The organism is Paenibacillus sp. EB106-06-01-XG199 (assembly GCF_058791575.1).
On record NZ_JBYTDQ010000007.1, the window covers coordinates 57672 to 103489 of the forward strand.

The window sequence follows — 45818 nt, forward strand, 5'->3', positions numbered from 1 at the left end:
CCGTGCACGGGAATAGTAACCAAGACCCTCCCAGCATTTCAGCACATCCTCCTCCGGTGCGTCGGCAAGCGATTCCACCGTAGGAAACCGCTCAATGAAGCGGTTGAAATACGGAATAACCGTATCGACTCTCGTCTGCTGCAGCATAATTTCCGAAATCCAGATATAATACGGATTGCGATGGCGCCGCCAAGGCAAATCACGTTTCTGCCCATGGTACCATTCCAGCAAATTACGGCTAAAAAACAACTTAGTATCTTGCTGCGCCTGCTCCTGTTGTTCATGCGTTGTCATCATTTATTCTCCTTGATTCTTTATATTCACTTCACACAGGCATCAGTGGAGCTACGGCCTGTCAGTTCATTCAAGTCCCATACTATAAGCTCCAGCCTTCCTTGCCGCTCAAACCGTCCGTTCCATTACCGCAAAGGTCGAAGCCAGCTCACGGCTGTGGGTAATGGTAAGATGAATAAGGTACTCCCGGCCTTTCAGCCGGAGCCGTTCCCAGGCCTCCTCCGAGAGTGTAACGATCGGTTTGCCATATACATCCGGCAGGATCTGAATATCCTGAAACCCCACTTCCCGGCCGATGCCGCAGCCCAGCGCTTTCACAACCGCCTCCTTGGCCGCGAACCGCCCGGCTATGAACTCCGCAGCGTTACCGCCCCGCCGCTCCAGAAGCTCAAGCTCTGCCTCTGTAAGGATGCGCCGGATAAACTTCGCTCCAGATCCTTTATTCATTAATGCTTCAATCCGCTGGATTTCCAGCACATCATGCCCGATCCCGTATATCAAAATCCCACGCTCCTTATGGACGTGCAGTCATAAACCGCTTCAATCTGATAGCTATCCTTAATAGCTTTGTTAATGGTATGATCTTCATATACATTATCCGTAAATCATATAGATTATAGTTGTCCCGGATTCTTTCTGCTATCTTAAAAGAAAAAACTGCTGAAGTCTATTCTGCTGCTTCCCTCATCATGAATCTTAACCACAGAATCTCAATTCTACATTAAGAAGACATAATAATCTCTGAAAGCTATAGAGAGGGGAATCGACCATGAACCGCAATTTTCAGTTGCCTGCCGGAGAAGATGCCGTCCTGCGCTGCTCACATTTTCCAGCTCAAGGCAAAGCCAATAGTTTGATTGTTATTGCCCACGGGTACAAGGGCTTTAAGGATTGGGGAATGTTCCCCTACCTAGCAGCCGCGCTCAGCCAGGAGCATGAAGTGATCTCCTTCAATTTCTCCCATGCGGGAATCGGTGAGGATCTGCAGAATTTCACCGAGCTTGAGAAGTTCGCCCGCAATACCTATAACCGCGAGATCAAAGACATGGAGATTCTGCTCTCCTATCTCAGCCAGCATCATAAATTTGGCAGCCTGCCCTTATTCCTGCTGGGTCACAGCCGCGGCGGCGGCGATTGTCTGCTTTACGCACTGGACCACCCGGAGGAGATTGCCGGAGTCATCTCCTGGAACGGAATCACCGATCTGGATTTATTCACAGATGAACAAAAACGCGAAATGAAACAAAGCGGCCGGACTCATGTACTCAATGGCCGCACGGGTCAGCAAATGCCGCTCGATGCCGTCATTATTGAAGATCTGGAGCGGCAGGCCGAGCGTTACAATCTTCTGGAGCGAATGAAGACCGCCGCTTTTCCCGTTGTCCTTGTTCAAGGGACCCAGGATAGCGAACGGCTGCGCCGCGGCTCGGAGCAATTGGTCAACCTCCGGCCCGATATAGAGCGGGTGCAAATTCCGGAGGGAAATCATACCTTTGGCAGTGTTCATCCTTTTGCCGGTACCACTCCGCAGCTGGAACAGGCGATCGACGCTACCCGCCAATTCATCCGCAGCGTACTGGCCGGATAACCGCCATATCATATAGTACTACACACAAAACCGCCGGAAAGTCTGAGTATGCACACAGATTCTCCGGCGGTTTTTTGTATAAAATTCTCCTTCTAGATGCCCGGTATTACATTGCGCTTGTGCGCCGTTCTCCGGTAATAAGCTTCCAGTTTCCCGGCAACCTCAGTGCTGACCTGTTTGCCCTCCAGATAGTCGCTGTTGTCATCATACGTAATACCCAGCTCGGTTTCATCCGTCTGTCCGGGCCAGAGGCCGGCCGTCGGTGCTTTGGTCACGATATCCGCTGGTACTCCCAGATAGGCTGCAAGCTGGCGTACCTGGCGCTTGTTCAGCGAGCTCAGCGGTGTAATATCGACTGCGCCATCGCCCCATTTGGTGTAAAAGCCGGTAATGGCCTCGGAAGCATGATCCGTTCCCACTACCAGCAGATTATTCTCGAAGGAGAGTGCGTACTGCATAACCATGCGGGTTCTCGCCTTCACATTGCCTTTGCCCTGATGTGTAATGTGACGGTGCTGGCCCAGCGCTTTCAGGCTGTGTTCAACCTCAAGTGCGATCTCATTTACAGCTTCCTCAATATTGGTCTCAACCTTATGTGTCAGTTCAAAAGCTTCAGCCACCGCGTAGCTGTGCTCGATATCCTCCTGAACACCGTAAGGCTGGAATACGCCAAGGGTGATGTACTCCTTGCCTTCTTCTGCGGTCAGCTCATCGGTTGCCCGTTTGCACAGGCCTGTTGCCACCGCACTGTCGACTCCGCCGCTGATCGCAATGAGCAGCCCTTTTGCTCCTGCCTGCCGTACATATGCTTTCAGGAAATCGACACGCCTCCGTACCTCTGCCTCTTCATCAATGGCCGGCTTTACGCCGAGGGCAGCAATAATCTCTTCTTGCAAGCTCACAAACCACACCCCGTTTCATCACTTTGAATGGTTCATCCCAAGTTCAACATAATTTATAGCATGAAGCATATAAGTTCTTATGTTTTGAAAAAATCCCGCAGCAGCCGGATTGCCGGCCACCGCGAGATCCTATGAATTAACCGCTATTACTGGCACAAACGGTTGAATACTTCCTTCAATTCAGCAGCAATTTCGGCAGCTGAACGGTCTTCTACCCCATGACGCTCAATAAAATGCACAAGCTCCCCATCCTTCATCAAAGCGATAGATGGTGAAGAAGGAGGATATGGAGCGAAGTATTCACGTGCTTTAGCAGTGGCTTCCTTCTCCTGTCCGGCGAACACGGTGAACAGATGATCCGGCAGAATTTCGTTCTGCAAAGCTTGGGCTACACCAGGACGGCATTGGCCGGCTGCACAGCCGCATACAGAATTGACGACAACGAGCGACGTCCCCTTTGCGGTTGGAAGAGTGGTTTCCACCTCTTCTGGAGTCAACAACTCCTGGAACCCGATACTTGTCAGGTCATCACGCATAGGCTGAATTGAATCTCTCATATATTGATTAAATGACATGGACATTCCTCTGCACTCTCCTTTGCCTTGTAAAGTGTTTGGTCAGGCTGCATTACAGCAGCACTTACTAACTTTATTATACATGCATACTCTGTGAAAGCAAGGAGGGCCCTGCTGCTGCAGCGGAGCCCATCGTCTGTGACTTGTGCCTCTATCAAGGGATGTTCACTTCAGCAGCCTAGTCGTTGCTGCACTTTCTTCCTTCTCAAAAGGAAAGGATACGGTGAACACTGTGCCCACGCCCTCCTGCGATTCAACCGCGATCTTTCCGTTATGCCGCTCGGCAATGCTCAGACAAAGCGATAACCCGAGCCCGGTTCCATGATTTTTTGTTGTGAAAAAGGGGACAAATAAATTCTCAATCTGGCTTGTTGAAATTCCGCCTCCAGTGTCCTTAATCATCAGCTCAACTCTATCCTCATTCACACGTGTCTCCAAGGTCAACACCCCCTTCGGGTCCATGGCCTCCATCCCGTTGCGGGCCAGATTAAGGACGAGCTGCTTAATCTCCCTGACATTCAGCATCAGCAGAGGCAATGACGGGTTTAGCCGGAGTTCAATGCTCTGGCCCCGGAGATTGGCATCTGCCCAGATCAAAGGACTCAGCTCTTCTACTATAAGATGAAGCTGCACCATTTCTTTATCCGATACACGGGTCTGTGCCAGGGACAGAAAGTCATTGATGATAGCGTTGGCCCGGTCTAGCTCATCCATCACGATCTGGTAGTATGAATCCAGCTCGCCCGGACTCTTCTCTCTCATAAGCTGGAGAAATCCGCGTACGACTGCCATGGGATTGCGGATCTCGTGCGTGATGCCTGCAGCCATCTGTCCAACCAGCGTTAGCCGCTCTACATTATCAAGCTCGCTGCGAAGCTTCGCCTCCTCGGTCAGATCCTGAACGATCATCACAACGCCGCCAGGAATTCCGGAATCCCGCAGCAGAGGCTCTGTATAAATTTGATATGTACTCGTTGCACATGTAATTTTGGCATTGGTGCGCTGTTTGCTGCGGACGATGTCCTCCAGCCGGGAATAGGTCTGCTCGTCAATATATTTTCTGAAAAGCTGGCCTGCAGGTTGGGACATTATAGTCTCCCTTGTCAGTTCAGGATAATGGCGATGAATCAGCTTGAGCATAAATTCGTTAAGTTCTGTCACATACCCGCTGTCATCCATCGACATAATATTCAGCTGTACTGCATCGGTAATCTGCTGAAGCTTCTCTGATTCCAGCTTGAATTTCTCAGAGATCCCCTTCATCTGCTCCTTATATTGAAGCTTATCCCAAGCGGTTTCGATACAAAATATAAATAATCCGCCGAGCATGATAGTAATAAACAGATATACCGTGATCAGCAAGGTATCTGCCGAAAGGGTTTCATATGTATTCTTGCCGTACATTTTGGGTACGAGCACAATAAAGAGCATGCTGGGGGCTAAAACAGCCCATAACCTGCCTATCTTCTGGACAATCTTTGCTTTCTTAAACGGCCGGACAAAGGCAAACAATAGCGGATACATAAGAACCCCAGTATTAATTACCCATTTGTCTATTCCATGTGATACCGAAAACAGAGCCGTGCAGAGCATAAAAAAAGCAGCCAGGCTTATCCCGGAGCGGAAATTCCCATATAATATACCGATATAAGCGGGTAATATAGCCAAATTCAAATAAACAACCCCGAATAATGTTGTTGAGAAAATGGTGCAAAGGGTAATGCTAATGGCACAGCAAATCATCAGCAAAGCCTGATCATCCGGGAATTGCCGATTTCTGCGTATAATGTGGCTTTGATCCAGCCACCATTGAAATAGAAATATAAAGGAACTGGCAGATAAGATTTGCAATAAAATATCCTTTACCGCATCTAAAATTGCAATCACTCCCCAAGTTGGACAAATTACCCTTTCCACTTAGATTAAAGCACAGCCGGGCTTTTCTGACAACGATAATCACAAGCCGGTTCCACAGGTCTGGCTACACCGCGGCCGGAATGGTATGATGCCGTTAGTAGAATACCGAAAATGCTGAAATTCGCTATACCTTAAGCATGTAAAGGAGCAGATTCATGAGCAACTATGATGTAATCGTCATTGGGGGCGGCCCCTCCGGGCTGATGGCCAGCGTGGCCGCTGCGGAGCACGGCGCCTCCGTATTACTGATTGATAAAGGGGCTAAGCTGGGCCGGAAGCTGGGAATCTCGGGCGGCGGGCGCTGCAATGTAACCAACGTCAAGGAAACCTCCGAGCTTATTGCCCATATCCCGGGCAACGGCCGCTTTTTATACAGCGCATTTGATCATTTTAATAATCGGGATATTGTCGATTTCTTTGAAAATTTGGGCATCGCCCTGAAAGAGGAAGACAACGGGCGGATGTTTCCCGTGTCGGACAAGGCCTCCAGCGTCGTTTCCGCTCTAATCGGCAAAGTTCGCAGCCTGGGTGTGCAGATTATGACAGATAGCCCGGTGCAGGAGGTCCTGTACGGAGACGGTAAAGTAGAAGGAATCCGCCTGAAATCAGGCAAGGGGGTTGCGGCTGGCGCTGTCGTAATCGCCACGGGAGGCAAATCAGTGCCTCAGACCGGTTCAACCGGCGACGGCTATCCTTGGGCGATCACCGCCGGACATACAATTACGGAGCTGTTCCCGACGGAAGTGCCCATTATTTCTAGGGAGGAATGGATCAAGTCAGGGGAACTTCAGGGGTTGTCCCTGCGGGATGTGACGCTGAGCGTCTGGAATCCCAAAGGCAAGAGGGTGATCTCCCACCGGGGAGATATGATCTTCACTCATTTCGGGCTGTCCGGCCCGATTGCGCTGCGGTGCAGCCAGTTCCTGCGCCAGATCCAGCGTAAATCCGGAACGGACACAGTTGAGCTGTCCATTGACCTTTTTCCCGACCATCACCCGCAGGAGGTGGAGTCCCAGCTGCAGAACAAGCTGGAATTGGAGCCTAAGAAGGCCATCCGCAATTCCTTGAAAGGTTTGATTCCGGAGCGCCTCATTCCGCTGCTGCTGGCCAAAGCCGGGGTGGACGGAGACATCACCGGCCATCATCTTCCCAAAAGCGCCTTGCAAGCGCTGGCCGCCCTTCTGAAACGGATGCCGGTCTATGTTCACGGCACCCGGTCTCTGGCTGAAGCTTTTGTTACCGGCGGAGGTGTCAATCTGAAGGAAATCGATCCCAAGACGATGGAGTCTAAGCTTATGCAGGGACTTTATTTCTGCGGTGAGGTGCTGGATATTCACGGCTATACCGGCGGCTACAATATTACCGCTGCTTTCTCCACAGGTTACACAGCGGGCAAACATGCAGCTGGACAGCATTAGAAGCAAGGGGGCATCCACCGTCTAGGACTACAAAGCCCGCCCAAATAGCGTCCCCTCTAATTAAAAACAGCGTTACTTGCGTAAATCGGCAAGTAACGCTGTTTTGTATTTAGCGGGTCTGCGGCAGCTATCTCTGAAACCGCATTGTGCTGAACATTCTGGCAATGAAAGCCCCGGTTAAATAACCGAGTGGAATAAACAGCAGCAGCCCCCACCATCCATACAAAGGAATGCACACCACACCAGAACAGATTGCTGTATATGGAACTAGCAGAATCGGTATTGCTGCGGAACCGGCATCGGCTTTCTGAGCTTTGGTAAAGGGCAGGATCCCGATATAGTCGTCCCCTGCAAACAATAACCAGAAAGAAGTCAGCCAGTAGGCCATTAATAACGCCAGAATAATGAGCAACCCCCATTTCAAAACCCCTGGAACGATAAAAATAGCTATCATAGAAACGCCCGTGAACGCAAAATAGAGCTTCAGGTGTGCCGGATTGCGCACAAGTGCTTTAATGCCAGCCGCCGCGAAGCGGCTCTCCGGCTGCTTCGAAGCCAGGAGCGGCTCGGATTTGCGGAAAATCCAAGGTTTATAGCGTGTGGGACGCGGTTTATCAAGCACGCCCCGCAGCAATAAACCGGCAATTCTCATCCGCTGCTTGTAGTCTTCCCGCACATCGCTCATAAAGGTTGCGTGCAGCCGTAAGCGGAAGCGTATCGCCCATACAACCACAGCACCATATACGGCGGCAGCGGCCAGCAGCAACAGAGGCTGGCTGTCCCAATAAATAGCAGCCCTGACATAAGCGGCACAGGGGACGGTCACGGCCGGAATGAGCCACAGCCAGCGGCGGAAGCCCTGGCGCTGCACCTTAACGAGGTGTCCCAGCAGTTTGACGCACCAGCTGCAGGTTATGGTCATTGCAAGAAGCGATGCGGCAGCTGCCCCGCTGAGTCCATACCCCCGGACGATGAAGGGCAGCAGAATAGCAAATACCGCTGCCATCTTGAGGGCAGTTACGGTAAGACTATACAGAAGCCCCCGCAGCATAATGCTTCTGATCCAGTTTTGCCGCTGCCTGAGAAACAACGAATCCCCTTCCTGGAGCAGCAGCACCATACCTCCGGTAGCAATTAGAGCCGCCAGCAGCAGCGGAAGCAGCATAAAGGGGGTCGCGGTCGTCCATGTTGGCATTTCCCCGCTCCAGAACCCGAAATAGAACCGTCCGCCCAGCAGGCCGCCGGGAATAACTAGGTAGAGCAGGACCGTCCAGTCGGCCGCCGTACGGATAATCGCCGATTGCTCACGCCAATGGGAGATCAGGCGCCGCCGGAACAGCTGCGGAGCCGTAGGAAACGCATACCCGGCTTTTTTGCCGGAGGTTTTAGGGTTAAGAACAGCCTGTTCCTGACTGCTCATGTCAATTCGTCGAAGCAATCAAACAACGACCCCTCCGGCAATCCGGCAATGTCGCGGATTTCCTCCAAAGTGCCTGTTGCTGTTACTTCCCCGCTGGAGATCAGCACGAAGCTATCGCAGATTTTCTCCGCAGTATCCAGTACATGCGTGGACATCAGAACGCCCGCACCGCGCTTCCGCTCGGCCTCCAGGAGACGCAGGAAATCCTTCGTGGCACGGGGGTCAAGCCCGATAAACGGCTCGTCCACAATGTAGACGTCAGGCTGGACCAGGAAGCCAAGCATCAGCATCATCTTTTGCTTCATACCTTTGGAGAAGCCTGCAGGCAGGTCATCCCGCACATTTCCCATACCAAACTGCACCAGAAGCTTCTCGGCGGTGGCCACAAAAGTCTCGTAGCTCAAACCGTAGGCAGCGGCTGCCAAATCGAGATGCTCCCACAGTGTCAGGTCCTCGTAAAATACCGGCTGTTCCGGCACGTATGCATACGATTGACTCTCTCCGCCGATAACCACTTTAGCCTTGGCATATTTCAACAAGCCGAGCAGCGTCTTGATGGTAGTGCTTTTCCCTGCTCCGTTTGGTCCGATCAATCCCAGCAGCTGGCCGCGCCGCACCTGGAAAGAAATATCTGAAATCCGTTTGTCGCCCGCTTCGTAACCGGCTTCCTCAATGGAAACATCGAGCACGATATCTTCCTCTTCCCATTCGCCCTCAGCTTTGAACCCCTCTGCAGAATCATCTTCAAACTCTGTCTCTTTCATACGGCTTCCATCTCCTAAGTATCAATTCACAAGTGTCCCGGCTGCTTTTACCGTTCTTTTTTATCCATTATACGGACAAATGGGAAGAATCATCAAACATTACTTCCCCGAAGTGCAGAAAGAGACTTCTCCGGCTTAAGGAAAGACCCCCAGATTGCACCAGATTGCACTATGATCAGGCAACACTTCCCATGCTAATCTTTGCTTCTTTGTAATTTATAGTAAGGGAAGCCAAAGGTTTGTTCATCAATCCCCGGGAGTAAATCTCCACCGCGCCAGAGGCTGAAAATGCCCTCCCACCGGAGATGTACACCAAAAAAACCAATTCAATATGCACCTTTTGCGTGCTCTAAAAAAATTGTTTGATTTTTAATAATTAAAAGTGTGCTCATTGTGACAAATCACATGTTCTTGATCCATTGTTTGACGTATTGTAAAGCTATATCAAGTCATTGCACAGCTAAACCGTGCAATTCAAGCCGTGATTTAGTACCGTACGGGGCAACCCGTACGATTAACGATAGAGGGTGGAGAAGCATGATACAATCCTATGAACGCGATACTCAACTGACATTGCATTTGTACCGGGTTTTTGCCAAGTCTTTCAAGAGCATCAACGAGCATGCCGTTACCGGAAGCAAGATTGAAGGTTTCAATCCTACTGCTTTTGCTGTTATGGAGGTCCTCTACTATAAGGGGCCGCAACCCATTCAGCAGATCGGTGCCAAACTGCTCTTACAGAGCGGCAATGTTACTTACGTGATCGACAAGCTTGAGGAACGCGGCTACCTGCAGCGTAAGCCTTGCGCAAACGACCGCCGGGTTATTTTCGCCGAGCTGACTTCGGAAGGCGAACATCTGATGAACGAAATGTATCCGAAGTATTCGGAGCGCCTGCACCTCGCTTTCAGTGGCCTGAGTGATGAAGAAAAGGAACAAATGATTACTCTTTTGAAGAAGATGGGTCTCCAGGCTGAGAAACTCTCCCCGCTCCCGCGCAAATAGGGTTCGGGTCAACAAGATTGTGAATCTATTCACTTCTTAGAATAGCTCCAGAACAAGTAGAAACGGCTGAGCCGTCCTGTTAAGGATGACTCAGCCGTTTCTAGTTTGTTGCAGCAATAGATGGGTTCTGACACAAGTGTTATTCACTAAGCCTTCTTAAGCGCCGGATTCTCCTCCGCAATGGAAGGAACGCCACTCCGCAGACCTGAAGAAATAATCAGGGACAAGACTGCGAATACCGCCATTACAATAAAAAGTGAATGCAGGCCGCCTTCCAGCGCACCATGCAGACTGCTCAAGGCCTCCCCGGTCAGTGTGCTGCCGCCATGCGGATTAAGTAGTGTATTGATGTCATCCCCTGTAACTGCACTGCCGGGCTGCTCCGCCAGCCGTCTGTCAATCGTAAGGTTCAGCCAGGAACCGAAAATTGCCACCCCAACCGTCTGCCCGAGTGAACGGGTAAACGTATTAAGTGCCGTTGAGGCCCCGCGCTGCTCATGCTCCACAGAGGACTGGGCGATAATGGTAAAGACGGTAGAGGCATAGCCAAACCCGACTCCGCAGAACAGCATAAGACATAGAAGCAGCAATTGTGAGGAATCCCCGTTCATAAACGCAAGGCCGATGGCCCCTATGGAAATCAGCGCCAGACCAAGCATGCCCGTCCGGCGGGAGCCGGAGCGCAGGATCATCCGTCCTCCGGCAATGGAGCCCAGCATCCAGCCTACAGACATCGGAGCGAGCAGCAGGCCTGAGAGGGCAGCACTTTTTCCGAACACTCCTTGTACCCACAGCGGTACATAGGTGGACAAGCCAATGATCAAGGTACTGACCAGCAGATTGGCCCCGGTGGATACAGCAATATTACGAACAGAGAACAGCGTGAGCGGCAGCATCGGTTCAGGAGCACGGCGCTCCACAAACAGAAATACTATCAGCAGCAGAATTGCCGCCCCCAATATCGCCAGCAGGAGCGGAGACGTCCAGGGCAGATTCTGCCCTCCTGTCGTCAGTCCGAAGAGCAGAGCCCCCATCCCTGCCGCGAACAGCAGCACACCGGCTACATCAATCTTCGTCTTGCGTCTTACCCGTTCTTCCTTCAGATAGCGGGAAATAAATATAATAGATAACAGGCCAAAAGGCAGATTAAACACAAACACCCAGCGCCAGCTTAAGTAATCTACAACATAGCCGCCGAGCAGCGGTCCAACCAGAGAGGAGATCCCCCATACCGAACTCAGCAGCCCCTGTGTCTTTGCCCGTTCTTTAATGCTGTAGATGTCACCGATTATCGTAAAGGTCATCGGAATCAGTGCTCCCGCTCCGATTCCTTGGATGCCGCGGAATATAATAAGCTGTTCCATGCTCTGCGATATGCCGCACAGCAGCGAGCCAAGCAAGAATACCACAGCTCCACCGATGAATACAGGCTTGCGGCCAATCAGATCGCTCAGCTTGCCAAATATCGGGGTCGTGACCGCCATGGCCAGCAGATAGGCGGTAAATATCCAGCTCAGCCACTGCATCCCCTGAAAATCCCCAACAATCGCCGGTCCGGCAGGCCCGGTTACTGTCCCTTCAATTGCAGCCAAAAATGTAGCCAGCAGCACCCCTATCAAAATAAGCTTGCGTTCTGTTTCTCCTGGAGACTTCAATGAATCCAAATCCTCTCACTATATATTAGCGTCTAGCCTCACTGCGCAGCAGCGCATACAGAATAACGTCCTGAAAGCCTGAGGACGTATGACGGTATTCCCGCAACAGCCCTTCCTCCCGGAAGCCCAGTGCTGAAAACAGCCTCTGCGCCCGGACATTGTCCGGATGGCATAATACTTCAATCCGGTTCAGCCCCATGGTGCCGAAGCCGAAATCCATTACAAGCTCCAGCGCTTCCTGCATATATCCCTGCCCCCAATGGGACGGTGACAGCTCACAGCCGATTTCCCCCCGGTACGCTCCCGGCAGCTGCCAGTAGTTATAGCCGCAGCTGCCGATTACGTCACCCTCCGGTCCTATGATGCTCCAGCGCAGACTCGCTTCTTCCCGCGCCATCTGCCGCAGTAATCCAATTAGATGCTCTGCATCAGCAGCCGAAGACAGAGGGGGCATGTCCAGCCAGAGCGCCACCTCAGGATGACACCAGAGGTCATATAATGCGGCGGCATGATCTTCGGTCATAACACGCAATTCCACTCTTTCTCCGCTCAAAGCCGGTACCATCCCATTGCACACGTACAACGCTCTCGTCCCCTTCCAACCTTATAAGTATACAACATATGTAAGGATGTCCTGAATAGAAACATAAATTTCACACACATAGAAACGGTACTGTCCTTAACCGGGACGGTACCGTTTCAGTGAGAAACCGTTTGAAAAACGCCTTTATCAGGGCGGCTTGGTCCCACCCTGATGCAGACGTTTGTTTTTGTGCATAAGGTTCGCTCATGCCGTTGTATAGTGGAAATGGGCATAATCTTCAGGATTAACCTGAGGCCCCTGCTGCCTTGACCGGCTTAAGCACCTCGGTGCAGAGAACCTGAAGCTTTTCCTGGATCGCCTTGAATTCTTCAATCCCCGTCCCGGTAATGCTGAATCCCTCGCCATGGGCAGTCAGGAAGTTCTCCTGAGAGAGCCGCTCCAGTTCCTGCTTCACTTCACGTTCCGCCACCCGGTATCCCAGATTCTCGAGTTCCGGCTGCATTTCTGATACTGTAAGGTCCCTCTCATGTGCAAAATAAAGCATATGAATCCCTACGAACAAGTTCTGTACATCGGCGCGCATATTCCACTCCTTCCGGCCAAAAGCCTCCAGTTTTAGTAAATTCAATCACTGCTTATTCTTATAAAAGCATTACCCTAGTGATGGCTTGTGGAAACACGAGGGACTGTTACGGTAAGGGGGTAAGCTCTGCAATCTGCATAAATCCGGTAATGCTTGACGTATTGAACGTTGCTGTACTATGTTGTTAGTTACAGTTATGGATTCATACTGACTCAAGGTACAGGAAGGTGATGCTTCATGTTTCAGGCTATGCCCTACGACGGAACGCGCAGCGAGCGTTTTGAAGCGGTTCTATCCCAGCTGGGAGCGCTGATGGAAGGGGAGCCAAATGCCGTTGCCAATCTGGCGAATGCCTCGGCACTGCTTAAGTTCTCTCTACCGGATACCAATTGGGCCGGTTTCTATTTATTTGACGGCAAGGAGCTTGTGCTTGGGCCCTTTCAGGGACTGCCTGCCTGTATCCGCATTCCACTGGGCCGCGGAGTATGCGGAACGGCCGCAAGCGAGCGCCGGACACTCGTCGTGGATGATGTGCATGCCTTCCCGGGACATATTGCCTGCGATGCCGCTTCGAACAGCGAAATCGTCGTGCCGCTGATTAAGGAGGACCGGCTGCTGGGTGTGCTGGATATCGACAGCCCGCTCAAGCACCGCTTCGATGATGAGGAACGCCGCTTCCTGGAGCGGTTCGCGGCTATGGTTTCGGACGTAATCTAATTTTCCCGGCTGCATGTAAAAGGCCGCCACATTCGCAGGAGTACCTGCGTTTGTGACGGCCTTTTTGCTGTTGATCGTTTTTATGCTGAGGACAACGCCCGATTACTGCCGGACCGGACTAATATTCCAGATTTCAGAGGCGTAGCGGCTGATCGTGTTGTCACTGGAAAATTTGCCGGAATGGCCGATATTGATAATCGACTTTTTCAGCCATTCCTTCTGGTTGCGGTAGGCGAGATCGATTTTGACATGAGTCTCCACATAGCTGGCAAAATCCTTAAGCACAAAAAATTCATCATTATTGTCGAGCAATGACTGATAGAGCGAATCGAACTCCTGGGTATGGCAGCAGATTGGACCCGGTGTGATGAGCTGATCCAGCACTTCCTTGACTCGTCCATCGCCATTATAGATATCACGGGAATGATAGCCTCCATACTGGTAGTAATCAAGCACCTGCTCTGCCCGCAGTCCGAACAGGAACATGTTGTTGTCACCCAGCATTTCGTGCATTTCCACGTTGGCCCCGTCCATCGTGCCGATGGTCAGCGCACCGTTCATCATAAACTTCATGTTGCCCGTGCCGGAAGCCTCCTTGCTTGCTGTAGAGATTTGTTCGCTTACGTCAGCTGCGGGAATAATCTTCTCCGCCAAAGAGACCGAATAATTCTCCAGGAAAAAGATGCGGATCTTGCCTTTGATATCCGGATCCTTGTTGACGACATCAGCCACTGTATTAATCAGTTTAATAATCCGTTTGGCCAAATGATAGCTGGGTGCAGCCTTGGCCCCGAATATAAAGGTGCGCGGCACCATGTCCATAGATGGATTATCTTTAAGCTGATTGTACATATGCATAATATGCAGAATGTTCAGCAGCTGGCGTTTGTAGGCATGTAGCCGTTTGACCTGTACATCGAAGATGGAATCCGGGTCTACCTGCACCCCATGCTTCTTGCCGATGTATTCCGCCAGGCGCTGCTTGTTACGGCGTTTGATGCCAGCCACCTGTTCCTGGAATGAAGCATCCTCACAATATTTAATTAGCCCGATCATCTCCTGAGGATGGTGAATCCAGCGTGTACCAATGGAATCATTGATCAATCCGGCCAGCTCGGGATTGGCATGCAGCAGCCAGCGGCGGTGTGTGATGCCGTTCGTCTTATTATTGAAGCGGTGCGGATACATCTCATTGAACAGCCGCATCTCGCGTTTCTGCAAAATCTCTGTATGCAGCGCGGCCACTCCATTCACGCTATGGCTGGCTACTATCGCCAGATGGGCCATCCGCACCTGATCATCATGAATAATTGCCATCTGGTTGATCCGGTCCTGATCGCCGGGATATTTGCTCATCAGCTCACCGCAGAACCGGGCATTGATTTCCTCAATAATGAGGAAAATACGCGGCAGCAGCTCCCGGACCATCCCCATCGGCCATTTCTCCAGTGCCTCGCTGAGAATGGTATGGTTGGTATAGGACACCATCCGGGTCGTCATGCTCCAGGCCTGATTCCAGCCGATGCTGTGTTCATCCATCAGAATCCGCATCAATTCGGGGATAACCAGTGTTGGATGCGTATCATTGATGTGCAGAGCCACTTTGTCCGGGAGCAGTTCAATCGGCAGGCCCGTCTTGCTGTACGTCCGCAGAATGCTCTGCAGACCTGCGCTGCACAAGAAATACTGCTGCTTCAGACGGAGCAGCTTGCCTTCATACTGTGAATCATCCGGGTACAGGAATTCAGAAATTGATTCCACTGAACGTTTGTATTCCAGAAACTTGTGATAATCCGTTCCAGCCAGGGAGCCGGTTATTCTCGAGGACGGGTTGATCGATTCGGCACTCCAGTTCCGCAGTGTATTCACATGCTTGCGGTCCGCCCCAATAATCGGAATATCATAAGGAACCGCCCGCACCGCTTCATAATCCTTATGCTCGAAGGCCAGCTCACCGTTCTCCTCACGGGTCTCCACATGTCCCCAGAACCGTACTTCCACCTGCTTGTCTTCCCGGCGCAATTCCCACACATTATCGTTCTGCAGCCAATAATCGGGCAGCTCCACCTGATATCCGTCAACAATCTTTTGCTCAAACAGGCCGTATTTATAACGGATGCCGCAGCCATGCCCTGCATACTGCAGGGAGGCCAGCGAATCCATGAAGCAGGCGGCCAAACGCCCCAGACCTCCGTTGCCGAGGCCTGCATCTGCTTCTTCCTCTTCAATATCCTGAAGACAAAAGCCCAGTTCTGCAAGTCCTTCGCGTACTACCTCCAGTACGCCCATGTTGAGCAGATTATTGCCCAGAAGCCTGCCAATCAGAAATTCCATGGAAAAATAGTAAACCTGCTTTTCCTTATCAGCCTTAAATTTCTGGTTGGTATCCGCCCAGTTTTTACCTGCATTCTCACGGATCATATTGCCGATGATGTTATACACATCAGCATTCGAAGCTTCTTCAAGTGGCTTGCCCAATTTCCTGATGAGTGCCTCGCGGAACGCTTGTTTAAAGGTTTCTTTATCGTTGAACAACAGCGGGTTCCTCCTGACAGATCCTTATTTTGTGAATGGCGTATTTATGAAAACTCAGGATCAGCTGAACTGGGTGCTGCCCGGTGTTCAACTGATCCTGAGGTTAAATTTTGCTGCTCTTGGCTATAACAAATGGACGTTTGTTATCTCCGACCAGAATCCGGTCTCTGCTTAAGTGTACATCTTTATCCATAATGACATTTTCAATCACGGCATTTTCTTCAATTACACATTTCTGCATGATGACAGAATTGATGATTCTGGCCCCTTCTTTGATCTGCACGCCCCGGAAGATCACGCTGTTCTCCACGGTTCCGGCAATGATACAGCCGTTGGCCACCAGCGAGTTGCTAACCTCTGCGCTGTCCAGATAACGGGTTGGCGCTTCATATTTAATCTTGGTCTGCACCGGATTCTCCTTGAACAGGCTGAAATAATTATCCTGGCGGAGCAGCTCCAGACTATTTTTGTAATAGCTTTCCAGCGAATTGATCACCGCATGGTAACCTTTGTACTCGTAGGCGGAAATTTTGAATTTGTGCCGGTTCTTCTGGATCACATCGCGGAAGAAGAAGCTTTCGCCATGGGCGATGCAATGTTCTACCTGCTCCAGGAACATTTTTTTCTCCATGATGAAGATATCCAGATACACATTGTGATGGTCCTTCTCATGATGAATATTCGTAACCGCATTCTCTTCGTCTACCTCAACACGCAGGCAGGGATCATGCTCAGGCTGCAGCTGGTCTATCGTTTTGTAGACAAGTGTTACATCCGCGCCCTTCTCCAGATGGTACTGGAATACCTCCTGGAAATCCACAGTGTTGATATGCTGACTGCCGGAGAACACAATATATTTGGCCGAGGCCCGTTTGAAGAAATCCAGATTGTTATGATAATGCTGTAAATCCCCAAGCGAGGTGTCTGTCGGATCATTCCAGTCAGGCGGCAGAATAAACAGTCCTCCATGCTTGCGGTTCATATCCCAGGACTTGCCGTCGCCGAGATGATCCATCAGCGAACGGTATTTACGGCGGACAAACAGTCCAACGCTTTCCAGCTCTGCCCGCATCATATTGGAAAGAACGAAATCGATCAGCCGGTAGCGGCTGGCAAAAGGCACGGCAGCACCGCAGCGGAAATAGGTCAACTCATTTAATTTATCCAGTTCATGATCAAGATTGATTACACCCATAAGCTTTTTCATCCCGGTTCACCGTCCTCTAATGGTTATATGGTTTTGGCTGCAACTGATTTACGTTTCTTGCTCCGATTATCGATCAGCAGGATTTCGTCCTCATTCTCCCGATCGACTCCGATCTCCATATAATCCTCGATTACCGTATTTTCGCTGATGATAGCCTTATGGATCCGTACATTCTTGCCGATCTTAACCTTGGGCATAATGACGGAGTCGGTAATGACACTGCCTTCTCCCACTTCCACGCCGTAAAAGAGCACCGAATGCTTCACCTCTCCGTACACGATGCAGCCCTCATTAATAATGCAGCTCGATACCTTTGCTCCTGGAGCTACATATTGTGCCGGCTGATTCGGATTGCGGGTAAAAATGCGCCAATTGGGATCATTCAGATTCAGCGGCGGATGATCACTTAACAAATCCATATTGGCCTCCCACAGGCTGGCCACTGTACCTACATCTCTCCAGTAGCCTTCAAATGGATAGGCAAAAAGGGATTTATCGTCCTCCAGCATCAGAGGAATAATATCTTTGCCGAAATCATGGGAGGAGTCTGCATTCTCCCCGTCTTCCAGCAGATGCTTGCGGAGGACCTCCCATTTAAAAATATAAACGCCCATCGACGCCAGCGTGCTCTTCGGCTTCACCGGCTTCTCGTCAAACTCATAAATCTTCAAATCTTCATCTGTGTTAAGAATGCCAAAGCGGCTGGCCTCCTCGAGCGGAACATCAATGACCGAGATGGTGCAGTCAGCATTTCTAGATTTGTGATATTGCAGCATAGCATTGTAATCCATTTTGTAAATATGGTCGCCGGAAAGTATAAGCACATGTTCCGGATCAAATTGATCAACAAATTTCAGATTGCGGTAAATTGCATCAGCCGTTCCCCGGTACCAGCTGCTTCCATTCTCCCGTTCATGCGGCGGCAATACAAATACACCGCCATCCTTACGGTTCAAATCCCAGTCACTGCCTACCCCAATGTATGAATGCAGTACAAGCGGCTCATATTGAGTAAGCACACCAACTGTATCAATACCAGAATTGGAGCAATTGCTTAAGGGGAAGTCGATGATTCTGTAAGTTCCCCCAAAATAAACAGCGGGCTTGGCAAGCGTTTTGGTCAATCCCTTCAACCTTTTCCCTTGGCCTCCCGCCAATAGCATGGCTACCATTTCTTTTTTCTTCATGGAAGAGCCTCCTTGACATATGGGTAGTAAAGCATGTAATAAATAAGGTTGAATGAAGTTTGGTGGTACGAAAATAGACCCAAGATAGAATTCAAAAAGAAGTGAACCAGCAAGAAGTAAAATGAAAGAAATGTGCTTGATAGGAAATTTGGATAAGGTTAACAAACGGGGGGGACACCTGATATCGGGACATTGCCGGATTCGTGAGAAAAGCACTCCAAAATACCGGGTTTCTATCCTTATTGTAAAGTGTTCTAGCGTCGCCGTCAAAACCCTTTATTGAGTTCCAAAAACCTTAAATTGTAATTACATTCCTTATTAATAACATTTATATTTCTTATAATTAGATTAACCAGAATGATTAACCATGAACTAAAAATTCTATTCTGATATTGAACTTAAGCAGACGCTTCTTTCAGCAAACGTTCAACGTGATGTGTCATAATGAACTATCTTTTACTGTAAACGGAGGTACTACTCATGAAAGCTGCCCAAGGCGTGCGACTACTGCTCGTAGATGACGAGCCTCATATCCTGCAGTTTCTGGAACTGGGTCTGATGAACGAAGGATTTGAAGTAATGACTGCACCTGACGGTGTCAGCGCGATCGCAATTGCTGCCGATTTCAAACCGCATGTGGCCATTCTGGATGTGATGATGCCGGGCATGGACGGCTTTGAGGTCTGCCGTTACCTGCGTTCAGAAGAAGCGGAGATTGCGGTCATCATGCTGACTGCAAAAGACGAAGTGGACGACCGGGTCAAGGGCCTGTCTATCGGGGCTGACGACTATATGGTCAAGCCGTTCAGCTTCGACGAGCTGCTGGCCCGGATCCAGGCCCGGCTGCGCAATCAGTTCCCGGGATTGCTTGGGGAAGTGCGCTGCGGCCCCTTCCGGATTGACGGCCGCCGCAAGGAAATCCGCCACAAGGAAGAGGTTCTGGAGCTATCCCCTACCGAATATGAGCTGCTGCAATACCTGGTCATCAATCATGGCCTTGTACTAAGCAAGCCGATGATTCTGGATAAGGTATGGGGATATGATTTTGGCGGAGAGGAAAATATCGTAGAGGTCTATATCCGTTCCCTCCGCGAGAAGCTTGGCGATAAAGAGCATAAGATTATCCGCACGCTGCGCGGCGCAGGATACCGCGTGGACCTGGTATGATTACCCGCCTCTCGGGCTTCATCAGCAGGCTCCCGTCTCCGCGTTCCCTGCGCAAGCAGCTGCTGGCCATCTCGCTCATCATTTTGTCCGTGCTGCTGCTGCTGATCGGTGTGCTGCAGTATGTGCTGATGCGGAACTTCATCTACACCAACCGGGCGGAATCCATGGAAACGCAGCTGCGGTCCGTGCCGCGTGAGTTCTATTTTACGTTTCTCAATTCCGGGAACAGTACTCCGGCCGACTTGAGTATTTCAGGCGCTTCAGACCCTTCTTGGACAACAGACCCACCAGAGATGGTTAAACCGGAACTGCCTGGTGCTAGCCCCGCCACGAACGGAGCACCCGGGGTGAACCAGAATACCAGCCCGGACGGGCAGCGGATGGGCGGTGACAGGCGTCCTCTCCTGCTGGATGCCCATACAACTATCGCCATCTACAGCCCGGACGGCACCTTCAAGGATTTCCAGGAGGATACTCTTTCCGATTCTGCCGCTCCAAGAATGACGAACAAAGAATATGATGAGCTGCTCAAACATACTACGGATAAACAAACGGGAGAATACCGGCTGATAACCGCTAAAGATGGCAGTGAGCACCTGGCCGTGTTCATGAATCTGCGCAAGCCGGGTGCACCCAAAATGCTGCTGCAAATGAGCGTGGCCACCGGCCCGCTGAGAGATGTAATTATGCAGCAGCTGATGATCTTCGCCGGCTTGGCGGTAATTGCTTTGCTGGCCGGGCTGTTCCTGTATTTGCCTGCACTGCGCAAAACACTGGTTCCCTTATCCAATATGGGCGAAGCCGCGCAAATCATCGACGCAGGCAATTTGGACGTACGTTTCCCCGTCAACCAGGGACAGACAGAAATCGACAAGCTGTCCCAGTCCTTCAACGGGATGCTGGAGCGTCTGGAAATTTCGTTTCATAATGAACGTGAAGCCAAGGAACAGATGCGCCGTTTCGCCGCCGATGCTTCCCATGAGCTGCGGACTCCTCTCACTTCGATTCATGGCTTCCTGGAGGTATTGCTGCGGGGAGCTGCGGATAATAAAGACCAGCTTTACGGCGCACTGAACAGCATGCACGGTGAATCCAAACGGATTAATAAGCTGGTCGAAGACTTGCTCCTGCTGGCCCGTATGGACGGCGCGCCTCAGCTAAGGGTCAAGAACCTGCTGCTGGGTGAAGTCATCGATGAGATGCAGCCGCATCTCCTGGTGCTGGCCGGAAACCGCAAGGTCACCTTCGATATTTCTTACGGCATCCGTGGCCTGTATGATCCCGACAAAATCAAACAGGTCATTCTCAACTTGTTCCACAATGCCGTGCAGCATACAGATGCCGACAAGGGGACGATCCATATCTCCCTGCACGCCCGGGACACCGAAGCAACGCTGACTGTCAGGGACAACGGCTCCGGCATCTCTGCTGATCATCTCCCCCATGTGTTCGACCGCTTCTACCGCAGCGATTCCTCGCGCACGCGCAAATACGGCGGTTCGGGCCTTGGATTGTCGATTACAAAGTCTATTGTGGATGCACATAACGGGAATATCAGCGTGGAGAGTACTCTCGGTGAAGGCACTGTCTTTAAAGTCTCTCTTTCATGCTTGCTGAATTAGCTTATGTAGTGTAATTAACGTTATAATAGTGTGTGAAAAGGATGCTATGCTCACAAAACTTAAGCCTATGCTTTCGAAGTAAGTTTTGTACGAAGCCGGTTCAAGGATGTTATGCTCACAAAACTTTTAGGAGGTCGAATTCATGTACGAAATCGCCGTGATCGGAGCCGGACCAGCCGGTGCCAGTGCAGCCCTGTTCGCCGCCAAAGCGGGCAAAAAAACGCTGCTGATTGACAATGACAAAGGAATGACCCGCAGAGGGTGGTATGAGAATTTTTATGGAATCTCCGAAATCGGCGGTCCCGACCTCGTGGAAACCGGACACAAGCAAGCCGTCAAATTCGGGGCGGAATTAGTGGCTGATCAAGCGGTGAGTCTTACCGCTGGCAGTGAGGCTTTTGTCATTGAAAGCGAGAGCGGTGCCACTTATGAAGCGAAACATGTGATTCTGGCTACAGGCGTCCTGACCGATTTGGCTGCCAAAGCCGGTGTGGAAACCAAGGATGGCACGGAGCCAAGAATCAAGACCGTGATAGCCGTGAACGCCGAAGGCAAAACAAATGTCGAAGGCATCTGGGCCGCCGGAACCGTTGCCGGAGTAAGCGTGCACGCTATTATTACCGCAGGTGACGGCGCGAAGGTCGCCATTAATGTCATCAGTGAATTGAACGGTGCAAGATATGTCGATCACGATCTGCTGAAGGCATAATTATATTCATACGAGAGGGACTCCGGGCGGATACTTCGCTTCAAGAGTCCCTCTCTTAGCTGGATTGGGGTCAGCCGTGATTGCTTTGTTGGCCTTTTTCATCCGATAATTGCAGTTTATACAGCTATTTCTGCACGTTTAGCGGCCTACGAAGAGGTAGTTGCACTCTGTACATTTATTTTCACGAAATTCCACTGAACCGCCACGGTTCACAATTTTTAATTGTACTCAATACACTTATACTCTAGAATCGGCCCTTAACGCACCAAATAGCTGTAGTAATTACAACTACGTTCACTCAAGCGTTCAAATAATAATCTCCATGCGGATCACCTGCCCGTTCTCTGCACTGCGGCGTGATAGCGGGGGGAACAACCCACTTTTGAAAGCAAATTTAAGGGATGCTCTTTAGCAGCAAAGGGCGCACGTGACAACTCTAAATTTGTAATATGTACAGTTTCGATTGGCGGGCCTGCACAAAAGGCTGCTCCAAATTAGGGATGGCTGTACGCCAATCATTATCCGGAACAGCCTATTAAGTTTACACGAGGTCTGCCTGATATTTGCCCCGGCTTCAGCATCAAAGGATGCGGCTGCTTCTGCCTGCTGCCTCACTCCCCAATACAGCCTGAGCTTCCTCACTGCTCTCCAGGCTGCCGAGCAGCTTTCGTAAATACGGCAAAAGCTGCGGCCGCAACTCTTCACGCTGCAGCCCTATTTCCATGGTGGCCTGAATGTACCCGAACTTGTCGCCAATATCATAACGTTTGCCCTGCAGATCTAAGGCTAACAGCCCTTCATTCCGGCACACTTCATGCAAAGCATCCGTCAGTTGATATTCACCGCCAGCTCCGCGCTCAAGTCTAGCCAGCACCGAAAAGATCGAAGGCTGCAAAATGTACCGGCCCATAATCGCATATTCCGAAGGCGCGGCCTGCGGCACAGGCTTCTCCACCAGTCCGCTTACGGCATGCACACCGTCTATGGAACCTCCTGAAGCAATGATCCCGTATTTGCTGACTTCCTGCCTTGGCACCCGCTGAACACCGACAATCGTCTTCTCCGCCTGCTCATACAGCTTCATCATCTGCGAGAGTGCCAGGGGCTCGGACACCATAATGTCATCACCGAGCAGCACCGCGAACGGCTCATCTCCGATAAATTGCTCTGCACAATGAATGGCATGACCCAGCCCCAGCGGTTCTTTTTGCCGGATGTAATGAATGCTTGCCAGCTCGCTGATTCCCTGCACCTCGCGGAGCAGGTCCAGTTTTCCTTTCTCCAGCAAGGTCTGCTCCAGCTCCACCGATTTGTCAAAATGATCCTCAATCGATTTTTTGTTACGGCCGGTTACGATAATAATACTCTCAATACCGGAGCGGACCGCTTCCTCTACGATGTATTGAATCGCCGGCTTATCCACAATGGGCAGCATTTCCTTCGGCTGGGCCTTGGTAGCCGGCAGGAAGCGCGTGCCCAGACCGGCGGCGGGTATCACAGCTTTTCTGATTTTCACGTTGGATCGCTCCCTTCGTTATTTGTTAAGAGGAGCCATTCTGCGCTCCCGCACATCCTGCTGCTTTTTGCCGCCATAGCACTCCTGGACGATATAGAGTGGACGGCCCTTGGACTCATCATAAATCCGGCCGACATATTCACCGAGAATGCCCAGCATAATAAGAACGAATCCGTTAAAGGTCAAAGTAATCCCGATCATCGACGCCCAGCCCTTAACGGCCTCGTCCGTAAAGAGCACCAGGTACAGCACATACATAAGGTAGAGAAACCCGGAAGCGGACAGCAACGCTCCCAAGTATCCCGCCAGCTTCAGCGGTTTGTAGGAAAAGGATGTGATGCCGTCCAGAGACAGCTTGAGCATCCGCTTGAGGGGGTATTTGGTTTCTCCCGCCAGCCGTTCATCGCGTTCATATTCAATCGCCTTTTGACGAAAGCCCACCCAGCTGACGAGGCCGCGTACAAAACGGTTTTTCTCCGGCAGACGTTTCAGCTCATCGCAGACCTTGCGGTCAATGAGCCGGAAATCTCCGGTATCCACCGGGATCGAGATGTCCGTTGAGTAGCGCAGCACTCTGTAAAAGGCGCTTGCCGTCCACTTTTTGAACAAGGACTCGCCGCGGCGTTTGATGCGCTTGGCGTATACAACCTCATAACCTTGCTTCCATTCTGTGATCATGTCCAGAATCAGCTCCGGCGGGTCCTGCAAATCGGCGTCGATAATGACCACCGCATCGCCCAGTGCATAATCCATACCCGCGGTTATCGCGATCTGATGCCCGAAATTCCGCGAAAGGTCGATCAGCTTCACACTTTCATCCCAGTAGCTGTATTCTTCAATCATTTGCGCACAGTTGTCAGTACTGCCGTCATTGACGAAGAGCAGTTCATACGGCTCACCTGTCGTTCCCATCACTTTTTTGATCCGGCGGTATGTCTCCTGAATCACTGCCTCTTCATTAAACATCGGTATAATTATGGAATAGCGCACGTTGTAGCCCATGAGCAGCTCCTCCTCAAATTGTAGTGATGAAGCGCGCCGGACAAATAATGCGGCGCGCTTCACGTATATCCGGCAAACAGAACTAGTTCAGGGTGATCTCGTACAAGGTTCCGCCATTGCTGCCTGTTACTGTACCTTGCCAATCGGCTGACGGCACCTCTGTACCGTTCTCGGTAATCCATCTAGTGATATCGGAATTGCCGCCGCGTCCGCCGCCCATACCGCCGCTGGTAACGAGGAAGTATTTCACTTTGCCGCTCTCTACCAGGGCCTTCAGGGTGTCGGTCGTATAAGGCACATCCGAACTGTTGAACCCGTTCAGGATCACAACCGATTCACCTTCGTCGATAATGTAAGGGCCTGCCGTTCCGTAATCCATAGCGGCGAACAAATACTCCTCGCCGGTATTATGCTCCTTCAGGTAGGTCAGCAGAGTCTCGTTCACACCGGCGGTACTGTTTCTGCCGCCTCCAGCTCCAGCTCCACCTGGGCCCATGCCTCCGCGGCTTTCACTGCTGTCAGGTCCTGCTGCCGGGGTCATGCTGTTCAAGCCATAGGTGATCGGTGTAAATGCCCAATAAAGCGGACCGATCAACAGTACGAGCAGACCGGCGATGGCTGCAGCTTGGGCAAATGGCCTTCTGTTATCTTTAACTATTCGAAGAATCAAGAGCAGAAGGGCGGCAATCATTCCTGCTGCCAGAACCCCAATCGCCCAGCCCTTGCCGATGGTGTCGTCATAAGGATGAATAATGTACCATTCAAAAACCGCTGTTGTGAGAACTGCCGGCGGCAGCAGCCAGGAAAGCCAGGTTGAACGTTCCTTGTAATAGCTCCAGAGCTGGGACCAGCCTGCTCCAGCCAGCGTAGCAATCGGCGGTGCCATCATAATCAGGTAATATTGATGGAAGAATCCGGCGATGCTAAAGAATCCCATGACCGGCACCAGCCAAGCCAGCCAGAACAGTGCTTCCCTATGCTTCTGCGTGAAGTTTGTTCTGCGCAGGCTGGCAAAGATACCGATGCACCCGAACAATACGAAATGGCAGTAGCCAACTGGCTTGACCAGACAGAGCGGACTGGAACAGCCGCAGGGGACCAGCTGTCCCCGTATTGAACATTCCGCCACCTCCGCCGTTCATGCCGCCGCGATTGCCTTGGTCCCCGTCGCCGCCGAACTGCCGTCCTCCATCATCCGTTCGACTTCCCGGTGCCTGCCCTGGCATTCCTCCATCCTCGGAGGATTGGCCTCCGGTGGCTGAGCCGTCGGTTTGGCCCGGAGCTGTTCCCCGGCCGTCAATTTGTTCGCCGTCAGCTCCATTCATCGCCGGCATCTCACCATTTAACGCCGGCATCCCACCGTTCATTGCCGGCATCTCACCGTTCATCCCAGGCATCCCACCGTTCATTGCCGGCATCTCACCGCCACTGCCGAACATTCCGCCGCCAGTACTGCGGTCGCCGGTTAAACGGGATACCCCGTTATATCCAAAGGCCAGATTTAATACAGAGTTGGTACCGCTGCTGCCCATATAGGGCCGTTTACTCGCTGGAATGGAATCGACAATGACGGCCCAGGAGAGTGAAACCGCCAGAAGTACTGCGGTGCAGGCTGCCAAAACCCCGGTTTTTTTCTTCCAGTTCACTTTGCCGGCCAGAATATAAAAGAGATAAAATGCCGGTAAAACCATATATGCCTGCAGCATCTTCTCATTGAAGGCAACTCCAATTAGCCCAAATGCAGCGAGAAGACTGCCGATTCTATTCGTCTTTGTTCCTTTGAACAAAAACCATGCTGCCAGCAGCAGCGTGAACACCAGCATGGCATCAATATTGTTCGTCCGGCTGACAGCAGCGGCTACCGGCGTGGAAGCCATGGCCAGTGCCGCCAACCGTGCTGCGGTTCTGCCGAAGGTTGGCTTGACCATCAGGTATACGAGAAGCACTGACCCTACACCGCCAAGTGCCTGAGGCAGGATGACGCTCCAGCCATGCAGCCCGAAGATCAGGGCGCTGACCGTCTGAATCCAGAATGTAACCGGCGGCTTATCCACCGTTACTGAACCTGCTGAGTCAAGCGATGCGAAGAAGAAATTGTGAAAGCTCTGCATCATGCTGCCCACCGCAGTGGTATAGTACGTATTTACATATTGATCATTCCAGATTCCATAGCCGTACAGAAACGCTGCAAGCAGCAAGATGCACAGCAGCACAACATCTGAACCCAGCTTCTTAAGCAGTCTCATCTTTCTCCACTCCCATTCCTCTATAACTCAATCATTCCGGCAGTGCTCTGCCCCCCGGCCCAATCTTTGATTAGCTGTATTATTGCATCCGTACCTTAACTCATAATGAAATGTGGCTGAATGTTTGCTGAAAGCCAGGAGAGCGGCATAGCCTTCCTAATAACGCAGGCTTCCGGGTGCTGGCTGTACTTGGTATCGCGCCGAAGGATTCTTTTCTGCGAGTAATACAAAAAAAGCCCCGGAATCCAGGGCTTCGTCTAAAGACTGCTATGTACATAAATGCAGCAGATTGCATAAACCGCAAAACCATAATTACGTGATTTGTATTCTAAACCGAACGTCCTAATGCAGCCAGCTTGTTTACCGTATTCCAATTGCGGGCAGTAATAGGCGTCCCGAGAAGCTTGTCCAGCTGAACCTTAAACAGCGGCGATTGGCTCACACTCACCTCATACAGCGTGTACATCTCCTTGCCTGTTACCCGCACCTTATCCGCTCCATCCTCGTAGGGACGCAGCTTCTCCAGTGCCTCTGCCGTAGGTTCATCAGCCAGAAAGGAGACATACAGCCGCTTGAACTCGTCAGCTTCCGTAAGCTGAAATGGGTTGCCCGCAATCGCTGCTTCCAGCTCTTCCAGACTGCGGATAATTACGGATACGCCAAAACCAAAGGTCTCCCGGATCTGCTCTCCGATCACTGCAGCAAGCTGGTGGCCTGACCCTTCCGCGCTTTCAAATACAACATTGCCGCTCTGGATATAGGTGCGGACATGCTCAAAGTGCAGTGCCTGGAACATGCTTTTCAAATCCTGCATTTTAATGATTTTGTTGCCGCCGACATTAATGCCGCGCAGCAGCGCAATATATGTAGTCATAGCACACCTCTTCCCATAGGTAATTCAAATGGCCGAACTCTTGCTCAGACGTTTACGGATTTCCCGGACAAGCTGCTCCTTCTCCTGCACAGGAACACCCTCAACAAGGCGCGCCGCCGCTACGGGCAGAATCCAACCGTCTATTGCGGCATAGGATTGCCCCGATAATGCGAGGTATTCCCGGATATATCCTTTGGTAAGCCTTTGTCTCATAAAACCTATAACGAATTTAGCCATCTGGGAGGCTCCTGGTGGCATAGCGCCCATACTGAAGAGAAGCACCGAACGCGCCGCATCACCGGCAGGATTCCCCATGATACCGGTCATCCAGTCGATGATCCAGGCTTGTTCATTGATAAGCACATTGTCGGGGTGAAAGTCTCCATGGCACAGCTTATTCCCCTCTGGAAGTCCTTCCAGGTGGTCCAGCACCGCCGACTTCTCCTCCATGGTGAGCATGGGTGCTGCAATAATGCTTTTTCTCAGCTCCGCCTTTTGCCGGCCAAAGTCTTCTGTTCCCTCCAACTGATGCAGGTTATTATGCAGTCTAGCCATCTGCTTGGCATATTTGCCAAGCTGCCAGGGCTGTCCGCTGATCATCCCCAGCAGGGAACGGCCCTGAATTTGCTGAAATACGATTCCTTTACGTCCGTCAATCCCGACAAGCTCCAGCGGCTCAGGAGTGCAGAAACCCTGTTCAAATACATATTTACTGACCAGATATTCCCGTTCCACATACGGCTCCGGGATGTCCCCGTTGTAGAGTTTAATGATTCTTCCTTCGCCATGCTCCCACACCTCTGCCGTGCGCCCTTTTCCAACCTGCTTCCCCTGCATCTTATGTTACGCCTCCCGTTTATTCCAAATGGATACGTTCAAAATGCTCTACGGCCGGGAATGGGCTGTAATAATGGTGCAGCAGCGCCTTCCATTGCTGATATTGCCCGGATTCCCTGAAGCCGACGGTGTGGTCCTCAAGCTTGCGCCATTTGACCAGCAGCAGATATTTGTGGTCATCCTCCAGACAGTGCTGCAGCTCATGCCCCAAATAGCCTTCTATAGAAGCAATTAACGGAGACGCCTCCTTAAAGCTTGCTTCAAATTGACTTGTCATTCCCGGTTTCACCTGAAGCATTGCCGCTTCTAGTATCATTCGATCCACTCCTTGAGATAGATTAGATGGCTATTCAATGCTACAATGCATCGCGGAAAAATTCATGATAGAAATTAATAATCACCAGAAGCACCGCCAGTGACTCATTGACGCTGCCTACCTCCAGCGCATGATTGGCATCGTCGATCCTGTATACCCTGATGTTCTGCAGTCCGGTGATCTCAGCGGAATGCTGTTCATTGAACAGCGGATCGCTGCCGCCGTAGATCATGCTGCCCCGGCTCTGCTTTATCCAGGGGATGGAGTCTACAAGCGGTGTCAAATAAAGATGGGAGGTTTTCTGCTGGACACCCATTTCAGCCGCCACTCTTCCGGCTATGACCGTACCCATGCTTTTACTGATGAACAGCAGCTGTTCATATTCGGGAAGTGCAGGAAGCGCAGCAATCGCCGCCTTGCATTCCTCTATAACGATATCCATGTCTTCGCGCTTAAAGTCCGCCCGTGCACTCTGATAGCCGTACTCCAGCAGCAGCAGATCACAGCCATGTTCCCGGGCCACCTTGGCCGCATAATCGAGCAGCGAGCGCTCCACGGAATAATCCTTCCCCGGAAAGACGACAGCCAGTGCCTTCGCTTCGCCTTGGGCCACATATTTATGTCTGACTTCCCTGCCCCAATGTGAGGACATAACGATACGTGATACACTCATAATGCCTTCTCCTTCCCGTTATCCGTCATCAGCCGTTCTAAACGGATTTGAAATATTTAAAGAAATCAATCGTTTCCTGAAGATCAGCCTCGTCCTGATAAATGTCCATCATCCTGCCGAGTTCAAGCGCAAAATCAACATACCCGTTGGGCTTAGCCGTAAGAATATTCCCGTCCCTGATTACATTGACCTCGTCTGATGTTCCCGCGTCGGGCAATCCTTTGGCATTCTCCGCAGCTTCCCTGCCCTCCTGATTGTCCACATAGGATCTGCCTTCCAGAACCCCGGCAGCTTTCAGCACCGTAACCCCGCCGCAAATACCCGCGACCGTTTTACCTGCAGCGTTCATGCTGCGGATCAAGGCAAGCAGACTCTCATTCGCAGCAAGCTCTCCCACTTCACCCCCAGGGATAACCAGCAGATCTATAGCGTTCACATCCATATTCCCGAGTACCGCTGACGGATTAATAGAGAAGCCCTCACAGGAAATAACGGGCATACTGTTCAGCCCCAAGGTGTGGACCTCGCTCTGTGTCTTCATAAAATAAGCAGCCAAAACTACCTCAAACTGAACAAAGCTGTTATATACAAGTACATATGTATTCATCGTTAAGCTAACAGCCCCTTCCACCTTTACGGTCGCAAACATCCTATTCTCTATGACTATCATTATAGCTATCTTCCCTGCAGCTGGGAAATCGCAAAAAAAACCGGCCCGGGAGGAGACGGATTTCAAGCTTTTCAGATCCGGCACTACGGCTGCGGGACTGTCTGCTTGCGGCTCGCTTTTCTGGACATAAACTCGGCAATAGTCCATAAGAATAGCGGAATGACCACCTGAAACGGCAGGGCATAAATTTTGTAGATGTGGTAGGCAAAGTATTGCATTTGAAGAATATCCTTGTAGATAAAGACAGACATATAGACCATGATCAGGCCCATCTGCATCACAACGGAACGGTAGCTCTTCAGCTTAAACACTTTAGCTACTCCATTACTGGCTACATACAGACACAAACTCGTTTTAATGAACAGCGCAGTTACAAAAGTAATGGAGGAGGAGCCTTCGATTCTGGTGAGAAAATCCCCCACATTAATTCTGCTCACCGCGACATAAGAGGGGAAATACAGGCTGGATAAAATCTCGGGACCCAGCACCAGCAAATTCCGCAAGGTAACGAAGAGCATAATGATTCCTGCAATCAGCAGGCTGCTGAGCAGCACACGAAACGCTGAACCTTTCTTCGGGAGCACACTAAACGCGCCGAGAAAAATTACAATTTCGCCAAACGGAAAGGTAAAGGAGCCTAATGCATCTGTAAAGACAGGTCCCCAGCCGCTTTCCAGCAGCGGTTTCAAATAATGGAACTCATACTTGGGAATGGAAAGCAGCTGCGCTAAGGCAGTCGCCATTATTGTAAACAGCAGCAGAAATTTGGCGCTTCTCCCAAGCACCTCAAGTCCCGCGTTCACCACCCAAATGCAGAGGAGGCCGATGATCAGCATCGGCGCTAACATTGGTGTCGAGGTTAAGGCAACCGTCTTGCTGAACTCCCCGAAATTCCGCAGCACAAGCGATCCCAAATGCAAGGAATACCAGATATACAGGCAGGAGAACAACCTCCCGAGAATAGGGCCGAACACCGCATGCAGCATGTCATACAGATCCTTGCCCGGGAAAAGCTTATGGAGCCTCGCGTAGAGAAGCATAAGCGGAACCGCCAGCACAATGGCAATAATCAGCCCGATCCAGCTGCTGTTGCCGGATTGCCCCGAGACTCCCATGAACAGCGAACTGCCGATAATAAACAGGATCGCTATGCTGATCGACTGTCCCGCCGGAACGATTTCTTTGCTCATGTCTTCCCCCTCCTTTCAGGAGTGCATTCTAGAACAGCTTTTTAATCAAATAAACGATCGGCTCTGAGGGACTGGGAATTTCCCAATGCATCGACAAGGCAAAAGCAAGGGAGAAGGAGATCAGGCACAGCGCGGAACAAACGTAAAAATCCCGCTTCTTCCCTTGCTTGAGCAGACCATAGGGGTCAACAAACACGACAAAGGCATACATAAGCACTACATAAATGACCATGCTAATCCCCCAGCTTAATCGCCCGCGTTGTTTTGGCAGTGCTCTGAATGATCACCTTGGAGCTGACGTCCACATCCAGATTGACAAATTCATCCGGCCATTGCTCGCGGAGCCTAGTCCAGGTCTTGGGCAGATGCTCATGAACAGCTTCGCCAAAGCCAAAGATATCGGCATGGTATTCCTTCTGCGCCTTATGGATTAAGGAGAGTATCTCCTTTTGCAAATCCTCGCCTGCGCGTTTTTCAATAGCCGCTATGTTCTCGTTGCTGGATAAACCCGCTGCAGTCATTACTTCATCCAGCCCGGTATGCGTCACTGTATCGATCTGTATATGAACTTTACCATCTATCATTATTGGCCTCACTTTCGTCCTGCTTGATAAAATTTCAAGGGAATAAGCGGGAGTCCCCTGCGCATTATTCACCTCCAGTACACCACCTTTTATATCATTTTTGGCGAAAAGCATGCTTTTTGTCTCTTTCCCGTTCAGTTTCCCGACCATTTTATCCTTTACAAATACTGCAGTTCCATCCACACGCTCATTTTTCCGCCCGTTCTTCTCATTGATATACACCAGCGGTGCGACGGCACTATACCCTGAGGTCTCAAGCTTGTCGATGAAATCCCAGATTTCCACAACCGGAGCGCTGCTGACATACTTTTCATCACGCATCATCTGTGCCAGTTCAAAGGACATAATCGCTTCTGTTGTACTGTTCTGGTTAATTACATCCCGTGCATTTTTCTGTTCGGATACAAAAATAAAGACATCGGACCGGGTCTCTGTATCCCTGCTGTACCAGTCTATCGCTTTGATCAAGCCTTCCCGCGCAACTTCTTCACTGAAAATAATCACCTTGGCGTGACTCCATAACAGCTTCTTGCCAGTCGTCGATATCATATCGCGGGCAATTTCAAATATAGTATTTCCTGTGAAACTAAGCGTCTTGAAGCCTGCCTGATTCTGCTGAAGCCCACCCTGGGTGTCCACCATTTCCACTGTCATCTGCAGCTTGCCGTCCGCCTTGTTCTTGTCGATGGCAACACCGGCTACGATGGACATATCATCAATTTCGGTATAATTCCAGCAGCCCGGCATGACAAGCAGGAGCATTGCAGAGAGCAGCGCTAACAGCATTTTTTGTCCCCTGTTCATAAACGCTTAACCGATTTCTTGGGTGGCTTCCGCTTCATGTTGCGCGCCCCGATGATTGCCGGACGCAAATACATGTCCCACCAGGGTGCACGGATGGCGGTGTCCTTGATATCCTGCGGCCGGATCGAGCCCACCCCGAGCATATAGGGAACTCCGAAGGAGCGCAGGCTCATCAAATGGATGACCAAACCGAGCAAGCCGAAGAAATAGCCGTAGATTCCAAAAAGGAAACTCATCAGCAGCAAAAGGACCCGGACTACGATTAACGGTCCGGTGAGCCGGGGATTCAGCAGGGTGGTAATCCCCGTAAGGCCCACAACAATGACCATCGGGGCACTGACGATCCGCGCATCCACCGCTGCCTGGCCCAGCACCAGCGCGCCTACAATGCTGACCGCCTGGCCAATGGAATTGGGAATCCGCGCCCCCGCTTCACGCAGAATCTCAAAGATGGTCAGCATAAGAATTGCCTCAACTATTGTGGGAAAGGGTACTGATAATCGTGCGGTGGCAATGCTTAGCAGCAGCAATGTAGGAACCATCTCCTGGCTGTAAGTAACAAGTGCGACATAAAGCGCAGGAATACTGATGGACATGAAGGCTCCCATCACTCTGAGCAAACGGTTGAACGTAGAAAACATATAACCGATATAATAATCCTCACTGGCCTGAAAATTCTCTACAAAAACATAGGGCAGCGTCAGGGCAAACGGACTTCCTTCAATCAGCAGGGCAATTCTGCCCTCCATGATCTTGCCCACCACCGAATCCGGCCGTTCTGTACTGCCGATCATCTCAAAAGGCGAATACGGTTCATCACGAATCAGCTCGGCCAGATAGCCGGTATCCAGCAAATGGTCGAGCTGCACCCCCGCAAGCCTTACATGCAGCTCCTTGAGAATATCCGGTGAAGCAAGGCTTTCCATATAGCAGATACAGACCTGGGTTTTAGAACGGGTACCAATGTCGGTAAATACAAACTTCAAATCGGAATTCTGCACTCTGCGGCGGATCAGGGTCAGGTTGGTCATCAGCGATTCATTGAAGCCTTCCCTTGGGCCCCGGACCGCTTTGTCGGTCGTAGGTTCTTCAATAGCGCGGGTCTGCCAGCCTTGGGCATTAATATTCAGCGCACCGGCGTATCCGTCCAGCAGAAATACCGTTTTCCCTCCGACTATCGCCCCTATTAATTCATCCAAATCTGTAGAAACCATGATGTCACTGATATTTATAATCTGAAGGCGGATTAGTTCCATAAGCTCTGCCGGGGTTCCCAGATCCTTGTCCGGGAATTGATGAGTCATCAGCGGTTTGGTAATTCCATTCTGAATCAAATCCCGGTCGGTCATCCCATCCACATAAATCAGACCACAGCGGATCCGCGTGTTATTTGTATTCTCAATAATCCGCACTCTCAGTGTCCCGTCGTTGCTGAAGATACGCCGGAATAGAGCCACCGTCTCATCCAATGAGGGACTGAGCGGCTGGGAAGAAGCTATTTTGCCGGAAGAACGGTCGCGTGTTTCCACAGCCTCTGTATTCTTCACAGTATTCACTCCCGTCACTATTCTTTTGATCTGATTATCCCCCGACACTCTAACTCCTATTCCCCAACTTTTTGCTGTAGAGGAAATTATGAGCTTGTCTCTCACAAGTAGAAACGGCTTCGCCGTCCTCAAAAGGAGGGTTTCCGTTTCAGCGAGAAATAGAAGGATAATTTATAGCGTGAAGCCTATAAATTCTTATATTTGCAAAAAAAGAAGCCGCGGCTGCGGCTCCTTCTTGAAGAGTGTGCTATGTAGTTAATTGATAAATGTGTTGCGCACTCGGCGCGACCGTATAAAGTAAGGAATCCATACCAGGAGTAGAACCATGCTTCTGCCAATACTTTGCACGTCCGGATCCTCTCCGAACTCGGCAAGCAGCGGAATATTGGTGAGCAGCACGTAATCAACGATATGAAACAGCGTGTTGGCGGCATAAAAAAGGATCATCCAACGCGGAAAAGAAGCCTTTTTGCGGTACATCAACACGACCAGAAAAGCAGCAAATAAAAGAAAGACAACGTTGCCTGCCAATTCGAAAATCAATGTCGGCTTCCATAGCGGGTCATAAACGTTAGAATCCGGTGAAGTAAGTATATCCCATACCTCTCCGCCAAGCGTTGTGAAGAAAAAATGAATTACAGATAAAATCAAAGTAAAAATAGTAAGAAAAAGTCCAATCTGCACAAGCACCAGCCAGCCGCCAATCCCCTTCGGCTCATTGGACATCAGCTTCATCCCGCGTTTATCGGGTATCAATGTTCCCAAACCACATGCCCCCTCTGTTATAATTCATTGTAATGATCTGAAGATACTACTGCCTACGTAAGCTTAAGGAGCCGTTATGACACCATTTACAGAGAAGGTTATTTGTATTATTCAATCCATCCCCGAGGGGAAGGTTATGACCTATGGCGGGATCGCCCGTGCAGCAGGAAGCCCCAGGGCGGCCCGGCAGGTCGTGCGCATTCTCCATTCCATGAGCCGCAAATACAAGCTGCCTTGGCATAGAGTTGTTAATTCCCAGGGCAAAATTGCACTTGCCGAAGATGAGGCAGTCTCTACACAAAGATTGTATCTGCTGGGAGAAGGCGTTCTTTTTGATGATGATGGCGTGATCGACCTGGAGTTGTTTCAGTTCCATCCGGAGCAGGACGATTATCTTTTTCCGCCTTTGGAATAAGCCTGCACACTCCCTGAGCCCAGACCATTCAGCAGGAAATACAGCGTGGCATAGATGACCAGCAGAACAGCTGCGACGAACAGGCTGAAGAAGAGCGATTGCCGGTTCAGGCTGTCAACCACCAGCTGGTAGAGCTGATGCCGGTCGGTCAGAACATCCCAGCTGTTGAGCCGGTATACCCGGCCGAGCAATACGCCATATCCGCCCAGCGCACAGGCTGCGAGGACAAAAATCCAGGAAAGCAGCAGATTGCTTCTGCGGAAGATGACGCTTTGAAATTGGTACAGGGAGAAAAAACCGGTCAGCCAGCCACTCCAGATGAACAGCAGCAAGGTAATTAAATCGTACCAATACCGGCTCTGAACAACTCCGTCTACGAAATATATGTTTTTTCTGATCGTCAAATGCAGCAGGTCGGTCATCAGGTAGGGCGCATTCGGAAAAAACAGCAGCCATGCTATGCCAAGCGGCAGCAGCAGCAGCCCGGAAACCTTACGCTTATCCAGGCCGTAAGCGGCCATGGAGAATAAAAAGGGAATCCAGGCCAGAAAGAAGTTCCAGAGCAAAAAGTCAAAAAACGTATCGGTCCGCAGCGAGACCACACGGTAGACAGCCAGCGTCGCCAGTGACAGTCCTGCCAAAAGCATGAATACTTTAGGATAATTCAATTCCTTCATTAGGTTGCGGTCTCCTTATCAATCGTAGTGAGATCTGTTCCAGTATAGAACAGATTCATTACGTTAATTGTACAAATCTGGCAGTCATTAGTCCATTATAATATAACAGCCCGGGCAAAATGCACCCGGGCTGTTATATTATGGTGAAATTTAGCAACACAGGGATGGGCCCATGCTGTTCCCGCTGGTTCGGCAGTGCGTGCTTAAACTTCGCTGCCCAGTTTACCCGCCACTGCCGGTTTGCGGGCTCTAAAGACGCTGCGGCCCGGCGATTCTTCAAGGCCGCACAACGCGCTGCATTCCCGAAACGCCCCATGCCGGCAGCCGGCGCAGCGGACCGGATTGATCAGTTCCAGCGCTTCATTGATCGCTTCTCCAGTATGGTCAAAAAACTGCGCAGCCCCAATTCTATCGTACAGTCCCGTCTTCTTCAGCAGATCAAGCGGCTGCGGCTGAATACCGGAGATCATTAGCCTTCCTCCGTCTGCCTGCAGCTGCTTCACCAGTCCAGACAGATTGGCCTCCCCGGTGGTATCCATAAACGGCACCTTGCCCATACGCAGCAATATAATTTTTGCAAGGTCCGGTCCAAGCTCCGGCATCGTTGACTCGAATCTATAGGCTGCTCCAAAAAACAGCGGGCCTTCCACATTATAAATTCCGATTTGCGGGCAGTCATGGCTCTCCGTTACCATATGCGCCTCTACCTTGACCGACGAGGGGTCGGGCAACACCTTAGATACCAGATGCCCTTCACCCATCCGTTTCACAAACAGGACTACGGCAAGCACCAGCCCGGCCTCTACCGCAATCGTTAAATCCGCAAATATCGTTAAGAGGAAGGTAAGGAACAACACCAGGGAATCCCCGGTTTTGAGCTTCAGCAGGTGCAGAAATTCCTTGCGTTCGCTCATATTCCAGGCGACCACCATCAGGATCGGCGCCATGGCTGCAAGCGGAATGCTGGAAGCATAAGGCGCAAACAGCAGAAGAATAAGGAACACTACGACACCGTGAATCACTCCCGACAGCGGGGATGCGGCCCCGCTGCGAATGTTGGTGGCGGTTCTGGCAATTGCACCTGTGGCCGGGATGCCGCCAAACATAGGTGCGGCTATATTCGCGATACCCTGGCCGATCAGCTCACGGTTGCTGTCATGGCGGCTGCCAGTCATCCCGTCGGCTACCACCGCCGACAGCAGCGACTCAATCGCCCCCAGCATGGCGATGATAAACGCCGGACGAAGCAGCTGCCTGATCCGCTCCCAGGTGATCACCGGAAAGTGAAAACTCGGCAGCGTGTTTGGAATATCGCCGTATGCAGAGCCGATCGTAGTCACCTTGCCGCTGAAGAACAGCACCGCAACTAACGTTGCGAACAGCAACCCGATCAGCGATCCCGGCACCTTGGGTGCAAAACGCATGCCAAGCACGACAACCGCCAGACAAATGACTGCTGTCAGAACACTGTACAGATTGACCGTTGAGATATGCTGGCCGATCTCTTGCATGTTGTCCACGAAGCTCTCATGCCGCTCCATATCCTTCAGGCCGAGGAAATTGGCAATCTGCCCGCTGAAGATAATGACGGCAATCCCTGCCGTAAAGCCGATGGTTACCGGCTTCGGGATAAACTTGATCAGAACTCCCAGCCTCAGCAGCCCCATAACGACGAGGATGACTCCGGCCATCATTCCTGCAATCAGCAGGTTCTCGTACCCGTACTCCATGGCGATCGCGAACAAAATGGGTATAAAGGCTCCCGTAGGTCCGCCAATCTGAAATTTCGAACCTCCGAATAAGGAGATTAGTATACCTGCGACAATGGTTGTATAAATCCCGTACTCCGGCTTCACGCCCGAGGCAATAGCAAAAGCCATCCCAAGCGGGATGGCAATAACGCCGACGATCGTCCCTGAAATGATATCCTTACGCAGAGAAGCAATGCTGTAGCCTTTAAAGCGGCCCCACCCTGTCATCATCTAACCTTCTTTTCTTTGAATATCTGATTATTTGAATATAAGAGCAACATTACTCCTGCCTGCCGCTCTTGTCAACGGGAAATCCGCCCCCGGATGGTCCGGGGTTATTCGCTGCGGATGCCCTCCAGGAGTGAAATGGCATTCACGAGATGGTTATCGAATATCTGTCTGGCCACCGCCAGCAGGTCTTTAATCAGGGGGTCGCGCAGAGAATAAATGACGGTGGTTCCTTCTTTTACACTGGCTACTACATTCTTGGCGCGGAGTACAGCAAGCTGCTGGGATACGGCGGAGCCTTCCGAGCCGAGAATCGCCTGCAGTTCGTTCACATTCTTCTCGCCTTCGCTCAGCAGCTCCAGGATGCGGATCCGCATCGGATGAGCCAGCGCCTTGAAAAATTCCGTCTTAAATTGCTGAATATCGCTGTTCATTGGACTTCTGCTCCTCATAGCTTTACTTCAAATCTATTGTTATCTTAGCTCATTTCTTGTGCAGTGGCTATGCCGGCAGTAAATTGCATGCCGTATACGGCTGCAGCACCCCGCCCCGCTTACAAGAATACGGGATACATCCCCAGCTCTCCGGTCCGGATCTCCACATAGCCGCCCAGCGCCATCGGCTCACCCAGGCATTCGAACATGATCAGGTCGCCGGCAATCCGCAGATAACCTGTTCCGTCTGCCTCAATATTCTCCAGCACCCCGGTTAAGATCATCTTATCCCCATCCATTCGGATGCCGTATTCCACGCCGCTTACAGGCACAATATCCACCCAGCGCATAAATAGCGGGGAGAGCTCAAATTCGACCTCAAGCTCCTCACCCGCTTTCACAGGATTACCATTCCATATCCCCTTGCCTTCGCCATACTCCGCAGCAAAATACACTTCGTTCTTACGGGGGCCGTTCCGTAATATTGTAATGTTCATCTCTTCCGCTCCATCATCATAGTGTTACCGTTTATTATACAGGATAGTGACCCCATTAACGATCAGGTGTAGTTCTGGGTTGCCTTATTTAGATAAGTGCTGGGATGCATCCACGGATGCTTGAAGAACTCTTTCTTGTCGCTGATCTTTTTCGAAACGCCAAGGTCATAATCAATCATGGATTTAATTTTCTTCGCGAATCCTACTCCCTTGACCAGCAGTCCCAGCTCAAAGTCATGGCAGGCGCTTCTTTCATTGATATTATAGGAGCCGTGAAAAACGGCCCGCGACCTGTGGTCATAGGTGATTTTCCAGTGGGAGAAGCGCCCCGTAAAGCTGTAGTCATAAAAAGAAACACCGTTAAGAAAAGGCTCATACATATTGCTGCGTACAGCCGCCCGGTTCGTCGGGTGGTCATTGACTTCCAGCGGATTGCATATGGCCAGATGGCAGGAACAGTCCGGGCCAAGCTCACCCAGCCGGTCCCAGAAGGCCTGATCAATCAGATAGGGGTTCACGATCACCGTCTCCTCGGCTGCATAAGTAATTAAATCCAAATAATATTGCTGGATCAGATTAACAGGGTTGCCCGGAAAACTCACGAAGAGCGTGCACTCCTCCTCACCGAATGCATAATTTATATCAGGATGGTAGAAGTCATCTTCCGGATCAAAATGATCGCCCCCAAGCAACAGCCATCTTGATTGAAAAACAGCATTCAGCGGCAACGCCGCCGCGCCCTGAATCCGGAAGCAGCCATCATGCCACTCCTCCTCACCGCTTGGAATACCCAGCGGCCGGCCGTCTACTTCTACCGGTGAAGAGGCCTCTATCGGTGTCTGATACGTATATTGATCCCCGAAGTTCAGGCTGCCGACAATCGAAGTAATCCCGTCAATGACCATGAATTTCCGGTGGTCAATGACATTGAGTCCTGTAATCTCCACATCCTCCTGTACTTTATCCTGCAGGAAGAGAATACTTTCGGATACCCCACGGGACTTCAGCTCGGCCCGTTTCTCACTCCATTCTGCCGCAGAATAATAGGAGTTGAACGTATCGAGCAGCCTGGCCCCTGCATTCTCCAGCATTGTGGAGATCTTGGAGAACTTACCCACCTCGAGATTCTTCCCATAGCCAAGTGCGGTAACCGTATAATTCACCATGATGCGGACTTCGACACCCCGTTTTAGTGCCTGCAGCAGCGCTGCCCCAATCAGATTTCCCGAATGGTCGTTAAAGAATAGCATTATGGACAGATGAATATAACGGCGCGCCTTCCCGATTTCCTCAAGGATCATTTCCAGGCACTGCGGTCCGTTCACATAAGGGTCTACCCGGTTATGACGTGTCGTCTGCGGAGCCAATATTCGAAGCTTATCTGAGTCCAGTCCGCTGACTTCAAGCGCAAGCCGTTCAAGCAGCTCCCCGCTAATACCCGGTATGCCGGACAACTGGCGAATCTCTGTAATCACTCCGCCGAGAGCCTGCCGGTGCGCACGCGCCTCCCGGCCATTCAATACATCGGCAAGCAGCTCCTGGGCCTTGTCCATTTCCTTTGCAGCCTTCAGGGAGCCACCGGATAAATAATAATTCACAACATTTATGATATCCTGCTCTACCCTGTTATCCCATTCCGCTTGCGGAAGTTTGTTGTTCATATGTAAGTCCTCCTTCCACTGCCTTCCTCTCAGGTGCACATAGGTCTCTGATCGGGCTAAGGTTAGATACCCCTCAGGATTTACTTATAAACAGCCGCTACCCGCACACGCAAATGCCTCATACAAAATCGCCTTATTTCATCCGTCAAATCGTTATGGTTGCACCGGATCAAAAAAGCTTCAGTCCCGCTATCCGTTCCACCGCTTCTGCAAGCCGCGCTTCATCGCTTACCAGCCCAACCCGCACATAACCTTCGCCATAAGCACCAAAACCCATCAGCTTAGCCTTGGCGGCTAGCTCCGGGCTGATGTCCCCATAGGCTGGCAGAAATCCATGTTCCGCAGTCAACGGCATCATCTCCATGACCGCCCGGGCCAGTTCGATGCCTGACCAGTAATCAGGATATCCGGGATCCGGCACAAGTGCTGTATCCCCCGGATTGAGGAGACACTGCACCACTTCAACCAGCCCGGTTTTCCCGCCGAACAGAATGGCGATCTCCTGCTGCGGATCCAGCTCCACTCCGTACTCCCGCTTATAAAAGCTGGCTGCAGCTTCCTTGAGATAGCTGTGGCCGCGAAACGGCGGATACCTGTGGTTCAGCGGGTTAACCGCTGCCGCCTGCAGTGCTTCTACAATGTGGGCCGGTGTAGGCATATCAGGATTCCCCTGTCCAAGATGGATCACATCATGTCCTGCGGCAGCGACAAGGCCAGCCTTGGCAACCAGCGCGGCGAAGAACTGCTTGGGCAAAGCATTCAACACATCGGAAGGCTCAAAAATATTCACTGGCAATGGTCACCCTTTCCTCAGAGGTTACTTGCTGTAATCGTCATTCATATTATAATACAAAAAAAAGAGCCTCCTGGTGGACAATGTCCTGGTGGAGTGCTCTTTTCTTCCTGGATACAGTTATTCCCTGCTGCCAATAAACTTTCGGATAAATACGATTTGACCAATGTGATAGGCATTGTGCATTGCCGCGTTGCTGATAATCTCCCACCATTCCGCCGGCACAGGAAACCCTGCCGCTTTAGCCTCAAGTCTGTCTTCCTGCAGCAACGGCTGCCAACCAAGCAGCACCTCCAGCAGCTTCGTTCTTAACTGATCAAAGGCTGTGCCCTCCGGTATGACAAAACTGCTGTTGTTATCCTCAACCGGAGGAACAGCATCTACCCGGCCCAGATGGTATCTGGTTTGCCAGGCATTGTTCCAATACAGCAGATGCTGCGTAATTTCAGCGATACTGTTGCTGTTCCCGCCAGGCTTCCAAAAGGCCTCTTCCTCTGTTAAACCCTCAACCGCCTGCGCGAACGGAGAATACCAGCTTGGATCATTGGCATTGGCTAGTAAGTGATTGGCCAGAACATCCTTTGCATGAACGATTCCCTATCCCTCCCCACTTGTTACACTGCCCTTACTGCTGCAACAGTTCACCGTTGTATACCTTCATATCCAGCGGCGCAGTCAGAAACTCGCCTGCTTTAGCGGCAAATCCCGTGAAGTGAGGGCTTGTGTTATGGCTGCCTACAGCAGCTGCATCGCGCCAGGTTTCGACCATAATATATACATTCTCTTGCGCGGCGTGCTTGTACAGCTCATAAGAGAGGTTGCCCTCTTCCTCATGAGTTGCTGCAAGCAGCGTCTTGGCTTCAGCCAGGAACTGCTCCTCGCGTTCAGGGTTCACTTGCATTAAAACGTGGATTATGATCATAATTTTGTTCCTCCTAATGGTTTTGTCAGAATGAACTTCATAACTCTGAAATTGGGAGCTTACGCTCTTATTTCCACTCGGCGATAGTGTCAATCGGCAGGCGGACGGATGCGTATCCTTCTCCATCCGCTTTGCCGATCGAAATCAGCATAACCGGGATGTAACGGTCTTTGTCCATACCGAAGACTTCAGCAATTTGGTCCTTTTCGAATCCGCCGATAGGGTTGGTGTCATAGCCGTGGGCACGGGCAGCCAGCATCAGCTGCATGGAAGCCAATGCACCGTCAATCATCACAGTCTCTCTGTTCACATCTGCTGGCAGTGTCGCGAAATGGCTGGCCAGACGGGTTAATTGATTCTCTTTGACATCCTGAGGCATAAGTCCGCGCTCAACAGCCGTACTGTAAATCTGTTCAGCATAATCAAAATTGTTCAAGTCGCCGAATACGGCAATAACTGCTGCGGAGGTTTCTACCTGCAGCTGATTGAAGCGGGCGATAGGAGCCAACTTGGCTTTGCCTTCCACACTTTCGATCACGAGGAAGCGCCAAGGCTGCATGTTGACCGAGGAAGGAGCCAGTGTAGCCTCAGTTAGAATCTCGGTCATTTCCTCTTTGCTGATTTTGACGGAGGTATCATATTTGCGGACCGAGCGGCGGCCTGTAATAATAGAATTGAAATCGTTGGTTCTGGTAGCATTCATTTGTAATAATCTCCTTTATAATTGGTATATAAGTCAGGCTACAGTAAATCGATGTTTTGCTGCAGCCGGGTAAGCATATCTATAAGCACTTTGAGCTCCTGCCCTTCAAATCCGGTGAGCAATGAGCGGAGGAACCGGATCTTCTCCTCCTTGTAGGAGAGAATTTTCTCCCGTCCTTGTTCAGTGAGCGAGACCAAAGTCACCCTGTTATCAGCAGGATTGTTGCGGCGGGAGATCATGCCGTTCTCCTCCAGCCCCTTCAAATGGCGGGTGACAGCTGCAGCATCAATGTCGACTTCCTTTTGCAGCGAAATCTGGCTAATTTCTGCAACCTGAAACAGCTCGTGAAGCAGGCGGAGCCGCGTAGGGCTGATGCCTGCACAACGTTCAAACTTGGGGCTGATTCCCTTGTTCAGCGCCTGCAGCAGTTCTAATATTCGCTCTTCTTCCTCAGGCAGATGTTCAGTCAAAATTAACCCCCTTAAAGTTTTATAAGCTACACTACTGTGGATTGCTTTGTACAAGACTAGATTTAAAAAGAATACACTAACGCAAATATATTGCGCAAAATCCTTTTGATAAAAAGTAGTTTACACCGATATGTTTGACCCGTCAACTAATTTATCAATAATTATGAAAGAGGAGGCTGGAAATATGAAAATTTCCCTGATTCAGCTCGATATAGCATTTGGCAAACCAAAGGCAAATTATGTAGCGGCTGAACACAAAATACGCCAGGCCGCGGCAACTCGTCCTGACTGCCTCGTTCTCCCCGAATTATGGACGACCGGATACGATCTAACGCGGCTTGATGAAATTGCCGATCCAGAGGGGCAGATTACGAAGGACTTTATTTCCGGCCTTGCCCGCGAATATGGCATCAACATCGTTGCCGGTTCCGTAGCCAACAAGCAGGCTGGCGGGATCACCAACAGCATGTTCGTCTTTGGCCGTAATGGCGGGCTTGCCGGGGAATACAGCAAGCTGCATCTGTTCCGCCTGATGGATGAACACCTGTATCTTCAGCCAGGAGAAGCCAAGGGGCTGTTCAGCCTGGACAGCGCGTTATGCGCCGGATTGATCTGCTATGACATCCGCTTCCCGGAGTGGGTGCGTGCCCATACGGCACTCGGGGCGGAGGTGCTGTTCATCAGCGCAGAATGGCCGTTGCCCCGGCTGTCCCACTGGCGTGCCCTGCTGATCAGCCGGGCAATCGAAAACCAATGCTACGTCGTTGCCTGCAACCGCGCCGGGGCTGATCCGGCGAACATTTTCGCAGGGCATTCCATGATCATTGATCCGTGGGGCGACATTATATGTGAGGCCGGAGAAAGCGAGGAAATCCTGAGCGGCGTTATTGATTTGCAGAAGGTACGGGAGGTAAGACAGCAGATTCCGATCTTCTCAGACAGACGGCCAGAGCTGTATACGTAGCCGCTGCCTGCAGAAAAGCCGAAACAAAAACTATATAGTTTGAACAAAACAGCGGTCTCATTACACCGCACCATATACTCATTACACCGCACCATATAGATGTATTTACTGCAACTAATTAGGTCCAAAATGGAGATTTCTTGGGAATAAGTGTATTTTCTGCAATTAAAAATGCCGGAAAGCTATGTTTGGGCCGGTTCGACACTTTTTAAGTGTACAGAGTGCAGTTATCTCCTTGCAGGGCCTAAAAGGCCAGGTTTTAGTTGTATGGAGTGCAGCTATCCGCTTAGCAGTGCCTCTTATTATCGTGGACACTGTGCGGGTTAACATGGGCACGGGATTAGTTGTATGGAGTGCAGCTATCCGCTTAGCAGTGCCTCTTATTACCGTGGACACTGTGCGGGTTAACATGGGCACGGGATTAGTTGCAAACTTGCGTTCAGCTCTGCATATATCCGTAAAATTGCGGTTCCTTATCACCTCATAACAAAAGATGCTGCCGCAGCTGCTTAAAGCAGCTGTCTTGCAGCACCTTTTGTGGGATTTAGCCGGAATCGCCCAACCCAAACCCCAAACTCAAACCCCAGTTCCAACTCAAACTCAAGCTTTAGCTCAGAATCCAGCTCAACCCCTGCAGACGCACAAATCTCAGCGGGCATACCGTTCCCGCAGCACCCGTGCTGCTTCCAGCACACGCTGATCCGCATACTGCAGGTCATAACCTGTCTCCTCCCTTAAGAGGGCAGCCGGTTTAAGCTGCACTCCGCGCCCGGATATCGCCTGCCGGATGCTTGAGACGAACACCGCCGCCGAAGCCGGCCCGCCGAGTTCGCTTAACGCGGCGATGGTCTCCGGGCGGACCCGCGGATAAGCCAAAGACTCGTCCCCGCCGGACGCAGTCTCATAGAATCCGCGGATCAGCTCCCCGCGCTCCTGCCCGGAGCCGGAGACCACAACGAACGCGTGAACGAAATACGCGCTGCTCTGCCGCCGCTGGGCAATGCCGCAGAACTTGCGGCCGCCGATAGCCAGATCGAAATCACCGGGACAATAGGAACCGGTGATTTCTCCGGCCTGGATCAACGCCGCAGCCTGCGGATGGCTTACCGCTACAGCTTCCTGAATCAGGGAAGCCAGCAGCCGGAAATCGTCATGAAAATCCAGCTTGCCCGGAGTTTTGGGAAGGACCAGCGCCACATTGACGATCCCGGCATCCAGCGGCACGGCAGCCCCCCCGGAGTGACGGACCGCTGTACGAAACCCGCGCCGCTCAAGCCCGGCCATCGCCTCATCTGCGCGGGGCAGTTTGCTGTCCCGCAAGCCCAGCGCAACACCTGCGGGATGACTCCAGAGATGCAGGGCTGGAGGGGCCAGTCCCGCTCCAATGTCCCGGCACAGCGTCTCCTCAAATGCAAAGGGAACCAGCATGCCTCCCGCCTCTCCAGCATCTCCTGCCATCACAGCATGTTC

Annotated in this window: 43 protein-coding genes and 3 pseudogenes (1 of these 46 only partly in view); 9 read left to right on the forward strand and 37 right to left on the reverse strand. The window is 51.2% G+C overall.

The window, feature by feature from the left end:
• Both mutY and acpS read right to left on the reverse strand, forming a co-directional pair.
• Positions 1-294 (reverse strand): annotated as a pseudogene (mutY, locus tag AC3WT9_RS23505) (A/G-specific adenine glycosylase) (its annotated part extends 795 nt beyond the left edge of the window); the annotation flags it as partial.
• Between the two features lie 108 nt (positions 295-402).
• Complete coding sequence (gene acpS / locus AC3WT9_RS23510) at positions 403-795, reverse strand: holo-ACP synthase (RefSeq protein WP_341089613.1); 393 nt, start codon at positions 793-795, stop codon at positions 403-405.
• A 268-nt stretch (positions 796-1063) separates the two neighbouring features.
• Here acpS and AC3WT9_RS23515 point away from each other — a divergent pair, with 268 nt between their 5' ends.
• The gene (locus AC3WT9_RS23515; RefSeq protein WP_341089611.1) at positions 1064-1882 is read left to right on the forward strand and encodes an alpha/beta hydrolase family protein; all 819 of its coding nucleotides are present in this window, start codon (positions 1064-1066) and stop codon (positions 1880-1882) included.
• 92 nt (positions 1883-1974) lie between these two features.
• On the opposite strand, the gene nadE is transcribed toward AC3WT9_RS23515, so the two are convergent.
• The 3 genes from nadE to AC3WT9_RS23530 form a co-directional block, all read right to left on the reverse strand.
• The gene (gene nadE, locus AC3WT9_RS23520) at positions 1975-2784 is read right to left on the reverse strand and encodes an NAD(+) synthase (RefSeq protein WP_341089610.1); all 810 of its coding nucleotides are present in this window, start codon (positions 2782-2784) and stop codon (positions 1975-1977) included.
• Positions 2785-2930: 146 nt separating this feature from the next.
• On the reverse strand, positions 2931-3365 hold the full coding sequence (locus AC3WT9_RS23525) for a BrxA/BrxB family bacilliredoxin (RefSeq protein ID WP_038585544.1): 435 nt from the start codon (positions 3363-3365) through the stop codon (positions 2931-2933).
• Between the two features lie 159 nt (positions 3366-3524).
• Positions 3525-4883: a two-component system sensor histidine kinase NtrB gene (locus AC3WT9_RS23530; protein ID WP_342481020.1), complete on the reverse strand. Its 1359-nt coding sequence runs from the start codon at positions 4881-4883 to the stop codon at positions 3525-3527.
• A 548-nt stretch (positions 4884-5431) separates the two neighbouring features.
• Between AC3WT9_RS23530 and AC3WT9_RS23535 the strand changes: the two genes are divergently transcribed.
• Positions 5432-6694 (forward strand): BaiN/RdsA family NAD(P)/FAD-dependent oxidoreductase, encoded by a 1263-nt coding sequence (locus tag AC3WT9_RS23535; RefSeq protein ID WP_341377201.1) that lies wholly within the window; start codon positions 5432-5434, stop codon positions 6692-6694.
• A gap of 127 nt (positions 6695-6821) precedes the next feature.
• Here the strand turns inward: AC3WT9_RS23535 and AC3WT9_RS23540 are convergent, their stop codons facing one another.
• Both AC3WT9_RS23540 and AC3WT9_RS23545 read right to left on the reverse strand, forming a co-directional pair.
• Complete coding sequence (locus AC3WT9_RS23540; protein ID WP_341089605.1) at positions 6822-8132, reverse strand: ABC transporter permease; 1311 nt, start codon at positions 8130-8132, stop codon at positions 6822-6824.
• Positions 8111-8878, reverse strand: a complete 768-nt coding sequence (locus tag AC3WT9_RS23545; RefSeq protein ID WP_341089604.1) for an ABC transporter ATP-binding protein — start codon at positions 8876-8878, stop codon at positions 8111-8113. Before AC3WT9_RS23545 ends, AC3WT9_RS23540 begins: the two co-directional genes overlap by 22 nt.
• 537 nt (positions 8879-9415) lie before the next feature.
• Here AC3WT9_RS23545 and AC3WT9_RS23550 point away from each other — a divergent pair.
• Positions 9416-9883: a MarR family winged helix-turn-helix transcriptional regulator gene (locus tag AC3WT9_RS23550; protein ID WP_038585538.1), complete on the forward strand. Its 468-nt coding sequence runs from the start codon at positions 9416-9418 to the stop codon at positions 9881-9883.
• 146 nt (positions 9884-10029) lie between these two features.
• Here the strand turns inward: AC3WT9_RS23550 and AC3WT9_RS23555 are convergent, their stop codons facing one another.
• The 3 genes from AC3WT9_RS23555 to AC3WT9_RS23565 form a co-directional block, all read right to left on the reverse strand.
• The gene (locus tag AC3WT9_RS23555) at positions 10030-11538 is read right to left on the reverse strand and encodes an MDR family MFS transporter (RefSeq protein ID WP_445744942.1); all 1509 of its coding nucleotides are present in this window, start codon (positions 11536-11538) and stop codon (positions 10030-10032) included.
• A 25-nt stretch (positions 11539-11563) separates the two neighbouring features.
• On the reverse strand, positions 11564-12091 hold the full coding sequence (locus tag AC3WT9_RS23560; protein ID WP_341089602.1) for a GNAT family N-acetyltransferase: 528 nt from the start codon (positions 12089-12091) through the stop codon (positions 11564-11566).
• A 274-nt stretch (positions 12092-12365) separates the two neighbouring features.
• Positions 12366-12665 carry a hypothetical protein gene (locus AC3WT9_RS23565; protein WP_038585534.1) on the reverse strand — a complete coding sequence of 100 codons (300 nt, stop codon included), beginning with the start codon at positions 12663-12665 and terminating at the stop codon, positions 12366-12368.
• A gap of 237 nt (positions 12666-12902) precedes the next feature.
• Here AC3WT9_RS23565 and AC3WT9_RS23570 point away from each other — a divergent pair, with 237 nt between their 5' ends.
• Entirely contained in the window at positions 12903-13382 is a 480-nt protein-coding gene (locus AC3WT9_RS23570) for a GAF domain-containing protein (protein ID WP_076112815.1), read from the forward strand.
• Positions 13383-13484: 102 nt separating this feature from the next.
• Here AC3WT9_RS23570 and AC3WT9_RS23575 read toward each other — a convergent pair whose 3' ends face one another.
• From AC3WT9_RS23575 to AC3WT9_RS23585, 3 genes are all read right to left on the reverse strand, one after another.
• Positions 13485-15917 (reverse strand): glycogen/starch/alpha-glucan phosphorylase, encoded by a 2433-nt coding sequence (locus AC3WT9_RS23575; protein ID WP_341089601.1) that lies wholly within the window; start codon positions 15915-15917, stop codon positions 13485-13487.
• Positions 15918-16020: 103 nt separating this feature from the next.
• Positions 16021-17124 carry a glucose-1-phosphate adenylyltransferase subunit GlgD gene (gene glgD, locus AC3WT9_RS23580; RefSeq protein ID WP_341089600.1) on the reverse strand — a complete coding sequence of 368 codons (1104 nt, stop codon included), beginning with the start codon at positions 17122-17124 and terminating at the stop codon, positions 16021-16023.
• Between the two features lie 23 nt (positions 17125-17147).
• Positions 17148-18311 carry a glucose-1-phosphate adenylyltransferase gene (locus AC3WT9_RS23585; RefSeq protein ID WP_038585522.1) on the reverse strand — a complete coding sequence of 388 codons (1164 nt, stop codon included), beginning with the start codon at positions 18309-18311 and terminating at the stop codon, positions 17148-17150.
• Positions 18312-18791: 480 nt separating this feature from the next.
• Here AC3WT9_RS23585 and AC3WT9_RS23590 point away from each other — a divergent pair, with 480 nt between their 5' ends.
• From AC3WT9_RS23590 to AC3WT9_RS23600, 3 genes are all read left to right on the forward strand, one after another.
• Positions 18792-19478: a response regulator transcription factor gene (locus AC3WT9_RS23590; protein ID WP_076112818.1), complete on the forward strand. Its 687-nt coding sequence runs from the start codon at positions 18792-18794 to the stop codon at positions 19476-19478.
• The gene (locus AC3WT9_RS23595; RefSeq protein ID WP_341377200.1) at positions 19475-21100 is read left to right on the forward strand and encodes a sensor histidine kinase; all 1626 of its coding nucleotides are present in this window, start codon (positions 19475-19477) and stop codon (positions 21098-21100) included. The genes AC3WT9_RS23590 and AC3WT9_RS23595 overlap by 4 nt, the downstream gene beginning before the upstream one ends.
• Positions 21101-21242: 142 nt before the next feature.
• Positions 21243-21809 (forward strand): FAD-dependent oxidoreductase, encoded by a 567-nt coding sequence (locus AC3WT9_RS23600; RefSeq protein ID WP_341377198.1) that lies wholly within the window; start codon positions 21243-21245, stop codon positions 21807-21809.
• A 580-nt stretch (positions 21810-22389) separates the two neighbouring features.
• Here the strand turns inward: AC3WT9_RS23600 and galU are convergent.
• From galU to AC3WT9_RS23665, 13 genes and pseudogenes are all read right to left on the reverse strand, one after another.
• On the reverse strand, positions 22390-23325 hold the full coding sequence (galU, locus tag AC3WT9_RS23605; protein ID WP_341377197.1) for a UTP--glucose-1-phosphate uridylyltransferase GalU: 936 nt from the start codon (positions 23323-23325) through the stop codon (positions 22390-22392).
• A gap of 18 nt (positions 23326-23343) precedes the next feature.
• Entirely contained in the window at positions 23344-24327 is a 984-nt protein-coding gene (locus AC3WT9_RS23610) for a glycosyltransferase family 2 protein (RefSeq protein WP_341377195.1), read from the reverse strand.
• A gap of 82 nt (positions 24328-24409) precedes the next feature.
• A pseudogene (locus AC3WT9_RS23615) lies at positions 24410-26573 on the reverse strand (glycosyltransferase family 39 protein).
• 328 nt (positions 26574-26901) lie between these two features.
• Positions 26902-27447, reverse strand: a complete 546-nt coding sequence (locus AC3WT9_RS23620) for a DUF1697 domain-containing protein (protein ID WP_341377193.1) — start codon at positions 27445-27447, stop codon at positions 26902-26904.
• A 24-nt stretch (positions 27448-27471) separates the two neighbouring features.
• Positions 27472-28284 (reverse strand): phosphotransferase family protein, encoded by an 813-nt coding sequence (locus AC3WT9_RS23625; RefSeq protein ID WP_341377192.1) that lies wholly within the window; start codon positions 28282-28284, stop codon positions 27472-27474.
• Positions 28285-28303: 19 nt separating this feature from the next.
• Entirely contained in the window at positions 28304-28600 is a 297-nt protein-coding gene (locus AC3WT9_RS23630) for an antibiotic biosynthesis monooxygenase family protein (RefSeq protein WP_341377191.1), read from the reverse strand.
• A gap of 40 nt (positions 28601-28640) precedes the next feature.
• A complete protein-coding gene (locus tag AC3WT9_RS23635) occupies positions 28641-29273 on the reverse strand; it encodes a hypothetical protein (RefSeq protein WP_076112825.1) in 633 nt (210 codons plus the stop codon).
• Between the two features lie 37 nt (positions 29274-29310).
• Positions 29311-29880: a DJ-1/PfpI family protein gene (locus tag AC3WT9_RS23640; RefSeq protein WP_341377190.1), complete on the reverse strand. Its 570-nt coding sequence runs from the start codon at positions 29878-29880 to the stop codon at positions 29311-29313.
• Between the two features lie 146 nt (positions 29881-30026).
• Complete coding sequence (locus AC3WT9_RS23645) at positions 30027-31133, reverse strand: GerAB/ArcD/ProY family transporter (RefSeq protein ID WP_341377189.1); 1107 nt, start codon at positions 31131-31133, stop codon at positions 30027-30029.
• Positions 31134-31161: 28 nt separating this feature from the next.
• On the reverse strand, positions 31162-31365 hold the full coding sequence (locus AC3WT9_RS23650) for a hypothetical protein (protein ID WP_341377188.1): 204 nt from the start codon (positions 31363-31365) through the stop codon (positions 31162-31164).
• A 1-nt stretch (position 31366) separates the two neighbouring features.
• On the reverse strand, positions 31367-32503 hold the full coding sequence (locus tag AC3WT9_RS23655; RefSeq protein ID WP_341377187.1) for a Ger(x)C family spore germination protein: 1137 nt from the start codon (positions 32501-32503) through the stop codon (positions 31367-31369).
• Between the two features lie 14 nt (positions 32504-32517).
• Positions 32518-34068 carry a spore germination protein gene (locus tag AC3WT9_RS23660; RefSeq protein WP_341377186.1) on the reverse strand — a complete coding sequence of 517 codons (1551 nt, stop codon included), beginning with the start codon at positions 34066-34068 and terminating at the stop codon, positions 32518-32520.
• 255 nt (positions 34069-34323) lie between these two features.
• Entirely contained in the window at positions 34324-34833 is a 510-nt protein-coding gene (locus tag AC3WT9_RS23665) for a DUF2569 domain-containing protein (protein WP_076112829.1), read from the reverse strand.
• 76 nt (positions 34834-34909) lie between these two features.
• Between AC3WT9_RS23665 and AC3WT9_RS23670 the strand changes: the two genes are divergently transcribed.
• Entirely contained in the window at positions 34910-35248 is a 339-nt protein-coding gene (locus AC3WT9_RS23670) for an MGMT family protein (RefSeq protein WP_341089575.1), read from the forward strand.
• On the opposite strand, the gene AC3WT9_RS23675 is transcribed toward AC3WT9_RS23670, so the two are convergent.
• The 10 genes and pseudogenes from AC3WT9_RS23675 to AC3WT9_RS23720 form a co-directional block, all read right to left on the reverse strand.
• The gene (locus AC3WT9_RS23675) at positions 35224-35925 is read right to left on the reverse strand and encodes a DUF1361 domain-containing protein (RefSeq protein WP_341377185.1); all 702 of its coding nucleotides are present in this window, start codon (positions 35923-35925) and stop codon (positions 35224-35226) included. The two genes, AC3WT9_RS23670 and AC3WT9_RS23675, sit on opposite strands and share 25 nt — an antisense overlap.
• 203 nt (positions 35926-36128) lie before the next feature.
• A complete protein-coding gene (locus tag AC3WT9_RS23680) occupies positions 36129-37904 on the reverse strand; it encodes a SulP family inorganic anion transporter (RefSeq protein ID WP_341089572.1) in 1776 nt (591 codons plus the stop codon).
• 107 nt (positions 37905-38011) lie between these two features.
• On the reverse strand, positions 38012-38338 hold the full coding sequence (locus AC3WT9_RS23685) for an ArsR/SmtB family transcription factor (RefSeq protein ID WP_038585474.1): 327 nt from the start codon (positions 38336-38338) through the stop codon (positions 38012-38014).
• A gap of 119 nt (positions 38339-38457) precedes the next feature.
• A complete protein-coding gene (locus AC3WT9_RS23690) occupies positions 38458-38835 on the reverse strand; it encodes a hypothetical protein (protein ID WP_341089571.1) in 378 nt (125 codons plus the stop codon).
• Positions 38836-38897: 62 nt separating this feature from the next.
• A complete protein-coding gene (locus AC3WT9_RS23695) occupies positions 38898-40496 on the reverse strand; it encodes a phospholipase D-like domain-containing protein (protein ID WP_341089569.1) in 1599 nt (532 codons plus the stop codon).
• 274 nt (positions 40497-40770) lie between these two features.
• A pseudogene (locus AC3WT9_RS23700) lies at positions 40771-41286 on the reverse strand (aminotransferase class I/II-fold pyridoxal phosphate-dependent enzyme); the annotation flags it as partial.
• A 123-nt stretch (positions 41287-41409) separates the two neighbouring features.
• A complete protein-coding gene (locus AC3WT9_RS23705; RefSeq protein WP_341380313.1) occupies positions 41410-41883 on the reverse strand; it encodes a DinB family protein in 474 nt (157 codons plus the stop codon).
• A 31-nt stretch (positions 41884-41914) separates the two neighbouring features.
• Positions 41915-42211: a putative quinol monooxygenase gene (locus AC3WT9_RS23710; protein WP_341377184.1), complete on the reverse strand. Its 297-nt coding sequence runs from the start codon at positions 42209-42211 to the stop codon at positions 41915-41917.
• Between the two features lie 67 nt (positions 42212-42278).
• Entirely contained in the window at positions 42279-42914 is a 636-nt protein-coding gene (locus tag AC3WT9_RS23715; RefSeq protein ID WP_341377183.1) for a nitroreductase family protein, read from the reverse strand.
• A gap of 38 nt (positions 42915-42952) precedes the next feature.
• Entirely contained in the window at positions 42953-43384 is a 432-nt protein-coding gene (locus tag AC3WT9_RS23720) for a MarR family winged helix-turn-helix transcriptional regulator (RefSeq protein ID WP_341089562.1), read from the reverse strand.
• A 184-nt stretch (positions 43385-43568) separates the two neighbouring features.
• Here AC3WT9_RS23720 and AC3WT9_RS23725 point away from each other — a divergent pair, with 184 nt between their 5' ends.
• Complete coding sequence (locus AC3WT9_RS23725; protein WP_341089560.1) at positions 43569-44348, forward strand: carbon-nitrogen family hydrolase; 780 nt, start codon at positions 43569-43571, stop codon at positions 44346-44348.
• A gap of 648 nt (positions 44349-44996) precedes the next feature.
• Here AC3WT9_RS23725 and AC3WT9_RS23730 read toward each other — a convergent pair.
• A partial coding sequence (locus AC3WT9_RS23730; protein WP_492407978.1) for a lipoate--protein ligase family protein occupies positions 44997-45818 on the reverse strand: 822 nt, incomplete at its 5' end.

Bases quoted from the DNA above. Each gene is read 5' to 3' on its own strand.
- AC3WT9_RS23535 (WP_341377201.1), top strand. From the start codon at position 5,432: ATGAGCAACTATGATGTAATCGTCATTGGGGGCGGCCCCTCCGGGCTG.
- AC3WT9_RS23595 (WP_341377200.1), top strand. From the start codon at position 19,475: ATGATTACCCGCCTCTCGGGCTTCATCAGCAGGCTCCCGTCTCCGCGT.
- AC3WT9_RS23685 (WP_038585474.1), bottom strand. From the start codon at position 38,338: ATGAACAGCGATATTCAGCAATTTAAGACGGAATTTTTCAAGGCGCTG.
- AC3WT9_RS23585 (WP_038585522.1), bottom strand. From the start codon at position 18,311: ATGAAGAAAAAAGAAATGGTAGCCATGCTATTGGCGGGAGGCCAAGGG.
- AC3WT9_RS23545 (WP_341089604.1), bottom strand. From the start codon at position 8,878: ATGAAAGAGACAGAGTTTGAAGATGATTCTGCAGAGGGGTTCAAAGCT.
- AC3WT9_RS23640 (WP_341377190.1), bottom strand. From the start codon at position 29,880: ATGAATACATATGTACTTGTATATAACAGCTTTGTTCAGTTTGAGGTA.
- AC3WT9_RS23610 (WP_341377195.1), bottom strand. From the start codon at position 24,327: ATGGGCTACAACGTGCGCTATTCCATAATTATACCGATGTTTAATGAA.
- AC3WT9_RS23670 (WP_341089575.1), top strand. From the start codon at position 34,910: ATGACACCATTTACAGAGAAGGTTATTTGTATTATTCAATCCATCCCC.
- AC3WT9_RS23690 (WP_341089571.1), bottom strand. From the start codon at position 38,835: ATGAACATTACAATATTACGGAACGGCCCCCGTAAGAACGAAGTGTAT.
- AC3WT9_RS23635 (WP_076112825.1), bottom strand. From the start codon at position 29,273: ATGAGTGTATCACGTATCGTTATGTCCTCACATTGGGGCAGGGAAGTC.
- AC3WT9_RS23710 (WP_341377184.1), bottom strand. From the start codon at position 42,211: ATGATCATAATCCACGTTTTAATGCAAGTGAACCCTGAACGCGAGGAG.
- AC3WT9_RS23515 (WP_341089611.1), top strand. From the start codon at position 1,064: ATGAACCGCAATTTTCAGTTGCCTGCCGGAGAAGATGCCGTCCTGCGC.
- AC3WT9_RS23600 (WP_341377198.1), top strand. From the start codon at position 21,243: ATGTACGAAATCGCCGTGATCGGAGCCGGACCAGCCGGTGCCAGTGCA.
- AC3WT9_RS23645 (WP_341377189.1), bottom strand. From the start codon at position 31,133: ATGAGCAAAGAAATCGTTCCGGCGGGACAGTCGATCAGCATAGCGATC.
- AC3WT9_RS23630 (WP_341377191.1), bottom strand. From the start codon at position 28,600: ATGATACTAGAAGCGGCAATGCTTCAGGTGAAACCGGGAATGACAAGT.
- AC3WT9_RS23675 (WP_341377185.1), bottom strand. From the start codon at position 35,925: ATGAAGGAATTGAATTATCCTAAAGTATTCATGCTTTTGGCAGGACTG.
- AC3WT9_RS23530 (WP_342481020.1), bottom strand. From the start codon at position 4,883: ATGTATCCGCTATTGTTTGCCTTTGTCCGGCCGTTTAAGAAAGCAAAG.
- AC3WT9_RS23550 (WP_038585538.1), top strand. From the start codon at position 9,416: ATGATACAATCCTATGAACGCGATACTCAACTGACATTGCATTTGTAC.
- AC3WT9_RS23620 (WP_341377193.1), bottom strand. From the start codon at position 27,447: ATGACTACATATATTGCGCTGCTGCGCGGCATTAATGTCGGCGGCAAC.
- AC3WT9_RS23680 (WP_341089572.1), bottom strand. From the start codon at position 37,904: ATGACAGGGTGGGGCCGCTTTAAAGGCTACAGCATTGCTTCTCTGCGT.
- AC3WT9_RS23725 (WP_341089560.1), top strand. From the start codon at position 43,569: ATGAAAATTTCCCTGATTCAGCTCGATATAGCATTTGGCAAACCAAAG.
- AC3WT9_RS23625 (WP_341377192.1), bottom strand. From the start codon at position 28,284: ATGCAGGGGAAGCAGGTTGGAAAAGGGCGCACGGCAGAGGTGTGGGAG.
- AC3WT9_RS23715 (WP_341377183.1), bottom strand. From the start codon at position 42,914: ATGAATGCTACCAGAACCAACGATTTCAATTCTATTATTACAGGCCGC.
- AC3WT9_RS23570 (WP_076112815.1), top strand. From the start codon at position 12,903: ATGTTTCAGGCTATGCCCTACGACGGAACGCGCAGCGAGCGTTTTGAA.
- glgD (WP_341089600.1), bottom strand. From the start codon at position 17,124: ATGAAAAAGCTTATGGGTGTAATCAATCTTGATCATGAACTGGATAAA.
- AC3WT9_RS23565 (WP_038585534.1), bottom strand. From the start codon at position 12,665: ATGCGCGCCGATGTACAGAACTTGTTCGTAGGGATTCATATGCTTTAT.
- AC3WT9_RS23590 (WP_076112818.1), top strand. From the start codon at position 18,792: ATGAAAGCTGCCCAAGGCGTGCGACTACTGCTCGTAGATGACGAGCCT.
- AC3WT9_RS23525 (WP_038585544.1), bottom strand. From the start codon at position 3,365: ATGTCCATGTCATTTAATCAATATATGAGAGATTCAATTCAGCCTATG.
- AC3WT9_RS23650 (WP_341377188.1), bottom strand. From the start codon at position 31,365: ATGGTCATTTATGTAGTGCTTATGTATGCCTTTGTCGTGTTTGTTGAC.
- AC3WT9_RS23655 (WP_341377187.1), bottom strand. From the start codon at position 32,503: ATGCTGTTAGCGCTGCTCTCTGCAATGCTCCTGCTTGTCATGCCGGGC.
- AC3WT9_RS23695 (WP_341089569.1), bottom strand. From the start codon at position 40,496: ATGAACAACAAACTTCCGCAAGCGGAATGGGATAACAGGGTAGAGCAG.